The 56547-nt window shown below is 70.1% G+C and carries 55 protein-coding genes, 3 tRNA genes and 2 pseudogenes (2 of these 60 only partly in view); 27 read left to right on the top strand and 33 right to left on the bottom strand.

Features of this window, described 5'->3' with window-relative positions; genetic code table 11:
- Positions 1 to 669 carry the 5' portion of an HTTM domain-containing protein gene (locus tag ABD269_RS14870; protein ID WP_344118285.1) on the bottom strand. 573 nt of this gene lie to the left of the window's left edge, so the window shows 669 of its 1242 coding nt (coding positions 1-669); it begins with the start codon at positions 667 to 669; its stop codon lies off the left edge, out of view.
- Positions 666 to 1337 (bottom strand): DUF5819 family protein, encoded by a 672-nt coding sequence (locus tag ABD269_RS14875; RefSeq protein ID WP_344118286.1) that lies wholly within the window; start codon positions 1335 to 1337, stop codon positions 666 to 668. The genes ABD269_RS14870 and ABD269_RS14875 overlap by 4 nt, the downstream gene beginning before the upstream one ends.
- A 177-nt stretch (positions 1338 to 1514) precedes the next feature.
- Between ABD269_RS14875 and paaA the strand changes: the two genes are divergently transcribed.
- From paaA to ABD269_RS14905, 6 genes are all read left to right on the top strand, one after another.
- Positions 1515 to 2477, top strand: coding sequence for a 1,2-phenylacetyl-CoA epoxidase subunit PaaA (paaA, locus tag ABD269_RS14880; protein ID WP_301886303.1), 963 nt, complete (start codon positions 1515 to 1517; stop codon positions 2475 to 2477).
- A complete protein-coding gene (paaB, locus tag ABD269_RS14885) occupies positions 2474 to 2761 on the top strand; it encodes a 1,2-phenylacetyl-CoA epoxidase subunit PaaB (RefSeq protein ID WP_344118287.1) in 288 nt (95 codons plus the stop codon). Before paaA ends, paaB begins: the two co-directional genes overlap by 4 nt.
- Before the next feature lie 68 nt (positions 2762 to 2829).
- Positions 2830 to 3519 carry a 1,2-phenylacetyl-CoA epoxidase subunit PaaC gene (paaC, locus tag ABD269_RS14890; RefSeq protein WP_301894419.1) on the top strand — a complete coding sequence of 230 codons (690 nt, stop codon included), beginning with the start codon at positions 2830 to 2832 and terminating at the stop codon, positions 3517 to 3519.
- Positions 3513 to 4025, top strand: coding sequence for a 1,2-phenylacetyl-CoA epoxidase subunit PaaD (paaD, locus tag ABD269_RS14895; RefSeq protein ID WP_301886302.1), 513 nt, complete (start codon positions 3513 to 3515; stop codon positions 4023 to 4025). The genes paaC and paaD overlap by 7 nt, the downstream gene beginning before the upstream one ends.
- Entirely contained in the window at positions 4026 to 5147 is a 1122-nt protein-coding gene (locus ABD269_RS14900; RefSeq protein ID WP_344118288.1) for a 2Fe-2S iron-sulfur cluster-binding protein, read from the top strand.
- A 171-nt stretch (positions 5148 to 5318) separates the two neighbouring features.
- The gene (locus ABD269_RS14905; RefSeq protein ID WP_344118289.1) at positions 5319 to 6473 is read left to right on the top strand and encodes an acyl-CoA dehydrogenase family protein; all 1155 of its coding nucleotides are present in this window, start codon (positions 5319 to 5321) and stop codon (positions 6471 to 6473) included.
- 43 nt (positions 6474 to 6516) lie between these two features.
- On the opposite strand, the gene ABD269_RS14910 is transcribed toward ABD269_RS14905, so the two are convergent.
- The 4 genes from ABD269_RS14910 to ABD269_RS14925 all read right to left on the bottom strand — a co-directional run bounded on the left by ABD269_RS14910 (position 6517) and on the right by ABD269_RS14925 (position 9661).
- On the bottom strand, positions 6517 to 6864 hold the full coding sequence (locus ABD269_RS14910; RefSeq protein WP_301886299.1) for a rhodanese-like domain-containing protein: 348 nt from the start codon (positions 6862 to 6864) through the stop codon (positions 6517 to 6519).
- A gap of 10 nt (positions 6865 to 6874) precedes the next feature.
- A complete protein-coding gene (locus ABD269_RS14915; protein ID WP_344118442.1) occupies positions 6875 to 7681 on the bottom strand; it encodes a hypothetical protein in 807 nt (268 codons plus the stop codon).
- Between the two features lie 104 nt (positions 7682 to 7785).
- A complete protein-coding gene (locus ABD269_RS14920) occupies positions 7786 to 9198 on the bottom strand; it encodes a DUF2252 domain-containing protein (RefSeq protein WP_344118290.1) in 1413 nt (470 codons plus the stop codon).
- Between the two features lie 100 nt (positions 9199 to 9298).
- Positions 9299 to 9661 carry a winged helix-turn-helix transcriptional regulator gene (locus ABD269_RS14925; RefSeq protein ID WP_344118291.1) on the bottom strand — a complete coding sequence of 121 codons (363 nt, stop codon included), beginning with the start codon at positions 9659 to 9661 and terminating at the stop codon, positions 9299 to 9301.
- Positions 9662 to 9790: 129 nt separating this feature from the next.
- Here ABD269_RS14925 and ABD269_RS14930 point away from each other — a divergent pair, with 129 nt between their 5' ends.
- Together ABD269_RS14930 and ABD269_RS14935 are read left to right on the top strand one after the other, a co-directional pair.
- Entirely contained in the window at positions 9791 to 10441 is a 651-nt protein-coding gene (locus ABD269_RS14930) for an FMN-dependent NADH-azoreductase (RefSeq protein ID WP_344118292.1), read from the top strand.
- A 271-nt stretch (positions 10442 to 10712) separates the two neighbouring features.
- Complete coding sequence (locus ABD269_RS14935; protein WP_344118293.1) at positions 10713 to 11057, top strand: helix-turn-helix domain-containing protein; 345 nt, start codon at positions 10713 to 10715, stop codon at positions 11055 to 11057.
- Here ABD269_RS14935 and ABD269_RS14940 read toward each other — a convergent pair.
- Complete coding sequence (locus ABD269_RS14940; RefSeq protein ID WP_344118294.1) at positions 11037 to 11819, bottom strand: hypothetical protein; 783 nt, start codon at positions 11817 to 11819, stop codon at positions 11037 to 11039. The two genes, ABD269_RS14935 and ABD269_RS14940, sit on opposite strands and share 21 nt — an antisense overlap.
- A 246-nt stretch (positions 11820 to 12065) precedes the next feature.
- Positions 12066 to 12152, bottom strand: a tRNA-Leu gene (locus ABD269_RS14945).
- 524 nt (positions 12153 to 12676) lie between these two features.
- Here ABD269_RS14945 and ABD269_RS14950 point away from each other — a divergent pair.
- The 6 genes from ABD269_RS14950 to pknB all read left to right on the top strand — a co-directional run bounded on the left by ABD269_RS14950 (position 12677) and on the right by pknB (position 20774).
- Positions 12677 to 13534: an FHA domain-containing protein gene (locus ABD269_RS14950; RefSeq protein WP_301886293.1), complete on the top strand. Its 858-nt coding sequence runs from the start codon at positions 12677 to 12679 to the stop codon at positions 13532 to 13534.
- A gap of 10 nt (positions 13535 to 13544) precedes the next feature.
- A complete protein-coding gene (locus ABD269_RS14955; RefSeq protein ID WP_116212823.1) occupies positions 13545 to 14075 on the top strand; it encodes an FHA domain-containing protein FhaB/FipA in 531 nt (176 codons plus the stop codon).
- Positions 14076 to 14150: 75 nt separating this feature from the next.
- Complete coding sequence (locus ABD269_RS14960) at positions 14151 to 15671, top strand: PP2C family protein-serine/threonine phosphatase (protein WP_301894417.1); 1521 nt, start codon at positions 14151 to 14153, stop codon at positions 15669 to 15671.
- A 49-nt stretch (positions 15672 to 15720) separates the two neighbouring features.
- The gene (locus tag ABD269_RS14965) at positions 15721 to 17136 is read left to right on the top strand and encodes an FtsW/RodA/SpoVE family cell cycle protein (protein ID WP_301886292.1); all 1416 of its coding nucleotides are present in this window, start codon (positions 15721 to 15723) and stop codon (positions 17134 to 17136) included.
- The gene (locus ABD269_RS14970) at positions 17133 to 18587 is read left to right on the top strand and encodes a peptidoglycan D,D-transpeptidase FtsI family protein (RefSeq protein WP_344118295.1); all 1455 of its coding nucleotides are present in this window, start codon (positions 17133 to 17135) and stop codon (positions 18585 to 18587) included. Before ABD269_RS14965 ends, ABD269_RS14970 begins: the two co-directional genes overlap by 4 nt.
- A 162-nt stretch (positions 18588 to 18749) precedes the next feature.
- On the top strand, positions 18750 to 20774 hold the full coding sequence (pknB, locus tag ABD269_RS14975; protein WP_301886290.1) for a Stk1 family PASTA domain-containing Ser/Thr kinase: 2025 nt from the start codon (positions 18750 to 18752) through the stop codon (positions 20772 to 20774).
- A 94-nt stretch (positions 20775 to 20868) separates the two neighbouring features.
- Here pknB and ABD269_RS14980 read toward each other — a convergent pair whose 3' ends face one another.
- The 6 genes and pseudogenes from ABD269_RS14980 to ABD269_RS15005 form a co-directional block, all read right to left on the bottom strand.
- Positions 20869 to 21621: a class E sortase gene (locus ABD269_RS14980; protein WP_425572902.1), complete on the bottom strand. Its 753-nt coding sequence runs from the start codon at positions 21619 to 21621 to the stop codon at positions 20869 to 20871.
- A gap of 5 nt (positions 21622 to 21626) precedes the next feature.
- Positions 21627 to 22526: pseudogene (locus ABD269_RS14985) on the bottom strand (class E sortase); the annotation flags it as partial.
- A gap of 20 nt (positions 22527 to 22546) precedes the next feature.
- Positions 22547 to 23185, bottom strand: a complete 639-nt coding sequence (locus ABD269_RS14990) for an aminodeoxychorismate/anthranilate synthase component II (protein ID WP_301886289.1) — start codon at positions 23183 to 23185, stop codon at positions 22547 to 22549.
- Positions 23182 to 23358, bottom strand: coding sequence for a DUF4175 domain-containing protein (locus ABD269_RS14995; RefSeq protein ID WP_162890284.1), 177 nt, complete (start codon positions 23356 to 23358; stop codon positions 23182 to 23184). Before ABD269_RS14995 ends, ABD269_RS14990 begins: the two co-directional genes overlap by 4 nt.
- Before the next feature lie 81 nt (positions 23359 to 23439).
- Positions 23440 to 24249 carry a class E sortase gene (locus ABD269_RS15000; RefSeq protein ID WP_344118296.1) on the bottom strand — a complete coding sequence of 270 codons (810 nt, stop codon included), beginning with the start codon at positions 24247 to 24249 and terminating at the stop codon, positions 23440 to 23442.
- A gap of 19 nt (positions 24250 to 24268) precedes the next feature.
- On the bottom strand, positions 24269 to 25033 hold the full coding sequence (locus ABD269_RS15005; protein ID WP_344118297.1) for a DUF881 domain-containing protein: 765 nt from the start codon (positions 25031 to 25033) through the stop codon (positions 24269 to 24271).
- 144 nt (positions 25034 to 25177) lie between these two features.
- Here ABD269_RS15005 and crgA point away from each other — a divergent pair, with 144 nt between their 5' ends.
- On the top strand, positions 25178 to 25435 hold the full coding sequence (crgA, locus tag ABD269_RS15010; RefSeq protein ID WP_301886286.1) for a cell division protein CrgA: 258 nt from the start codon (positions 25178 to 25180) through the stop codon (positions 25433 to 25435).
- 286 nt (positions 25436 to 25721) lie between these two features.
- Here crgA and ABD269_RS15015 read toward each other — a convergent pair whose 3' ends face one another.
- Together ABD269_RS15015 and ABD269_RS15020 are read right to left on the bottom strand one after the other, a co-directional pair.
- The gene (locus ABD269_RS15015) at positions 25722 to 26597 is read right to left on the bottom strand and encodes a rhomboid family intramembrane serine protease (protein ID WP_344118299.1); all 876 of its coding nucleotides are present in this window, start codon (positions 26595 to 26597) and stop codon (positions 25722 to 25724) included.
- Between the two features lie 133 nt (positions 26598 to 26730).
- A complete protein-coding gene (locus ABD269_RS15020; protein ID WP_301886284.1) occupies positions 26731 to 27273 on the bottom strand; it encodes a peptidylprolyl isomerase in 543 nt (180 codons plus the stop codon).
- Positions 27274 to 27581: 308 nt separating this feature from the next.
- Here ABD269_RS15020 and ABD269_RS15025 point away from each other — a divergent pair, with 308 nt between their 5' ends.
- The gene (locus tag ABD269_RS15025; protein ID WP_301886283.1) at positions 27582 to 28241 is read left to right on the top strand and encodes a DUF5324 family protein; all 660 of its coding nucleotides are present in this window, start codon (positions 27582 to 27584) and stop codon (positions 28239 to 28241) included.
- Between the two features lie 80 nt (positions 28242 to 28321).
- Here ABD269_RS15025 and ABD269_RS15030 read toward each other — a convergent pair.
- A tRNA-Ala gene (locus ABD269_RS15030) sits at positions 28322 to 28394 on the bottom strand.
- Positions 28395 to 28512: 118 nt separating this feature from the next.
- Here ABD269_RS15030 and ABD269_RS15035 point away from each other — a divergent pair.
- A complete protein-coding gene (locus tag ABD269_RS15035) occupies positions 28513 to 29058 on the top strand; it encodes a helix-turn-helix domain-containing protein (RefSeq protein ID WP_301894166.1) in 546 nt (181 codons plus the stop codon).
- A 14-nt stretch (positions 29059 to 29072) separates the two neighbouring features.
- Positions 29073 to 30263: a serine/threonine-protein kinase gene (locus ABD269_RS15040; RefSeq protein WP_344118301.1), complete on the top strand. Its 1191-nt coding sequence runs from the start codon at positions 29073 to 29075 to the stop codon at positions 30261 to 30263.
- 92 nt (positions 30264 to 30355) lie between these two features.
- Here the strand turns inward: ABD269_RS15040 and ABD269_RS15045 are convergent, their stop codons facing one another.
- From ABD269_RS15045 to dnaA, 10 genes are all read right to left on the bottom strand, one after another.
- Positions 30356 to 30490, bottom strand: coding sequence for a DLW-39 family protein (locus ABD269_RS15045; RefSeq protein ID WP_003958712.1), 135 nt, complete (start codon positions 30488 to 30490; stop codon positions 30356 to 30358).
- Positions 30491 to 30670: 180 nt separating this feature from the next.
- Positions 30671 to 30744, bottom strand: a tRNA-Ile gene (locus ABD269_RS15050).
- A gap of 72 nt (positions 30745 to 30816) precedes the next feature.
- Positions 30817 to 31680 carry a DUF3566 domain-containing protein gene (locus tag ABD269_RS15055; protein WP_425572897.1) on the bottom strand — a complete coding sequence of 288 codons (864 nt, stop codon included), beginning with the start codon at positions 31678 to 31680 and terminating at the stop codon, positions 30817 to 30819.
- Positions 31681 to 31683: 3 nt separating this feature from the next.
- Positions 31684 to 34314 carry a DNA gyrase subunit A gene (gene gyrA / locus ABD269_RS15060; protein WP_301894134.1) on the bottom strand — a complete coding sequence of 877 codons (2631 nt, stop codon included), beginning with the start codon at positions 34312 to 34314 and terminating at the stop codon, positions 31684 to 31686.
- Positions 34315 to 34365: 51 nt separating this feature from the next.
- Positions 34366 to 36408 (bottom strand): DNA topoisomerase (ATP-hydrolyzing) subunit B, encoded by a 2043-nt coding sequence (gene gyrB / locus ABD269_RS15065; RefSeq protein ID WP_344118302.1) that lies wholly within the window; start codon positions 36406 to 36408, stop codon positions 34366 to 34368.
- A 364-nt stretch (positions 36409 to 36772) separates the two neighbouring features.
- Complete coding sequence (locus ABD269_RS15070; protein WP_301894131.1) at positions 36773 to 37321, bottom strand: DciA family protein; 549 nt, start codon at positions 37319 to 37321, stop codon at positions 36773 to 36775.
- Positions 37318 to 38442, bottom strand: a complete 1125-nt coding sequence (recF, locus tag ABD269_RS15075; protein WP_301894129.1) for a DNA replication/repair protein RecF — start codon at positions 38440 to 38442, stop codon at positions 37318 to 37320. The genes ABD269_RS15070 and recF overlap by 4 nt, the downstream gene beginning before the upstream one ends.
- 43 nt (positions 38443 to 38485) lie before the next feature.
- Entirely contained in the window at positions 38486 to 39361 is an 876-nt protein-coding gene (gene gnd, locus ABD269_RS15080; RefSeq protein WP_116212841.1) for a phosphogluconate dehydrogenase (NAD(+)-dependent, decarboxylating), read from the bottom strand.
- Positions 39362 to 39529: 168 nt separating this feature from the next.
- A complete protein-coding gene (dnaN, locus tag ABD269_RS15085) occupies positions 39530 to 40660 on the bottom strand; it encodes a DNA polymerase III subunit beta (protein WP_116212842.1) in 1131 nt (376 codons plus the stop codon).
- 949 nt (positions 40661 to 41609) lie between these two features.
- The gene (gene dnaA, locus ABD269_RS15090; RefSeq protein WP_344118303.1) at positions 41610 to 43499 is read right to left on the bottom strand and encodes a chromosomal replication initiator protein DnaA; all 1890 of its coding nucleotides are present in this window, start codon (positions 43497 to 43499) and stop codon (positions 41610 to 41612) included.
- Between the two features lie 425 nt (positions 43500 to 43924).
- Here dnaA and rpmH point away from each other — a divergent pair, with 425 nt between their 5' ends.
- The 9 genes and pseudogenes from rpmH to ABD269_RS15135 all read left to right on the top strand — a co-directional run bounded on the left by rpmH (position 43925) and on the right by ABD269_RS15135 (position 50672).
- A complete protein-coding gene (gene rpmH, locus ABD269_RS15095; RefSeq protein ID WP_116212844.1) occupies positions 43925 to 44062 on the top strand; it encodes a 50S ribosomal protein L34 in 138 nt (45 codons plus the stop codon).
- 25 nt (positions 44063 to 44087) lie between these two features.
- Positions 44088 to 44456: pseudogene (gene rnpA, locus ABD269_RS15100) on the top strand (ribonuclease P protein component); the annotation flags it as partial.
- Between the two features lie 62 nt (positions 44457 to 44518).
- The gene (gene yidD / locus ABD269_RS15105; RefSeq protein ID WP_116212846.1) at positions 44519 to 44836 is read left to right on the top strand and encodes a membrane protein insertion efficiency factor YidD; all 318 of its coding nucleotides are present in this window, start codon (positions 44519 to 44521) and stop codon (positions 44834 to 44836) included.
- Between the two features lie 3 nt (positions 44837 to 44839).
- Positions 44840 to 45943: a membrane protein insertase YidC gene (gene yidC / locus ABD269_RS15110; RefSeq protein ID WP_301894124.1), complete on the top strand. Its 1104-nt coding sequence runs from the start codon at positions 44840 to 44842 to the stop codon at positions 45941 to 45943.
- Between the two features lie 14 nt (positions 45944 to 45957).
- Positions 45958 to 46479: a Jag family protein gene (locus ABD269_RS15115; protein ID WP_301894123.1), complete on the top strand. Its 522-nt coding sequence runs from the start codon at positions 45958 to 45960 to the stop codon at positions 46477 to 46479.
- Between the two features lie 129 nt (positions 46480 to 46608).
- Positions 46609 to 47328: a 16S rRNA (guanine(527)-N(7))-methyltransferase RsmG gene (rsmG, locus tag ABD269_RS15120; protein WP_301894121.1), complete on the top strand. Its 720-nt coding sequence runs from the start codon at positions 46609 to 46611 to the stop codon at positions 47326 to 47328.
- A 269-nt stretch (positions 47329 to 47597) separates the two neighbouring features.
- A complete protein-coding gene (locus ABD269_RS15125; RefSeq protein ID WP_344118304.1) occupies positions 47598 to 48650 on the top strand; it encodes a ParA family protein in 1053 nt (350 codons plus the stop codon).
- Positions 48647 to 49756, top strand: a complete 1110-nt coding sequence (locus tag ABD269_RS15130; RefSeq protein WP_301894119.1) for a ParB/RepB/Spo0J family partition protein — start codon at positions 48647 to 48649, stop codon at positions 49754 to 49756. Before ABD269_RS15125 ends, ABD269_RS15130 begins: the two co-directional genes overlap by 4 nt.
- A gap of 298 nt (positions 49757 to 50054) precedes the next feature.
- Complete coding sequence (locus ABD269_RS15135) at positions 50055 to 50672, top strand: GNAT family N-acetyltransferase (RefSeq protein WP_301894118.1); 618 nt, start codon at positions 50055 to 50057, stop codon at positions 50670 to 50672.
- 77 nt (positions 50673 to 50749) lie between these two features.
- Here the strand turns inward: ABD269_RS15135 and trxA are convergent, their stop codons facing one another.
- The 6 genes from trxA to murJ all read right to left on the bottom strand — a co-directional run.
- Positions 50750 to 51079, bottom strand: coding sequence for a thioredoxin (trxA, locus tag ABD269_RS15140; protein ID WP_116212853.1), 330 nt, complete (start codon positions 51077 to 51079; stop codon positions 50750 to 50752).
- A gap of 41 nt (positions 51080 to 51120) precedes the next feature.
- Complete coding sequence (trxB, locus tag ABD269_RS15145) at positions 51121 to 52089, bottom strand: thioredoxin-disulfide reductase (protein WP_344118305.1); 969 nt, start codon at positions 52087 to 52089, stop codon at positions 51121 to 51123.
- 114 nt (positions 52090 to 52203) lie between these two features.
- Positions 52204 to 53190 (bottom strand): anti-sigma factor, encoded by a 987-nt coding sequence (locus ABD269_RS15150; protein ID WP_344118306.1) that lies wholly within the window; start codon positions 53188 to 53190, stop codon positions 52204 to 52206.
- On the bottom strand, positions 53187 to 53876 hold the full coding sequence (gene sigM, locus ABD269_RS15155; RefSeq protein ID WP_301894114.1) for an RNA polymerase sigma factor SigM: 690 nt from the start codon (positions 53874 to 53876) through the stop codon (positions 53187 to 53189). The genes ABD269_RS15150 and sigM overlap by 4 nt, the downstream gene beginning before the upstream one ends.
- Positions 53877 to 53907: 31 nt before the next feature.
- On the bottom strand, positions 53908 to 55617 hold the full coding sequence (locus ABD269_RS15160) for a protein kinase family protein (RefSeq protein WP_344118307.1): 1710 nt from the start codon (positions 55615 to 55617) through the stop codon (positions 53908 to 53910).
- Between the two features lie 109 nt (positions 55618 to 55726).
- Positions 55727 to 56547, bottom strand: the final stretch of a protein-coding gene (murJ, locus tag ABD269_RS15165) for a murein biosynthesis integral membrane protein MurJ (RefSeq protein WP_344118308.1). The gene runs 1396 nt beyond the window's last position; the window shows 821 of its 2217 coding nt (coding positions 1397-2217); its start codon lies off the right edge, out of view — the gene reads right to left on this strand; it ends in the stop codon at positions 55727 to 55729.

Genomic DNA, 56547 nt, shown 5'->3' on the forward strand with positions numbered 1-56547 from the left:
CCACAGTCCCCAGAGGGCCGAGGCCCAGCCGAGGCCCGGAAGCGGTCCGTCGGCCGTCCAGGAAATCCGGTCCTGCCCGAGGACCTGTGTGACGGCCAGCGCGAGGCCGCAGGCGGCCCAGAGCAGGATGCCGGTGATGTCCAGGCCGTCACGGCCCTTGTCGCTGTGCCCGTCGGCCGCCGCGGCCTGCTGCCGGAGCCGGGCGCGCCGGGCGTCGAGGGACCACACCAGTCCGCAGCGCGTGAGGACGGTGTAGAGGGCCAGCAGGTGGATGACGTTGTCGCCGCCGTCGCCGAGGAAGACGCTGCGGTTCTGGAGCGACAGCACCCCGATCATGAACAGCACGGACATGGTCCGCGTCCGCCACCCCAGCATCAGCAGGACGCTGGAGACGAGGGCGACGGCGTAGACGGTCTCGAACCAAAGAGCGCTGTCGGACCAGACGAGAGCGGTGAAGGCATGGTTGTCGGCGGTCAGCCGGCGGGCCATGTCCCAGCTCCACGGGCCGTCGGGCCCGTACATCTCATGGCGGTTGGGCCACTCGCGGAGCAGGAAGCACAGCCACGCGAAGGAAATGCCGATCCGGATCACGGCCGTCTGGTAGCGGCCGAGGGGGGACCGGGTGACGCGGTCGATTCCTCGCGCGAGCGAGGCGAGGGGGGCGCTCACCGGTTCTTCGCCTCCGGGACGTCGGCGGTGGCGACCGGCCACCAGCTCAGCACGCGGTACGCCGGGTTGGTCGCGGTCTTCTCGTCGCTCCAGGGCGGCGGCGCGACCGCGCGGGTCACGGACCGCACCTGGACGCGCTCGACCGGCCGCCCGTCGCGCTCGGCGCCGAGCCGGAGCAGGACGATGCGCCGGACGTACTGCTCGGACAGGTTGCCGCGCAGGCCGTTGGGCTGTTCCCGGGCGTCGTGCGTGCTGACGTAGAAGTCCCAGGCGCGCCGCACCTCGTTCTGCTGGGTGTGGCTCGGGAAGAGGTTGTGATGTATCTCGGCACCGTCCTGGGCGGAGAGGTCGATCCACGGGGTGAGCGTCGACCGGCCGTCCCGTCCGCGCAGCTCGGCGCGGGCCTGGACGGCGATGTTCTGCTGGAGCGGGTTGGGGGCGAAGAGCTTCCAGTTCTGTTCGAACTCCGGGTAGATGTAGTCGCCAATGGCCGCCGCGTGCTGCTTACTGACCACGTTCGGCGGCGCCACATGCAGGAACACCATCGCCAGGTGCACCGTGGTGGCCACCGTCACGACGGCGACGCCCAGGGCGACGGCGATGCGCGCGGGCAAGGACAGTCCGTCGCCGGAACCGGCCCGCTCGTCGTGCTCGTCATCCGTCTCCATGTCCCGCCCCGATCCCGCGCGCTGCCTGTTGTTGTGCACCCGAACCGTACCCAGGCCGTCCCACAGGGCCCAGCGCGCAGGGGTTATCCACAGGCTTGACACCTCCGGATCCGGCGGCCCACCATTGAACCGAACGATCGGTCGGTCGGGAGTTCAGGGAAGGGCAGGGGGCATGTCATGACGACGACGGCGCCGGACGCACGGACCTACGAGGCGGAATTCGACGCCGCGGTGGCCGCCGACGAGCGCATCGAGCCACGCGACTGGATGCCGGACGCCTATCGCGCCTCGCTCGTCCGGCAGATCGCGCAGCACGCCCACTCGGAGATCATCGGCATGCAGCCCGAGGCCAACTGGATCACTCGGGCGCCCTCGCTGCGCCGCAAGGCCATCCTGATGGCCAAGGTGCAGGACGAGGCGGGCCACGGCCTCTATCTCTACAGCGCCGCCGAGACCCTGGGCACCGGCCGCGACGAGCTTCTCGACAAGCTGCACTCCGGCCGCCAGAAATATTCGTCGATCTTCAACTACCCCACGCTGACCTGGGCGGACGTAGGAGCCATCGGCTGGCTCGTGGACGGCGCGGCCATCACCAACCAGGTCCCGCTGTGCCGCTGTTCCTACGGTCCCTACGCCCGCGCCATGGTCCGCATCTGCAAGGAGGAGTCCTTCCACCAGCGCCAGGGCTATGAGCTGCTGCTCACCCTGAGCCGAGGCACCGAGGCACAGCACGCCATGGCGCAGGACGCCGTGGACCGCTGGTGGTGGCCGTCCCTGATGATGTTCGGCCCCCCTGACGACGAATCCGCCCATTCGGCCCAGTCCATGGCCTGGAAGATCAAGCGCCATTCGAACGACGAGCTGCGCCAGCGGTTCGTGGACATCTGCGTCCCCCAGGCCGAGTCGCTCGGCCTGGCCCTCCCCGACCCCGGCCTGCGGTGGAACGAGGAGCGCGGCCACCACGACTTCGGCGCCATCGACTGGGACGAGTTCCACGAGGTGCTGCGCGGCAACGGCCCGTGCAACGAAGAGCGGATCAGCCGGCGGAGGCAGGCGCACGAGGAAGGCGCATGGGTGCGCGAGGCCGCCGCCGCCCATGCCCGCAAGCACGGCGGCACACCAGGGGAGGCAGGGGCATGACCAGCGCTGATTGGCCACTGTGGGAGGTGTTCGTGCGGAGCCGGCGCGGGCTGGCGCACACCCACGCCGGAAGCCTGCACGCACCGGACGCCGCGATGGCGCTGCGCAACGCCCGGGATCTCTACACCCGGCGCTCCGAGGGCGTCTCCATCTGGGTCGTGCCCTCCGCCGACATCACCGCCTCCTCACCGGACGAGAAGGATCCCTTCTTCGAACCGGCCGCGGACAAGCCCTATCGCCACCCGACCTTCTACGACATCCCGGAGGGGGTGCGACACCTGTGAATCCCACGCCCGCCTCCACACAGGCACCCGCCCGCGCTTCCGGCCCGGCCGCCCCTCCCGGCGCGGCGCTGGCGCTCGGTGACGACGCCCTCGTGCTGTCCCACCGGCTGGGGGAGTGGGCCGGCCACGCGCCCGTCCTGGAGGAAGAGGTCGCCCTCGCCAATATCGCGCTGGACCTGCTGGGCCAGGCCCGCTTCCTGCTCTCCCTCGTCGGCGACGAGGACGAACTGGCCTATCTCCGCGAGGAGCGCGCCTTCCGCAATGTCCAGCTGGTCGAGCAGCCCAACGGCGACTTCGCCCATACCATCGCCCGCCAGCTGTACTTCTCCACCTACCAGGAGCTGTTGTACGGGCAGTTGACCGCGGGGGACGGCCCCTTCGCACCCCTGGCCGCCAAAGCGGTCAAGGAGGTCGCCTACCACCGGGACCACGCCGAGCACTGGACGCTGCGCCTCGGCGACGGCACCGAGGAGAGCCACCGACGGATGCAGACCGCGCTCGACGCGCTGTGGCGATACACGGGAGAGCTGTTCGCCCCCCTCGACGGGCTCGACGTCGATGTGTCCGCCCTGCGTGACGGCTGGCTGGCGCTGATCACCCGGACCGTCGGGCAAGCCACCCTGACGCTCCCCACCGGCCCGCAGTCGGGCGCCTGGACGGCCGGAGCCGGACGACAGGGCATCCACACCGAGCCGTTCGGGCGGATGCTCGCGGAGATGCAGCACCTGCACCGCAGCCACCCGGGGGCGACATGGTGACCGTACCGACCCCGCTGGACCCCACCGCGCTGGAACAGCGCCTCCTGGAGCTGGCCGGTGCCGTGCCCGATCCGGAGCTGCCCGTGCTGACCCTGGCCGAGCTGGGCGTGCTGCGCGGCCTGCAGCTGACCGGCCCCGGGCGGGTGGAGGTGGAGCTGACCCCCACCTACACCGGCTGTCCGGCGATCGAGGCGATGTCCGCGGACATAGAGCGGGTGCTGCACGGCCAGGGCATACCCGAGGTCGAGGTGCGCACGGTCCTCGCCCCGGCCTGGTCCACGGACGACATCACGGCCGAAGGGCGGCGCAAGCTGGCCGAGTTCGGGGTCGCACCGCCCCGCCCCACCGGCCCGGACGGGCCCGTCCCGGTGGCGCTCGGCATCCGCTGCCCGCACTGCGGCTCCACCGACACCACACTGCTGAGCCGCTTCTCGTCCACCGCCTGCAAGGCCCTGCGCCGCTGCGAGGCATGCCGTGAACCATTCGATCACTTCAAGGAGTTGTAGATGGCAGCAGCGGCCCGCCACGGCGCCTTCCACCCCTTGCGAGTGACGGCCGTCGACCCGCTCACGGACGACTCGGTCGCCCTGACCTTCGCCGTGCCCGCCGAGCTGCGGGACGTCTATCGCTACGCACCGGGCCAGCACATCACCCTCCGCCGGACCGCGGAGGCCGGCGAGGTGCGGCGCACCTACTCCCTCTGCGGCCCCGCGCCGGCCCCGGGCACCGGCGGGGCGGCGGAGCTGCGGGTCGGGGTGCGCCTGGTGGACGGCGGGGTGTTCTCCACCTACGCCCTGAAGGAGCTGGCGGCGGGGGACACCGTGGAGGTGATGGCACCGGCCGGCCGGTTCGTGCTGGAGCCACGCCCCGGGCACTTCGCCGCGATCGTCGGCGGCAGTGGGATCACCCCGGTCCTGTCCATCGCCTCGACCCTGCTCGCGCGGGTGCCCGATGCCCGGTTCTGCCTGATACGCAGCGACCGGACCACCGCTTCCACGATGTTCCTGGAGGAAGTCGCCGACCTCAAGGACCGCTGGCCCGACCGCTTCCAGCTGGTGCACATCCTGTCCCGTGAGGAGCAGCAGGCCGGATTGCCGTCCGGGCGGCTGGACGAGGAGCGGCTGACCCGGTTGCTGCCCGCACTGCTCCCGGTGGAGGCGATGGACGGCTGGTTCCTGTGCGGCCCCCATGGCCTGGTGCGGGAGGCCGAGCGGGCACTCCGCACCCTCGGTGTCGGCCGGGACCGCGTCCACCAGGAGATATTCCACGTCGACACCGTCTCCGGCGGCCCCGACACGGCCTCCGGCACGGCACCGGTCGGATCTTCCACCGCGGCCGCCCCCGTTCCCGCGCGCAGCACCGTGACCGCGAAGCTGGACGGGCGCAGCGGCAGCTGGCCGGTGCGGGAGGGCGAGCCGCTGCTGGACGCCGTGCTGCGCAACCGCGCCGACGCGCCGTACGCGTGCAAGGGCGGCGTGTGCGGCACCTGCCGGGCCTTCCTGGTGCGGGGCGAGGTGCGGATGGACCGGAATTTCGCGCTGGAACCGGAGGAGTTGGACGCCGGGTATGTGCTGGCCTGCCAGTCGCATCCGGTCACCGAGGAGGTGGAGTTGGACTTCGACCGCTGAGCGGGGGCGACAGTCGGATGGTGGCGCCAGGGGCATTCGCCGGATGGCTTCCGGCCAGTGATCGCGTTCCGATCGATGGCCACGTGTTCCCAATTCCTGCAACCTGTTCTACCTTGACGCTCCATCAGTTCCGAGCGTCAGTGGCAGTGCCGGTGTGCGGGAGGACGGACAGTGGACTTCACCTTCACCGAGGAGCAGCAAGCCGCCGAGGAAGCGGCCAGGGCGGTCCTCTCCCGGGTCTCCCCCGAGGGGGTGCCCAGCCCGGCCCTGGTCAGGGGGGCGGTGGCCGAGGACTTCGACCGGGCGCTGTGGGCATCGCTCGCGGGCGCGGACCTGCTGAGCCTGTTCACCGGTCCCGAGCACGGTGGCGCGGGGCTCGGGCCCATCGCGCTGTGCCTGGTGCTGCGCGAGGCGGGGCAGGTGCTGGCCCGTGTACCCCTGCTGGAGTCCAGTGCGGCCGCCGCCGTGCTGAGCAGCCACGGTGGTCGCGCGTCGGCCGGGCTGCTGCCTGCGGTGGGGCGAGGTGAGCTCGTCATCACGGTGGCGTCCAGCGGCCGTACGGGACACGACCCGGCCGAACTCGCCGTCACCGCGCGGGAAGTGACCGCTTCCGGCGCGGAAGGACCCGGCTGGGTTCTCGACGGGGTGCAGACGGCCGTGCCCTGGGCGCAGAGCGCGGATCGTGTTCTGCTGCCCGCCCGTACCAGCGGGGGGCGCACCGTGCTCGCTCTCGTTCCGCGCGACCGCACCGGGGTCACTCTGGCCGACCAGGTCTCCACCAACGGCGAGCGGTACGCCCGGGTCGGTTTCGACTCCGTACGGGTGGGCGGCGACGAGGTGATCACCGCCGAGGGCGCGTGGGAGCGGCTACGGGTACTGCTCACCGTGGGCACGAGCGCGCTCGCGCTCGGAGTGGGTACGGCTGTGGCACGCATGACCAGCGCATACGCCACGAAGCGCGAGCAGTTCGGCTTTCCGATCGCCACGTTCCAGGCCGTCGCCGTCCAGGCCGCGGACCGGTACATCGACCTGCGCGCGATGGAGGCCACGCTCTGGCAGGCGGCCTGGCGCCTGGAGTCGGGAGCCGCCGGGGAGGGGGAGCTGCCGGTCGACGCGGACATCGCCGTCGCGAAGATCTGGGCCGCGGAGGGCGTGCGCCGTGTCGTGCAGACCGCACAGCATCTGCACGGCGGCTTCGGCGCGGACACCAGCTATTGCCTGCACCGCTACCACGCGTGGGCCAAGCAGTTGGAACTCTCGCTCGGCCCGGCGGCGGCCCATGAGGAGGCCCTGGGCGACCTGCTGGCCGCCCATCCCGTCGACTGACCGCCGCGGGGCCCCGGCGAACGGAGCCCCCGGAGGACCGGTGCTAGATCACCGTGCCGGGCGCGCCGTTGCCGTCGACGACCGGGCGGCCCGCGGCCTCCCAGACCTGCATGCCGCCGTCGACGTTCGCCGCGTCCAGGCCCTGCTGGACGAGGTAGGCGGTGACCTGGGCGGAGCGCCCGCCCGAGCGGCAGATGACATTGATCGTGGCGCCGCCGGGTGCCTTCTCCGTCAGCTCGCCGAAGCGGGCGACGAAGTCGCTCATCGGGATGTGGAGCGCGCCCTCGGCGTGGCCCGCCGCCCACTCGTCGTCCTCACGGACGTCCAGCAGAAAGTCTTCGGACGTCAGAGCGTCGATGGCGACCGTGGGTACCCCAGAACCAAAATGCATGTCCCCGACGCTACCCGACCAGCGAGTCCAGCTGGGCCCTGCGCTCGGCGACCTGGGTGGCCAGGCCCTCGGCGATCTCCTCCAGCAGCCGGTCCGGGTCGTCCGGCGCCATCTTGATCATGGAGCCGATCGCCGAGCCCTCCAGCTCCGCGGCCACCGCCGCCAGCAGCTCCTTGCGCTGGGCCAGCCACTCCAGGCGGGCGTAGAGCTCCTCGGCGGGGCTCGGCCGCGGCTCCTCGGGTGCAGGGCCCGCGGCCCACTCCTCGGCCAGTTCCCGCAGCAGGGCCTCGGCCCCGTCCGCGTAGGCGGCGTTGACCCGCACGATGAACTCCTCGCGCCGTACGCGGTCTTCCTCGCCCTGTGCCAGGTCCGGGTGGGCCTTGCGGACGAGCTCGCGGAAGATCCGCCGGGCCTCGTCGCTGGGGCGCACCCGCTGCGGGGGCCGTACCGGCCGCTCCGTGAGCATCGCCGACGCCTCGGGCGACAGGCCCTCCGAGTCCATCCAGCCGTCGAACAGCTCCTCCACCCCGGGCAGCGGCTGCACCAGGGCGCGCGCCTCATGGGCCCTGCGGAGGTCCTCGGCGTCGCCGCTGCGGGCCGCCATCGCCTCCGCGATCTGTGCGTCCAGCTCGTCGAGCTGTGCGTACATGGGGCCGAGCCGCTGGTGGTGCAGCCGGGAGAAGTTCTCCACTTCCACCCGGAAGGTCTCCACCGCGATCTCGAACTCGATCAGCGCTTGCTCCGCGGTGCGGACGGCTTGAGCCAGGCGCTGGGTGCCCGGCTCCTCGGCGTGGAGATTCTCGGCTTCCGGATTCATCACTCGCCCAGCGTACGGTTCCGCCACCGCCTCCGGATCCCTGGAGCCCCGGCCACCCCGCAGTCCTCAGCCATCGCGGGCTCGATATGACCCCTCGCCCCCGCCTACACGCCCATCTCCGCCGCCACCCGGCCGCGCCGGACCGCCGTCACGAGGTCGGCGTGATCCGCCTCCGTGCGGTCCGCGTAGGTCACCGCGAAGGCGGCGATCGCCTCGTCCAGCTCGGCCGACTTGCCGCAGTAGCCCGCTATGAGCCTGGGGTCCGCGCTGTGCGCGTGGGCCCGCGCGAGGAGCGCGCCCGTCATCCGGCCGTAGTCGTCGAGCTCACCGGGGGCCAGGGCCGCCGGGTCGACACTTCCCTTGCGGTTGCGGAACTGCCGCACCTGATACGGCCTGCCGTCGACCGTCGCCCAGCCGAGCAGCACATCGCTGACCACCTGCATCCGCTTCTGTCCCAGCACCACCCGCCGGCCTTCGTGCCCCGCCGAGGGGGAGCCGGGCGCGAACCCGGCCTTCTCCGCGTACGGCAGGAGCACGGAGGGCCGCGCCTCCTTCACCTGGAGGACGAGCGGCTCCCCCCGGTGGTCGAGCAGCAGCACCACATAGGACCGCAGCCCGACGCTCCCCGTGCCCACCACCCGGAAGGCCACGTCCTGCACCTCGTACCGCGCCAGCAGCGGCAGCAGTTCCTCCGGCAGGGTCCCCAGATAGTCGCCCAGGGACAGGGCGACAGCGGCCGCCTCGCCGGCCGGCACCCGCCGCAGCACGGGCGGCGCGTCCAGGAAGCGCCGGCCCCCGTCCGCGGCCTCCTCGGTCGCCTTCGCCGCGAAGCGGGCGCTGGTGTTCCGCCGGGCCTTCGCCGCGACCCGCTCCAGCGTGCCCAGCAGCGCCCGGGCGTCGGCGTGCGCGACGAGCTCCTCGTCGGCGATGGCGTTCCACGCGTCGGCGGCGGGCAGCTTGGCCAGCAGGCGCATCGTGTGCCGGTACGCGCCCGCCGCGTCCCGCGCCGCCGCCCGGCAGGTGTCCTCGTCGGCACCCGCCTCCCGCCCGGCCAGCACCAAGGAGGCGGCGAGCCGCTTCACGTCCCACTCCCACGGCCCGTGCAGGGTCTCGTCGAAGTCGTTGACGTCGATGACGAGTTCGCCCCGCGCGTCGCCGTAGAGGCCGAAGTTGGCGGCGTGGGCGTCGCCGCATATCTGCGCGCCGACGCCCGTCACGGCCGTACGCACCAGGTCGTGCCCCATCAGCCCGGCCGAGCCGCGCAGGAAGGCGAAGGGGGAGGCGGCCATCCGGCCGGCCCGGATCGGCGTCAGCTCGGGAAGCCGGCCCGCGTTCGACGCCTCGACCGTCTCCACGGCCCCGGGACGCCCGGCGTCAGGGGTCCACTCGGCGTGCGAGGAGCGGGGCACGCGCGCCCGCAGCGCCTTGCCCCCGGCCTTCGGCGGGCCCGGCCGCCCGCCCGGCCCCGTTCCCCCGGCCGGCTCCGCGAACCCCGGCACATACGGCAGTCGCGACACAGCGCGCCCCCTCCCCCTTCACGCCCGCTCAAGCCCAACTACCCAGAACCTACCGACCACCACTGACAACGGCCGGTCCCCACCGGTGCCGCACGCGGCCTCAGCCGAACTCCTTCGGGCACTGCGCACTGCTCTCCGGGAGATATTTCCCGGCCCACCGCCCCAGTTCCTTGAGGGCGGGCTCCAACGCGGCGCCCGCCTCCGTCAGTTGGTACGCGACGCGCAGCGGCGGGCCGTCGTGCACTTCCCTCACGAGCAGTCCGGCGGCGGCGAGCTGGGTGAGCCTGTCCGACAGCATGCGCTCGCTGATCCCGGGGATCGCCCGCCGCAGGTCAGCGAAGTGGACCGGGCCCTGCAGCAGGGTGGCCACGATCAGGCCGGTCCAGCGCTTGCCGAACAGCTCGAAGACCCGCGTCATGCCTCCGTCGACGCTCTTGCACGCCTGCCCACCGTGATCCGCCATGGGTCCAGGGTACTGCGTTCTTCGCTGCCCCTATAAAAAAGTAAGCCCCTGTGTTATTAATAGCTACACACGGAACTGCACCCCGTAGATCCGTCCCGTCGGCGTCACGCCCGTCATCAGGAGATCCCCATGGCCACGCTGCTGCACCTCGACTCCTCCGCCCTCCCGCAGGGCTCCTCCTCCCGCGAGGTCACCGCCGTCTTCCGCAAGGCGTGGGAGGACCAGCACCCCGACGGCACGGTCATCTACCGCGACCTCGCCGCCGACCCGCTGCCGCACATCACCGCCGACGGCGTCCAGGCCCTCTTCGCCGCCCCGGAGGAGCGCACGGCCGAGCAGGCGGCCGCCTTCGCGCTGCGCACCGAGCTGGCCGAGGAGTTGGAGCGCGCGGACGCGGTGCTGATCGGCGCCCCCATGTACAACTTCTCGATCCCCTCCAGCCTCAAGGCGTGGCTGGACCAGGTGATCATCATGGGCCGCACGGCCGGCGTCGAGCAGCCCTCGGCCGCCGGTACGCCGACGACCGTCGTCGCCTCCCGCGGCGGTTCCTACGCACCGGGCACGCCGCGCGAGGACTCCGAGTTCGTGACGACCTACCTGGAGAAGGTCCTGGGCGACATGCTCGGACTGGACGTCGACTTCATCGTCCCCGAGCTGACCCTGGCCCACTCCGTGCCCGCCATGGCCGCCCTGGTCGACAAGTCGGACGCCTCCCGCGCCCAGGCCCACGAGGATGCCGCCACCAAGGGCAAGGCCCTGGCCGCACGCCTCGCGGCCTGATTCCCGGGGCATATACCGGAAACCCCCCGGGGACCCACCCCGACAACATCTGGCCGAAATCGACCGTTCGCCGCGTCATGCCTGGTCACGAGTGACCGGGCAGATGCAATCCCACGGCCCTGGCGCAATCTTTAGCCGAATCCAGGCTTTTAGCTAAGCCTAAAGGTGGCATTCTCTTCTCTAGAAGAGGTTCCAGAGGTCCTCGGGCCGCCACCGGCGGCGGAGGACTCCGCCGACATCACGCTCGGCACCACGATTCTGGGGGGTAGCCATGGCCTGGCGCCACGGTACGGATCGCAGCCACTCGGCCGATCTAGCGGGCGCCCGGGTGGCGCGCCACGCGACGGCCTCGCTCGCGGGGCTCGTCGCGGAACGGGGCATGTCCCGCAAGGAGTTGGCCGACCGCATGGGCGTATCCCCCGGCAGAGTCAGCCAAATCCTCTCGGGCGACGAGAATCTGACGCTCCGTTCACTGGCGGCCGTCGCGGAAGCCCTCGAGGTGGGAGTGGAGGTCTGTTTCTTCGAGCAGACCGCCGCTGAGCACAGAGAGCCGCTGGAGACCGTACGACCGGGGGCCGCGGACCAGTCGCGGCCGTTAGCTCCGTCCCACCGCTGAACCGCACACCTCGTGCCGCAGGGCGAGCAGCACCCTGTCGTCACTGCGCTTGCCGTGCGCGTGCGCCAGATCGAGCAGATACGTGCAGAGGTGCTCGGCCTCGCCGAACGCCCTTCGCGCCTGCCGGATCTCCTCCCGCGTGCGCTCACGCCCCTGCTGCTGGCACAGCTTCTCGATCTTCGTCTCTATGGTGATCCACTTCTGCGCCGCGACCCGTACGTCCCGGTGGCGCTCGCAGATCTCCCGCTTCAGATTCGTGCGGCCTCTGGCCGTACGCCCCGGCGTATCGACCCGCGTCATCAGATGCGCCCTGACCCGGTCCGCGAAGGCGTCGAGGTCCCAGCAGTCAGGGAAGCCGGTCGCCATCGCGTGACACCACTCCGCGCGGTCCGTCCGCAGGCGCAGCGCCAGGCTGTTGAGCAGCAGCGAGTCCCCCAGCGTCACGATCGCCATCAGCGGGTGCTCGCCGGATTCGCCCGCCTTGCGCTTGGGCACCAGCCCCAGACCGGCCACGGCGCCCACCGCGGCCGGTGGCACGCTCGACGCGTGCGGCAGCAGCAGTCCGCTGGCCAGCGCGGCCATGCCGGAGGTCCAGATCACCACGGCAGCCGCCGCCGCGGCCGAGCGCACCGTGCCGAGCAGCCGCCCCTCCTCACGGAAGCGCCAGACCAGACACACCCAGGTCACAGGCGCGCAGACGACGGCGGGCAGCACCCACTCCGACAGCACGGACGACTGGCCCCACGCCACAGCGTCCCCCATTCCGGTTGCAGACGAGGCTCCCCACGACACCGGACTCGACGCTCTTCACACAGAGCCCCAGCGCGATTACGGAATGATGTTCCCACTGCGGCCGCTACCGTGTGCAGCGATTCCGGCCAAGACTTCGCTCAGCACGCCATAAATCCGGCCATGGTTCGAGGAAGGGCTGGACAAGAGCCGGACAAAGCGAAACGGACCTCCCCGAGTGACTTACGTCACTTCGGAGAGGTCCGTTTCGATACCTCATGGTGCGCGAGGGGGGAGTTGAACCCCCACGCCCTTTCGGGCACTGGAACCTGAATCCAGCGCGTCTGCCTATTCCGCCACCCGCGCATGGGTGTTGTCTTCAGTCTTCCCGCACCGTCCTCGGACTTTTCCGTCCGGTTCTTGTGCGTTCGCCTTCCGACATCGAGAACATTAGCACGCTGTGGAGGGTGTCTTCACACCCGTTCCCGGCGCCCGTTCCCGGCACTCGTTCCTGGTGGGCGGGCACGGGCCGCCCGGAGCGGCACGCGGTCGGCGTCCGGCCGATGTCCGGCCGACCGGTCGGGGTCACGGGACCTCGCACGGGGAAGAAGCCGGACGGAACCGGAGGCCGTCGCCCCCGCCTGAGCCCCCTCGGACGCCCGTCGGACCGGCAGGACCGCCGGGCACCCCACCGGTTGCGGGACACTGGCTCGCAGCCGCCTCTACGATCCCTAGTGAAGGCGGCACCGGGAGGCGGGGTGAAGGCGACACTCGTCACTCCTGGCGCCGAAGGGGAACCAGCCGTTTTCCCGACGCGTGGATACGATCAGTAAGCAGTATCAGGAACGACACTGAGCATCAGGAACGTCACTGAGGGAAGGAGGTGCCCCGTGGGAGTACTGAAGCGCTTCGAGCAGCGACTCGAGGGTCTCGTGAACGGCACCTTCGCCAAGGTGTTCAAGTCCGAGGTGCAGCCGGTGGAGATCGCGGGCGCGCTGCAGCGCGAGTGCGACAACAACGCCACCATCTGGAACCGCGACCGCACCGTCGTCCCCAACGACTTCATCGTGGAACTGAGCGCCCCGGACTTCGAGCGCCTCAGCCCGTACTCCGGCCAGCTCGGCGACGAGCTCTCCGGCATGGTCCGCGACTACGCCAAGCAGCAGCGCTACACCTTCATGGGGACCATCAAGGTCCACCTGGAGAAGGCCGACGACCTCGACACCGGGCTGTACCGGGTGCGCAGCCGCACCCTGGCCGCCAGCGAGTCGCAGGACCCCCAGGCCCAGCAGCGCCCGGCCGCGCCCCGCCCCGGTGGCGGCAGCGGTCCCGTCACGCACGGTGCCGGCTATCCCGCGCCGCCCTCGGGGCTGCCGCCCATGCCCGTGGCCCCGCCGCCCGGCGGCGGGCGGCCCGCGCCGCGCACCGGCGGACCCGGCCCCGCGGCCGGTGCCGCCTCCGGTGGGCAGACCCGGCGCTGGATCGAGATCAACGGCACGCGGCACCAGATCTCACGCCCCACCCTCGTGCTGGGCCGCAGCACCGAAGCGGACGTACGGATCGACGACCCCGGCGTCTCCCGCCGACACTGCGAAATCCGGGTCGGCACCCCCGCGACGATCCAGGATCTGGGGTCGACCAACGGCATCGTGGTGGACGGACAGCACACCACGCGCGCTACGCTCCGCGACGGCTCACGCATCGTCGTGGGCAGCACCACCATCGTTTATCGGCAAGCCGAAGGGTGAAGCGGGGGCAATGTCAGAGCTGACCCTCACGGTCATGCGGTTGGGTTTCCTCGCCGTCTTGTGGCTGTTCGTCATCGTGGCCGTTCAGGTCATCCGCAGTGACCTCTTCGGTACGCGGGTCACCCAGCGCGGCTCCCGCCGCGGCGGCTCGGAGCGGCAGACGCAGCGCGCGCAGCAGCAGACCGCACCGCCGCCACAGCGCCAGCAGCAGGGCGGTGGCCGACGTGCCGACCGCTCCCGCCGCGGCGCGCCCACCAAGCTCGTGGTCTCCGAGGGCTCCCTCACCGGCACCACGGTGGCCCTCCAGGGCCAGACCATCTCCCTCGGTCGCGCCCACGACTCCACGATCGTGCTGGACGACGACTACGCCTCCAGCAGGCATGCCAGGATCTATCCGGACCGCGACGGCCAGTGGATCGTCGAGGATCTCGGTTCGACCAACGGCACCTATCTCGACCGGACCAGGCTGACCACCCCGACCCCGATCCCGCTCGGCGCGCCGATCCGTATCGGCAAGACCGTCATCGAGCTGCGGAAGTAGTAGGACCATGACGACCGGAGGGTGGGCAGCGTGTCTGGGAAGGGGCTGTACCCGGAGCCGACGGGCGAGGTGCGCATGAGTCTGTCACTGCGTTTCGCCGCCGGATCGCACAAGGGCATGATCCGGGAGGGCAACGAGGACTCCGGTTACGCCGGCCCCCGCCTGCTCGCCATCGCCGACGGCATGGGCGGCCAGGCCGCGGGCGAGGTCGCCTCCTCCGAGGTGATCTCCACCCTGGTGACGCTCGACGACGACGTCCCGGGCTCCGACATCCTCACCTCCCTCGGCACCGCCGTGCAGCGGGCCAACGATCAGCTCCGGGTCATGGTCGAGGAGGACCCGCAGCTGGAGGGCATGGGCACCACGCTCACCGCCCTGCTGTGGACCGGCCAGCGGCTCGGCCTCGTGCACGTCGGCGACTCGCGCGCGTACCTGCTGCGCGACGGCGTGCTCACCCAGATCACGCAGGACCACACCTGGGTGCAGCGGCTCGTCGACGAGGGCCGGATCACCGAGGAAGAGGCCACCACCCACCCGCAGCGCTCCCTGCTGATGCGCGCGCTGGGCAGCGGCGACCACGTTGAGCCCGACCTCTCCATCCGGGAGGTCCGGGCCGGTGACCGCTATCTCATCTGCTCCGACGGTCTGTCCGGCGTCGTCAGCCATCAGACGATGGAGGAGACCCTCGCCAGCTACCAGGGTCCTCACGAGACGATCCAGGAGCTGATCCAGCTCGCGCTGCGCGGCGGCGGTCCCGACAACATCACCTGCATCGTCGCCGACGTCCTCGACGTCGACGGCGGCGACACCCTGGCGGGCCAGCTCAACGACACCCCGGTGATCGTCGGCGCGGTGGCCGAGAACCAGCTCCAGCTGGGCGACGACGGCGCCCTGCACACCCCGGCCGGCCGGGCCGCCGAGCACGCCCGCGCCAACCGGCCCGTACCCCCGCAGGGCGGCGGCTTCGGCCCGCCCGGCAGCGGTGACCCGGGCATGGGCGGCACGCCGGACGGCTCCTTCGGCGCCTTCATGGACGAGGAGTACGTCAAGCCCGCCCGCCGCGGGAAGTGGATCAAGCGGTCCCTCATCGTGGCCGTGGTGCTCGGCGTCGTCGCCGGGGGGCTCTACGGCGGCTACGGCTGGACCCAGACGCAGTACTACGTGGGCGCCAAGGACAACGACCACGTGGCCGTCTACCAGGGCATCAACCAGAACCTGGCCTGGGTCAGCCTCAGCAAGCTGTATCAGGACCACCCCGAGATCGAACTCAAGTACCTCCCGGTCGACCAGCGCGGCCGCGTCCAGGACACCATCGCGCTCGACAGCCGCGACAAGGCCGTGCAGAAGGTCAAGGACCTCGGCCTGCTCGCAGGCGCGTGCAAGAAGGAGGACGAGCGGCACAAGGCCGAGCAGCAGGCGCACGAGAAGGAGAAGCAGAGCGGCGAGCGGGCCGGCGGGTCCGTGGGCGAGGCGGCCAAGGATCCGAAGTCCGACAAGCCGAACTCCGTCCAGGCCACCCCCACGGCGCCCGCACCGGGCCCCACCCTCAGCGAGGAAGAGCAGAAGTTGGTCCCGCAGTGCAGCACTCAGCAGTGAAGCCGTAGGGGGCCATCAACTCATGTCAGCCATGCCATCCATGCCATCGATGCCGGGTATCGCGAACACCACCACGATCAGCACGGTGGGCCCGCCGAGCCGGCGCAACACCGAGCTGGCGCTGCTCGCCTTCGCGGTGATCATCCCGTGCTTCGCGTACGCCAACGTGGGCCTCGCCCTCAGCGGTGAGATGCCCTCGGGCATGCTCGGCTACGGCCTCGGCCTCGGTCTGCTGGCGGGCGTCGGCCACCTCGTCATCCGCAAGTTCGCCAAGTACGCGGACCCGCTGCTGCTGCCGATGGCCACACTGCTCAACGGGCTCGGGCTCGTCCTCATCTGGCGGCTGGACCAGTCGCCCCGGCTGGCCAACCTCGCGAAGAACCAGGGCTTCAAGTACGTCGCCTCGGCGCCCAACCAGCTGATGTACTCGGCGCTGGGCATCGGGCTCTTCGTCGCCGTGGTGATCTTCCTCAAGGACCACCGCATCCTCCAGCGCTACACCTACATCTCCATGGCCGTCGCGCTGGCCCTGCTGATCGCCCCGGTCTTCTTCCCCGCGAAGTTCGGCGCGCGGATCTGGATCACCCTGCCGGGCCTCGGCTCGATCCAGCCGGGTGAGTTCGCGAAGATCATCCTGGCGATCTTCTTCGCCGGCTATCTGATGGTGAAGCGCGACGCCCTCGCCCTGGCCAGCCGCCGCTTCATGGGGATCTACCTGCCGCGCGGCCGCGACCTCGGTCCGATCCTGGCCGTCTGGGCGTTCAGCATCCTGATCCTCGTCTTCGAGACCGACCTCGGCACCTCGCTGCTGTTCTTCGGCATGTTCGTCGTGATGCTCTACGTCGCGACCGAGCGCACCAGCTGGATCGTCTTCGGCCTGCTGATGTCCGCGGGCGGTGCGGTCGGCGTCGCCACCTTCGAACCGCACGTCCAGGCCCGTGTGAACGCCTGGCTGGACCCGTTCGGCGGCTGGGGCAAGTCCGCGGCCAGCGAGCAGATCTCCCAGGCGCTGATGGCCTTCGGCTCCGGCGGGGTCTTCGGCTCGGGCTGGGGCCAGGGCTACTCCGACCTCATCGGCTTCGCCGCCAACTCCGACTTCATCCTCGGCACCGTCGGCGAGGAGCTCGGCCTGGCGGGCACCATGGGGATCCTGATGATCTACGCGATCATCGTGGAGCGCGGTGTGCGCACGGCGCTGGCCGCGCGTGACCCCTTCGGCAAGCTGCTCGCATGTGGTCTGTCGGCCGCCTTCGGCATCCAGGTCTTCGTCGTCGCGGGCGGCGTCATGGGCCTGATCCCGCTGACCGGCATGACCCTGCCGTTCATGGCCGCCGGTGGCTCCTCCGTCATCGCCAACTGGGCCCTGATCGCCATCCTCATCAAGATCAGCGACACCGCGCGCCGCCCTGCGCCGGCGCCCGCCCCCTCCCCCGACGCCGAGATGACCCAGGTGGTCCGACCGTGAACAAGCCCGTGCGCCGGATCGCGATCTTCTGCGGGCTGCTCGTGCTGGCCCTGCTGCTGCGCGACAACTGGCTCCAGTTCGTCCAGGCGGACGAGCTCAAGACCAACAAGCACAACCACCGGGTCGCGATCGCCCGCTACAGCCAGCCGCGCGGCAACATCATCGTCGACGGCCAGGAAGTCACCGGCTCGGTCGAGACCAACGGCATCGACTACAAGTACAAGCGCACGTACAAGAACGGCGAGATGTGGGCGCCGGTCACCGGCTACACCTCGCAGGTCTTCGACGCCTCGCAGCTGGAGAAGCTCTACGACCGGGTCCTCACCGGCGACGACGACAAGCTGTTCTTCAACCGCACCGTCGACATGATCACGGGCAAGGGCCAGAAGGGTGGCGACGTGATCACCACCCTCAACGCCAAGGCCCAGGAGGCCGCCTTCAAGGGCCTCGACGGCAAGCGCGGCGCCGTCGCCGCCCTCGACCCGCGCACGGGCAAGATCCTGGCGCTGGCGTCCACCCCCTCGTACGACCCCTCGAAGATCGCGGGCGCGAACGACAGCGCGGCGTGGACGGCGCTGGAGAAGGACAAGAACCAGCCGATGCTCAACCGGGCGCTGCGGGCCACCTACCCGCCCGGTTCGACGTTCAAGGTCGTGACGGCGGCCGCGGCGCTGGAGAACGGGCTCTACACGGACCCGGACGCCAAGACGGACAGTCCGAAGAAGTACGTCCTGCCGGACACGGTCACCCCGCTGGCGAACGAGGGCGACATCCCCTGCGAGAACGCCACCATGCGGGTCGCGCTCCAGTACTCCTGCAACACCGTCTTCGGCAAGATCAGCGCCGACCTCGGCAACGACAAGATGATGAAGCAGGCGGAGAGGTTCGGCTTCAACCAAGAAGTCCTCACGCCCGTGCGCGCCGAGAAGAGCGTCTACCCCAAGGACAACCGGCCGCAGAACGCCATGGACGGCATCGGCCAGGCGTCCAACCGCGCCACCCCGCTCCAGATGGCCATGGTCGTCTCCGCGATCGCCAACAACGGCAAGCTCATGGAGCCGTACATGGTCGACAAGGTGCGGGCGCCGAACCTCAACGTGATCGAGACGCACCAGCCCAAGCAGATGACGCAGGCGCTGTCCGCGCAGAACGCGCAGAAGCTCCAGTCGATGATGGAGACGGTCGTCGAGAAGGGCACCGGTACCAGCGCCCAGATCGACAACGTCACGGTCGGCGGCAAGACCGGTACGGCCCAGCACGGCGTCGACAACAGCGGCAAGCCGTACGCCTGGTTCATCTCCTACGCGAAGACCGACAACGGCTCGCCCGTCGCGGTCGCCGTGGTGGTCGAGGGCGACGACAAGACCGCGCGTGACGACGTCGCCGGTGGCGCGCTCGCCGCGCCGATCGCCAAGAACGTCATGGAGGCCGTGCTCAAGACGTCGAAGTGACGCCGCTCACCCCACCAGCCGTGCGCCGTAGCTGACGGTACCGGTCGTGTATCAGGTGACGGTGGCGCCCGGAAGGGGCACAGCGTGCCGGGTACGGTATGCCCGGACAGCACACCGCCGGACCCACGCCGGTGCGGTCAGGAAAACGGAAGGGCTGGAGCTATGGAAGAGCCGCGTCGCCTCGGCGGCCGGTACGAGCTGGGCTCGGTGCTCGGCCGCGGTGGCATGGCCGAGGTCTACCTCGCCCACGACACCCGGCTCGGCCGCACCGTCGCCGTGAAGACGCTGCGGGTGGACCTCGCCCGCGACCCGTCCTTCCAGGCCCGGTTCCGCCGTGAGGCCCAGTCGGCCGCCTCGCTCAACCACCCGTCGATCGTCGCCGTCTACGACACCGGCGAGGACTACGTGGACGGGGTCTCGATCCCGTACATCGTCATGGAGTACGTCGACGGGTCCACCCTGCGCGAGCTGCTGCACTCCGGCCGGAAGCTGCTGCCCGAGCGCTCGCTGGAGATGACCATCGGCGTCCTCCAGGCGCTGGAGTACTCCCACCGGGCCGGCATCGTCCACCGCGACATCAAGCCCGCGAACGTCATGCTGACGCGCACCGGCCAGGTCAAGGTGATGGACTTCGGCATCGCCCGCGCCATGGGCGACTCCGGCATGACGATGACCCAGACCGCGGCCGTGATCGGCACCGCCCAGTACCTCTCCCCGGAGCAGGCCAAGGGCGAGCAGGTCGACGCGCGTTCCGACCTCTACTCCACCGGCTGCCTGCTCTACGAGCTGCTGGCGGTGCGGCCCCCGTTCATCGGCGACTCCCCGGTGGCCGTCGCCTACCAGCACGTACGGGAAGAGCCGAACCCGCCGAGCGTGCACGACCCCGAGATCACGCCCGAGATGGACGCCATCGTCCTCAAGGCGCTGGCCAAGGACCCGGACTACCGCTACCAGTCGGCCGACGAGATGCGGGCCGACATCGAGGCCGCCCTGGAGGGCCAGCCCGTGGCCGCCGCCGCGGGCGCGTACGGGCCCGGCGGCTACGGCGAGGACCAGCCGACCACCATGCTCCGCTCGCACGACCACGGCGCCGGACAGACGTCCATGCTGCCGCCGGTGCGCGACGACGACGGTGGCTACGGCGGCTACGACGACGGCAACGGCCGCAGGCGCGGCGGGGGCGGCGGCAAGAAGAGCAGCCTCTCCACGATCCTGCTGATCGTCGCGGGCATCCTGGTGCTCGTCGGTGCGATCTTCATCGGCAAGTCGCTGTTCGGCGGGAACTCCAACGGCTCCCAGGTGTCCGTGCCCAACCTCGTCGGGCAGACGCTCAAGGACGCCCAGCAACAGGGCGTCAACGGCGACTTCAAGGTCGTCCAGAGCGGCACGAAGCCGTGCGACCAGGACAAGGGCAAGATCTGCGACCAGGACCCCAAGGACGGCGGCAAGATCGACCGGGGCGGCGAGGTCAAGGTGACCGTCTCCTCGGGCGCCGAGCAGGTCGAGGTTCCCGACGTCACGGAGAAGCAGGCCGACAAGGCCCGCCAGATCCTGGAGGACAAGGGCTTCACGGTCGACGTGAAGACGACGATCACCGACAGCGCCACCGCGGGCAGCGTCATCGCCCAGGACCCCAAGGGCCTCACCAAGGCCGACAAGGGCTCCAAGGTCACCCTGACGATCGCCGGGGCCCAGCAGCCCAAGCAGGTGCCGTCCGTGGTCGGCCAGGCCTTCGACGCGGCGAGCAAGCAGCTCTCCGACCTCGGCTTCGTGGTGAACAAGCAGGAGGAGGAGTCGGACCAGGCTCCGGGCACCGTCACCCGGCAGAGCCCCGACGGCAACACCAACGCCAAGCCCGGCTCCACGGTCACCCTGACCGTCGCCAAGGCCAAGCCGAACCAGAAGGCGACCGTCCCGGCGCTGACCAACCAGAAGCTCAAGGACGCGAAGAAGGCGCTGACGGACGCGGGTCTGAAGGTCGGCAACATCACCGGCCCGCAGGACGACAACGCGACCGTGCTCGCCACCGCGCCGGCCGCGGGCACCCAGCTCGACAGGAACACGCCGGTCAACCTCTTCACGCTGGCGGGCGCGCCGGGCGGGGCGAACGGTGACACGGGTCAGCCCGGCGACACCGGTGGTGACACCGGCTTCATCGGCGGGTTCACAGGCGGACGCCGCCACTGACCTTCTGCCGAAGAGTCGCTTCAAACTCCCCCAGCTACCGCTGGGAGGTGCCCCCAACGGGCCGGAAATTTCCGGCCCGTACGGCGTTCTCGTTTCAGCCGCGCAGTTCCTTCGGCTTCGTCCGTGCGCTGTCGACCTTCTCCGTGTGGTCCAGCTCGGCCCAGACGATGTAGCGGTAGTCCGAGGTGTAGACCGGGGTGCAGGTCGTCAGGGTCAGGTAGCGGCCCGGGGTGTTCTTGCCGGACTCCTTCGGGACCGCGTCCAGGACGTCGACGTTGTACTTCGAGGTCTGCTTGAGCTCGGCGTAGACCTTGTAGACGTACCAGACGTCGCGCGTCTCGAAGACGACCGCGTCGCCCGTCTTGATCTTGTCGATGTTGTGGAACTTCGCGCCGTGCCCGTCGCGGTGCGCGGCCAGGGTGAAGTTGCCCTGCTTGTCCCAGGGCATCGCGGCCTTCACGGGGTCGCGGTAGAAGCCGGCGACGCCCTCGTTGAGGATGTCGGTGCCGGTGCCGCCCTTGACGAGCACCTCGCCGTTCTTCATCGACGGCACGTGCAGGAAGCCGATGCCGTCCTTGGTGTCGAGGGCGCCGGGCCCGCCGGGCCTGGCCCAGTTGTCGCGCACGTGGTTGCCCTGCCGCTTCGCCTCGCGGTCGGCCAGGACGTTCGTCCACCACAGGGAGTAGACGACGAACAGGGCCATCAGCACACCCGCGGTGATCAGCAGCTCGCCGATCACTCCGACGGTGGCGGCGATCCGCCCTCGGGCGGGGACCCGCCGCCGTGGCTCGCCGTCGTCGATCCCTGCCACCGCGCCGTACCCCGTTTCGCTCTGCTGTGCCGTCAACTCGTTCACTCGACGAGGGCGTCCGGCTTGCCCTTGCTCCGGGGCCGCTCCTCGACCATCTTGCCCCAGACGATCATGCGGTACGTACTGGTGAATTCCGGCGTGCAGGTCGTCAGGGTGATGTAGCGGCCGGGCCCGGTGAAGCCCGAACCCTTGGGTACGGGTGCGATGACCGTGACATTCTCCGGAGACGTCTGATCCAGGCGGGTGGTCATCTCATAGGTGTAGAACGCGCTCCGCGTCTCCACGACGATCTTGTCGCCGGGCTTCAGCCGGTTGACGTACCGGAACGGTTCGCCGTGGGTGTTGCGGTGTCCGGCCAGGGCGAAGTTCCCCTGCTTGTCCCAGGGCATCGCGGTCTTCAGCGGGCTCTGGCCGTAGTGGCCGACCATGCCGCGGTCCAGGACCTGGTGCTTGCCGGTGCCCTCGGCGATCGGGGCCTTCACGTCCAGCGTGGGGATGTAGATGATCGCGAAGCCCTCGCCGGGCGAGAACGCCCCGGCGTCCCGGTCGACGCCGGCGCCCTTGTCCCAGGTCTTCTGGAGGTGCTTGGCGGCGCCGCCCGCCTGCTGGTGGGCTATCACGTTCGTCCACCACAGCTGGTAGGCGACGAACAGCAGCATCAGCGCGCCGGCGGTGATGAACAGCTCGCCCACCAGGCGGCTCACCAGGACACCGAGGCTCTCCTTGGGCGCCGTGCGCGCCGCGGGCACCGCCCGGTGGGTCCGCTGCGTTCCGTGCGCCCTGTGCGTCCTGTGGGCCTTCTGGGCCCTGTGAGCCGCCTTCCGCCGCTCGGCCCGGCCGCCGGGCCGTACCGCCTGCGCCGGAACCGCCGCGTCCACCCTGCGCAGCTCCATCGTCGCGTGGTCCTCGGGCGGCAGCGGCTGCGATACGGCCCTGGGGGCCGGTTCGGGGCGGAGCGTGGTCACGCCCCGGCCTTGCCCACCACCGGGGCGAGCCCCGCGGAGCGCTCCACCGCGTCCGTGTCGCCACAGGCCACCAGCCAGTTGGCCAGCATCCGGTGGCCCCATTCGGTGAGCACCGACTCGGGGTGGAACTGGACGCCCTCGACCGGCAGGTCGCGGTGGCGCAGGCCCATCGCGATGCCCGACTCCGTCCAGGCCGTGATCTCCAGCTCGTCCGGCCAGTTCTCCCGCTCGACGGCGAGCGAGTGGTAGCGGGTGGCCGTGAAGGGCGAGGGCAGGCCCTGGAAGACCCCGCTGCCCTCGTGGGTCACCAGGGAGGTCTTGCCGTGCAGCAGCTCGGGCGCCCGGTCGACGACTCCGCCGTACGCGACGGCCATCGACTGCATGCCCAGGCACACCCCGAAGACCGGCACGCCCGTCGCGGCGCAGTGCCGCACCATGTCGATGCAGACGCCCGCCTGCTCGGGCGCGCCCGGACCGGGCGACAGGAGCACCCCGTCGAAGCCGTCCTGGGCGTGGCTCAGTTCGACCTCGTCGTTGCGCAGGACCTCGCATTCGGCGCCGAGTTGGTAGAGGTACTGCACGAGGTTGAAGACGAAGCTGTCGTAGTTGTCCACGACGAGGATGCGCGCACTCACCGGTTGACCGCCATTCCGTTGTCGACCGTCACATCGTTGAACGGCAGCAGCGGTTCCGCCCAGGGGAAGACGTACTGGAAGAGGGCGTAGACGATCGCCAGCACGAGCAGCAGCGAGATCAGCGCCCGCACCCATGCGTTGCCCGGCAGATGCCGCCAGATCCAGCCGTACATGCCGTCCCCACTTGCCGATGACGTAGTTAGTCGGTTAGCGATTTCAGCACCAGACTAAGGGGAGCGGAGGGGCCGGGTGGGTCAGCCGGGCAAAGCTCCGGGCCTGCCTTCCGCGACCGGGCGGGTGGCGTCCAGGTGGGCCCAGACGATCAGCCGGTGGCTGTGGCCCCACTCGGGTTCGCAGGTGGTGAGGGTCAGATAGCGGCCGGGCCCGCGGAAGCCGGACCCGGCGGGCACGGGGTCGATGACGCCGATGTCGTCGGGGCGGGTGCGGTAGGGCGCGCCGTCGACGCGGTAGGTGAACCACGTCGTGCCGTCGGTCAGCACCACCGCGTCGCCGGAGCGCAGTTCGGGGAGGTCCTTGAAGGGGTCCCCGTAGGTGCGGCGGTGGCCGGCGACCGCGAAGTTGCCCGTCTCGCCGAGCCCCGCGGTCCGGTCGTAGTGCCCGAGGCCCCTCTTCAGCACGTCGGTGCCGGTGCCCTGGAGTACGGGCTTGGCCCAGCCGGAGCCGAGGCGGGGGATGTACATGACGGCGAAGGAGGCGCCGGGGGCGCGGGAGGGCTGCTGCCGAACCGTTCCGCCACCGCCCTGTCGACCTGCCGGCGCTCCCGCCGATGCTCCGGTCGGCGCTCCCGCCGGGCGTTCCGTCGACCGGCCCGTGGGTTCTCCGGTCGGCTGCCCTGCCTGCTGCTCTGCCGACTGTCCTGCCGGCTGTCCTGCCGACTGCGCCGCGGCCGACCACTGCTCGTGGAGGCGGTCCACCTCGCCGTCCATCGCGCGGTCCGCCCGTACGCCGGTCCAGTAGAGGACGTAGACCACCAGCAGGACGATCAGGGTGCCGATGGTGACGCACAGCTCGCTGAGTGTCCGGACGACGAGTCTCGCTCCCATCGGCCGACCCCCTCCCGGGTTACCCCATGGGCTTGGCGTAGTGGAGATCCACTGTGCCCGAGTAGCCGGGAAGAGTCACCGCGTCGTGCTGGTCGACTTTCCAGCCGAGGCCGTACGCGGCCACGTACTGGAGGTAGTTCTGGATCGAGGGCGAGCTGTCCAGGGCCTTGCGCAGGGTGCCGCGGTCGCCGACGGCGGTCACCTTGTACGGCGGGGAGTAGACGCGGCCCTGGAGGATGAGGGTGTTGCCGACGCAGCGGACGGCGCTGGTGGAGATCAGCCGCTGGTCCATGACCTGGATGCCCTTGGCGCCGCCCTGCCACAGGGCGTTGACGACGGCCTGGAGATCCTGCTGATGGATGACCAGGTCGTTCGGCTGCGGGTCCGGGACGCCGGGGATCCGCGGGGTGGCGTTGGGCGGCGCGTCGGTGAGGGTGACCGTGAGGCCCGTGCCGTCGATCTTGCTGGTGCCCGCGCTCGCTTCCAGGCCGGCCAGCTTCTCGTTCTCCGCGGCGCTGTTGCCGTTGCCCCGCCCGGCGAGGGCGTCGACCTGGGAGCGCATGCCCGCGGCGCTGTCGTCCAGGTCGGCGTTCTTGCGGCTGCGTTCCTGGATGAGGTCGGACAGCCGGAGCATCGAGTCGTCGGTGCGGATGTTGGTGCCGTGCGCGGTGTTGAAGCTCGTCCAGAAGATGAGGCCCGCGAGCGCGAAGACCCCGCCGGTCAGCAGCCGCACCGGCCGGAATCGCCGGGAAGGCGTGCTGGTGGAGTCCGCAGAATTGCTCAACGTACCCTTATCCTCTCCGACGCCGCGGAAGCACTACGCTAACGGACGCCCGAGGGAAGGTGGCGTTCCCGGCGCTTCCCGACTCGGCGGCCAGCCCTTGTATCCCCAGCGCGGTCACGCAGCGCATCGACAGGAGAGTTCCTCGTGCCGAAGTCACGGATCCGCAAGAAGGACGACTTCACGCCACCGCCGGCGAAGCAGCAACAGAGCATCAAGCTGAGCAGCGGCCGCGGTTGGGTCGCCCCGCTGATGCTGGCGATGTTCCTGATCGGGCTGGCGTGGATCGTCATCTTCTATGTGACCAGTGGCGATATGCCGATCGAGTCGCTGCACAACTGGAACATCGTGGTCGGCTTCGGCTTCATCGCCGCGGGATTCGTGGTCTCCACCCAGTGGAAGTAGGGGCCTGACCGGAGCCGCGCGCAAGCCCTCCGGCCGGCCTTCCGGGGAGTTATCCACAGCATCGTCCACAGTGGGGAAAAACTCAGAAGATCTGTGGATAACTTCCCCGGCATTGACACCGGTGTGACTGATCACCGACGCGGTGTAGCACGCGTCACAGGGCCCCTTCCAGCGGAAACGCAGCTCTGTGCGATGCCGGACAGCTGTTCCCCACGACATGCACAAGATCTCGCACGCACTGTGGACAACCCGCTCCGCAAGGCGCCGCGAGCCCCGGTGGAAAAGATCACCCGGTGAGCTGAAGCGTCCGGACGGCCACGGTCCCGGCGATCACCAGCAGCGCCAGCCCACAGGTCGCCCGCTGCACCAGCACCCGCTTGTCGCGCGGCGCGTGCACCAGGCCGTACGCCACGGCGGTGCCCACCACCAGACCGCCGATGTGGGCCTGCCAGGCGATGTTGGCCCAGGCGAAGGTGAAGATCAGATTGAGCACGAGCAGCGCGATGACGGGGCGCATGTCGTAGTTGAGGCGCCGCATCAGCACGGCCGTCGCGCCCAGCAGACCGAAGATCGCGCCGGAGGCGCCGAGCGAGGGCTGGGCCGGGTCGGCGACCAGGAAGGTCAGCGCGGAGCCGCCGAGGCCCGCGAGCAGATAGAGCGCCAGATAGCGGGCACGGCCGAGCGCCGCCTCCAGCGGGGGGCCGAGCCACCACAGCGAGAGCATGTTGAACGCGATGTGCATCGGCGCCTGGTGCAGGAACATCGAGGTCAGCAGGCGGTACCACTGGCCCTCCGCGACGCCCTCGACCGGACCGCCGAAGGTCAGCCGCGCCCTGCCGAACAGCTCCAGATCCTCCACGAGCCGGTCGCCCGCGATCATCACCGCGACCCACAGGGCCACGTTCAGCCCGAGCAGGATCTTGGTCACCAGGCGGGGGTCGGAGGCGTGGGCACCGCCCGCGATCGTGCGCGGAACACCGGCCCGCGGCGGCGGCGCGCCCCCGTCGGCGCCCCCCGTGCGGCCGCCGACGCACTCCGGGCACTGGAAACCGACCGATGCGCTGACCATGCACTGCGGGCAGATCGGCCGCTCGCAGCGGGTGCAGCGGATGCCTGTCTCCCGGTCGGGGTGCCGGTAGCAGCCGAGAGCCTGGTCGTTCATGCGTTCCCCTTGCGCCTGTCACGGGCGGGCCTTGTCGGTGACGCGTGGCCCCGCCCGTCATACGGACGGGCGGGGCCCCGGGTTCCCGGAAGCCACGCCTCGGAAGGGTGAGGGCGCGCCTGGGCGGGTGACGTCAGGCCTTCTTGGCGGTGCGGGACTCCACGACGACCGACTCGATGACGACGTCGTTCACCGGGCGCTCGGTGCGCGGGTTGATCTCCATGGCCGCGATGGCGTCCACGACCTTCTTGGAGGCCTCGTTGCTCACCTCGCCGAAGATCGTGTGCTTGCGGTTCAGCCACATGGTGGGCTCCACCGTGATGAAGAACTGCGAGCCGTTGGTGCCCGGGCCCGCGTTGGCCATGGCCAGCAGGTAGGGCTTGGCGAAGGCCAGGTCGGGGTGGAACTCGTCCGCGAAGGTGTAGCCCGGGCCGCCGGTGCCGTTGCCCAGCGGGTCGCCGCCCTGGATCATGAAGCCCTTGAGGACGCGGTGGAAGACCGTGCCGTCGTACAGCTTGTCCGAGGACTTCTGGCCGGTCCGCGGGTTGACCCACTCCCGCTCGCCCTTGGCGAGCTCGACGAAGTTCCGCACCGTCTTGGGCGCGTGGTCCGGCAGCAGCCGGATCTCGATGTCGCCCTGGTTGGTCTTCAGGGTGGCGTACAGCTGCTCGGCCACGTTCTACCTTCCATAAGTCTTCGCCGGACGGCTACCGATCCTTGCATGGACGGCTTCGCGTCGAGTAGCGGGCAAACGCCCGCGCGCGGCGCGAAATCGTGGCATTGTCGATCGAAGCTCTTCGTAATCCGCTGATGCCCTCTTAGTGCCCTTTGATGCCTACGGGTGTTCACCGGTGTGCCCACGCCGGAGCGCCTCCCCCGATGACCCGGATGCCCGTCCGCACGTGCCGGACCGCCCACCGGCAGGCATGATTTTCCACTGGGTGGAAAGGCGACAAAACACACGCCACCGAGGAGGAGGTTCTCGTGACCCGCAAAGACAGCGTGCGCGCCGCGGCCGGCACGGCGAAGGACAGCGTGCGGCACGCCGCGGAAGTGGTGGCGCCCTACGCCGGCACGGCCAAGGACACCGCCGTGCACTATGCGCACGAAACCCGCACCCGTCTCGCTCCCAAGGTCTCGGCCGCCGCGCAACAGGCGCGCAGCAGCGCCGGCGAGCAGTACTACGCGCACCTGGCGCCGCGGCTGGAGCACGTCCGCGACTCCCTGCCCCCGAAGGTCGACCAGGCCGCCGCCCGCGCCCGCGCCGCCGCCGAGCCCGTGCGCGACGAGGCCGTCGCCCGGGGCGCCGCGGCGCTGGCCGCGCTGCGCGGCCAGGTGTCCGCCGCGGACATCGAGAAGCTGGTGGCCAAGCGCGACCGGCGCTGCCGCACGGGCCGGGTCGCCAAGCGCTTCGTCCTGCTGGGGCTGCTGGCGGGAGGCGCGTACGCCGCCTGGAAGTGGTGGGACAAGCAGGCCAACCCGGACTGGCTGGTCGAGCCGCCGGCCCCCACCGAGGTCTCCGACCGCGCCCCGCTGACCTCGGTGGACGGCAGCGGGGGCGCCCTCGACCCCGAGGTCCAGGCCAAGCAGGACCGGGAAGACCTGGCGGAGGACACCGTCGAGGAGCGCGACGACCGGCTCTGACCTGCGCCGACGCGGGCCGGGAACGAAAAAGGCCGCGAGGCGGGAGACCGATGGGTCTCCCGCCTCGCGGCTGTTTCCTGTGGAGCCTAGGAGAGTCGAACTCCTGACATCCGCCATGCAAAGACGGCGCTCTACCAACTGAGCTAAGGCCCCTTCGCCGATCAGGATACCCGGTGGCGGCCCCCTTTCCCGACCGGGTATCGCCGCGACCCACCACTCTCCGTAGGATGCACCGCAAGATTCGCGGCAGCGAAGCGAAGGGGAGAGCGAGATGGACGCAGCACAGCAGGAAGCCACCGCCCGCGCACGGGAGCTCCAGCGGAGCTGGTACGGAGAGCCCCTGGGGGCGCTGTTCCGCCGTCTCATCGACGACCTCGGCCTCAACCAGGCCCGTCTCGCCTCCGTTCTGGGCCTGTCCGCGCCCATGCTCTCCCAGCTGATGAGCGGTCAGCGGGCGAAGATCGGCAACCCGGCGGTGGTGCAGCGGGTGCAGGCGCTCCAGGAGCTCTCCAGCCAGGTCGCCGACGGCAGCGTGAGCGCCGCCGAGGCCGCCGACCGGATGGAGGAGGTCAAGAAGAGCTCGGGCGGCTCGGTCCTCAACTCCACCCAGACCACGGCCAGCAGCGGCGCCCCGACCGTGCGGCGCGTGGTGCGCGAGATCCAGTCGCTGCTGCGCTCGGTGGCCGGCGCGGGCGACATCATCGACGCAGCGCAGACCCTCGCCCCCACCCACCCCGAACTGGCCGAGTTCCTGCGGGTGTACGGCGCCGGGCGGACCGCCGAGGCGGTCGCCCACTACGAGGCGCACCAGAGCTGACCGACGCGAACGCGATGGGTGAGGTCTTCGCGGGGCGGTACGAGCTGGTCGACCCGATCGGGCGGGGCGGGGTGGGCGCCGTCTGGCGGGCCTGGGACCACCGCAGGCGGCGCTATGTGGCGGCGAAGGTGCTTCAGCAGAGCGATGCCCACACCCTGCTGAGGTTCGTCCGCGAACAGGGTCTGCGCATCGACCACCCCCATGTGCTGGCTCCGATGAGCTGGGCCGCGGACGACGACAAGGTGCTGTTCACCATGGACGTGGTGCGCGGCGGTTCGCTGGCCCATCTCATCGGCGACTACGGCCCATTACCGCCGTATTTCGTGTGCGTCGTGCTCGATCAGTTGCTGTCGGGCCTGTCGGCGGTGCACACGGAGGGGGTGGTGCACCGGGACATCAAGCCCGCCAACATCCTTTTGGAGGCGACCGGTACGGGCCGCCCCCATGTCCGGCTCTCCGACTTCGGGATCGCCATGCGCAAGGGCGAGCCGAGGCTGACGGACACCAACTATGTGATGGGGACGCCCGGTTATTTCGCCCCCGAGCAAATGCTGGGCGACGAGCCCGACTTCCCGGCGGACCTTTTCGCCGTCGGGCTGATGGCCCTGTACCTCCTCACCGGCCGCAAACCCGACGCGGAAGCACTGGTGCGCCGATTTTTGGAGCACGGCACCCCGAACGCACCGGAAGACGTACCGGAACCGCTCTGGCAGGTGCTCGCGAGCCTGCTGCAGCCCGACCCGGGCATGCGGTTCCGTACGGCCACGGGCGCGCGCAAGGCCCTGGCCGAGGCCGTGGAGCTGATGGACGGACCCGGTCCCGACGAGGAGCCGATCGAGGTCTTCGACCATCTGGGGCCCCTGCCAACGGGGTTCGGCCCCGAGGGACCCGAGCCGCGCCGGGCTCCTGAGGCGCCCGGCACCCCCGCGACGCCCTGGCTGCCGCCCGGCCACGCGCTGGGAACACCTCCCGAGGCGCCCTTCACGCCCTCCTCCGGCGTCACGCGCCGCCCAGCGCCCACGACCGCCCCCGCCGTACCGCCGGCGCCTCCCGTGCCCGTACATCCGCCCGCACGACCGCCCGCCACGCACCCGCACCGGCCGTCCCGGGCGATCGGGCCGCCCCCGGCGAAGGTCGCCGTGCCGGTGCTGATCGTGGCGCTGCTCTGCCTCGCGGTGGGCATCTGGGCGCTGACCGCGGGCTGATTCACGTTCGCAATCATTTTATTTACGAAAGCAAACACAACAGGGCCCCGGCCGCGTCGGCGGCCGGGGCCCTGCGTCAGGACTCTGTTGTCTTACACACCCGAACCTGCGGGCACGGAGTCGGTCGCCTCCGTCCACAGGTCCTGCTCGGCGCGATCCGCCTGGATCTGGCGGTACACGAGGAGCCCGCCGATGGCGGCCAGTGCGACCAGGAGGAGCTTCTTCACCGCGCGACCTCGTCTTTCCTTGACGTAAGGGGACCTCTGGTGGCCGATGATACACACCGGCCGATACCGATCGGTGACCTGTGCCGGGTCCACTTCTCACACCCGGTGCGGCCCAACTCCCCCACCACGGAAAACAGATCGGCCCGGACGGAGAATTCTCCGTCCGGGCCGATCGTGCGGTGGGGCTAACAGGACTTGAACCTGTGGCCTCTTCCTTATCAGGGAAGCGCTCTAACCGTCTGAGCTATAGCCCCGCGCGACACCGAAAGATTAGCGCACTTGGGGCCCAGTCCCAAAATCGTCCGGGCCCCCGGTGCCGACCGCCGTTATTCGTCCTCGGCGAGCGTCAGCTCGACACCGCCGACGAAGCCCGCCGACAGGTTGTAGACGAAGGCCCCCAGGGTCGCCAGCGCGGTCGCCAGCACCACGTCGATCACGGCGATGACCGTCGTGAAGATGAGGACGTTCGGGAGGGACAGGAAGGACTGCAGGTCGAAGCCGCCGCCCTCGCTGGAGGTGGCGTCGCTGATCGTGCCGCCCACGGTCGAGATGACGCCCATGGCGTCCATGACCGTCCACAGCACCGCGGCCGCCACGATCGTGCACACGCCCAGCGCGATGGACAGCAGGAAGCTGACCTTCATCACCGACCACGGGTCGGCCTTGGCCACCCGCAGCCGCGCCGTGCGCGTACGCGGCGCCGGGCGGGCAGCAGCGGGGGCCGGAGCCGCCGGGCGCGGCACCCGCGGCTGCTGCTCCTCCGCGGCCCGCTGGGCGGGCGGACGGCCCTTGGCGGGGCCGCCGGAGGCCGGGGCGCCCTTGGCGGCCGACGGCTTCTCGGCGGCCGCGGCGGCCTTCCCGGCCGGCTCCTCGGAGGTGGTGCCCTTGGCCTTCCCCGCGGCCTCGGCGGCCGCCTGCTTCCTGGGCTCCTTGGCGGGCTTCGCCGCCCGCTCGGCCTTCGAGCCCTTGGAACCCGTGGAACCGGAATCCGAAGCGGAACCCTCCGCCGGCGGCTCGTACGCCTTCGGCGGGTGATAGGGCTTCGGGTCGCGGGTGTCCGTCACAGTCCCCCCTTTGGAGTCGGCGCCGGGCGTGCCGGAGCCACGGGCGCCGGTCTTCTCTGCGGCAGGGGCGGCGGTGGTGGGTTTGGCACCCGCACCGCTTGCCGCGGCGCCCGTGGCTCGACTCACGACTTACTCCTCGGTGTCCTCGGCCGGGGGCTCCGCGCCCTCGGTCGTCTGGGGGCCGTCGCCCTCGGCTGCGTCGGCCAACTCCTCGACCTCTTCAGCCTCGCGACCGGCCTCGGCGTTACGCGCGATACCCACGACGGCGTCGCGCTTGCCCAAGTTGATCAGCTGAACGCCCATGGTGTCACGGCCTGTCTCCCGCACCTCGTTGACCCGGGTGCGGATCACACCACCGCTGAGGGTGATGGCGAGGATCTCGTCGGTCTCCTCGACCACCAGGGCGCCGACCAGCGAACCACGATCCTCCACGATCTTGGCCGCCTTGATACCGAGGCCACCACGGCCCTGGACGCGGTACTCGTCGACGTTCGTCCGCTTCGCGTACCCACCGTCGGTGGCGGTGAAGACGTACGTACCGGCCCGGACCACGTTCATCGAGAGCAGCTCGTCACCCTCGCGGAAGCTCATGCCCTTGACGCCCGAGGTCGCGCGGCCCATGGGGCGGAGAGCTTCATCCGTTGCGGTGAACCGGATCGACTGTGCCTTCTTGCTGACCAGCAGCAGGTCGTCCTCGGCGGACACCAGCTCGGCGCCGATCAGCTCGTCCTCCGCGCCGCTCTCCGTCTCCCGGAGGTTGATGGCGATGACACCGCCCGAACGGGGCGAGTCGTAGTCCTTCAGCGAAGTCTTCTTCACCAGGCCGGACTTGGTGGCGAGCACCAGATAGGGCGCCGCCTCGTAGTCGCGGATGGCGAGGATCTGGGCGATCTTCTCGTCCGGCTGGAAGGCCAGCAGATTGGCCACGTGCTGGCCGCGGGCGTCCCGGCCGGCGTCCGGGAGCTCGTACGCCTTGGCGCGGTAGACCCGGCCCTTGTTGGTGAAGAACAGCAGCCAGTGGTGCGTGGTCGAGACGAAGAAGTGGTCGACGATGTCGTCCTGCTTCAGCTTGGTGCCCCGGACGCCCTTGCCGCCGCGCTTCTGCGAGCGGTAGTCCTCGGTCTTGGTGCGCTTGACGTAACCACCGTTGGTGATGGTGACGACGATGTCCTCCTCGGCGATCAGGTCCTCGATGGACATGTCACCGTCGAAGGGGATCAGCTTGGAGCGCCGGTCGTCGCCGAACTTGTCGACGATCGCGGTCAGTTCCTCGCTGATGATCATCCGCTGCCGCTCGGGCGAGGCGAGGATCGCGTTGTACTCGTTGATCTTCGCCTGGAGCTCGTCGTGCTCGGCGGTGATCTTCTGGTGCTCCAGGGCCGCCAGGCGGCGCAGCTGCATCTCCAGGATCGCGTTGGCCTGGATCTCGTCGATCGTCAGCAGGCCCATCAGGCCCTCGCGCGCGATCTCGACGGTGTCGCTGCGCCGGATCAGCGCGATGACCTCGTCGATGGCGTTGAGCGCCTTGAGCAGACCGCGCAGGATGTGGGCGCGCTCCTCGGCCTTGCGCAGCCGGAAGCGGGTGCGCCGGACGATGACCTCGACCTGGTGGGTCACCCAGTTGCGGATGAAGGCGTCGATCGAGAGCGTGCGCGGCACCCCGTCGACGAGCGCCAGCATGTTCGCGCCGAAGTTCGTCTGGAGGTCGGTGTGCTTGTAGAGGTTGTTGAGCACCACCTTGGCGACGGCGTCGCGCTTGAGCACGACCACCAGGCGCTGGCCCGTACGGGAGGAGGTCTCGTCGCGGACGTCGGCGATGCCGCCGACCTTGCCGTCCTTCACCAGGTCGGCGATCTTCTGCGCGAGGTTGTCCGGGTTGACCTGGTAGGGCAGCTCGGTGACCACCAGGCACTGGCGGTTCTGGATCTCCTCGACCGCGACGACCGCGCGCATGGTGATCGAGCCGCGGCCGGTGCGGTAGGCCTCCTCGATGCCCTTGCGGCCCACCACGAGGGCGCCGGTCGGGAAGTCGGGGCCCTTGATCCGCTCGATGAGCGCCTCGAGGAGCTCCTCGGGGGTCGCCTCGGGGTTGGCCAGGTACCACTGGGCGCCCTCGGCGACCTCGCGGAGGTTGTGCGGCGGGATGTTGGTGGCCATGCCGACCGCGATGCCCGCAGAACCGTTGATCAGCAGGTTCGGGAAGCGCGCCGGCAGGACCGTCGGCTCCTGGTTGCGGCCGTCGTAGTTGTCCTGGAAGTCGACGGTCTCCTCGTCGATGTCCCGGAGCATCTCCATCGACAGCGGGATCATCTTGCACTCGGTGTACCGCATGGCGGCGGCCGGGTCGTTGCCCGGGGAACCGAAGTTGCCGTTGGAGTCCACCAGCGGCATCCGCATCGACCAGGGCTGGGCGAGGCGGACGAGCGCGTCGTAGATCGAGGCGTCGCCGTGCGGGTGGTACGTACCCATGACGTCACCGACGACGCGGGCGCACTTGTAGAAGCCCTTCTCGGGGCGGTAGCCGCCGTCGTACATCGCGTAGAGCACGCGGCGGTGCACCGGCTTGAGGCCGTCCCGCACGTCCGGGAGCGCACGCGAGACGATGACGCTCATCGCGTAGTCGAGGTACGAGCGCTGCATCTCGGTCTCGAGCCCGACGGGCTCGACGCGCATCCCGACGCCCTCCAGGGGGGCGGGGGCGCCCTCGGGCGTCACCTCGGGCACGGGGGCAGTGGGAGTCTCAGGGGTCTCGTCGGCCATTGCTGTTCAAAGTCCTTTCGCGCTGCGGCTGTTTCTCGTGGGCCGACAGGCTCAGATGTCGAGGAAGCGGACGTCCTTGGCGTTGCGCTGGATGAAGGAGCGCCGTGCCTCGACGTCCTCGCCCATGAGCACCGAGAACAGGTCGTCCGCCTGCGCGGCGTCGTCCAGGGTGACCTGGCCGAGCACACGGTGGTCGACGTCCATGGTGGTGACGCGCAGCTCCTCGGCGTTCATCTCGCCGAGACCCTTGAAGCGCTGGACCGAGTCGTCCTTGATCCGCTTGCCGTTCTCCCGGCCGAGCTGGATCAGCGCGTCGCGCTCGCGGTCGGAGTAGGCGTACTCGAAGTCGTCCCGGCCCCACTTGATCTTGTACAGCGGGGGGCGGGAGAGGTAGACGTGCCCGGCCTCGACCAGCGGCCGCATGAAGCGGAACAGGAAGGTGAGCAGCAGGGTGTTGATGTGCTGACCGTCGACGTCGGCGTCCGCCATCAGGATGATCTTGTGATAGCGGAGCTTGGCGATGTCGAAGTCCTCGTGCACACCGGTGCCGAAGGCCGAGATGAGGGCCTGGACCTCGGTGTTCTGGAGGATCTTGTCGATCCGCGCCTTCTCGACGTTGAGGATCTTGCCGCGGATCGGGAGGATCGCCTGGTACTGCGGGTTGCGGCCGGACTTGGCCGAGCCGCCGGCGGAGTCACCCTCGACGATGAAGATCTCGCACTTGGTGGGGTCGTTGGACTGGCAGTCGCTGAGCTTGCCCGGCAGCGACGCCGACTCCAGCAGGCCCTTGCGGCGGGTGAGGTCGCGGGCCTTGCGGGCCGCCACGCGCGCGGTCGCCGCCTGGATGGACTTGCGGATGATGTCCGCGGCCTCGTTGGGGTTGCGGTCCAGCCAGTCCGTGAGGTGCTCGTGGACGACCTTCTGGACGAAGGTCTTCGCCTCGGTGTTGCCGAGCTTCGTCTTCGTCTGGCCCTCGAACTGCGGCTCGCCGAGCTTGACGGAGATGATCGCGGTCAGACCCTCGCGGATGTCCTCGCCCGTGAGGTTGTCGTCCTTCTCCCGGAGCAGCTTCTTGTCGCGGGCGTACCGGTTGATCAGACCGGTCAGCGCGGCGCGGAAGCCCTCTTCGTGAGTGCCGCCCTCGTGGGTGTGGATGGTGTTGGCGAAGCTGTAGACACCCTCGGAGTACTGGCTGTTCCACTGCATCGCGATCTCGACCGAGAGCATGCGCTCCTTGTCCTCGGCCTCGATGTCGATGACGGTCGGGTGGATCAGCTCGCCCTTGCGCGAGTTGAGGTACTTCACGAAGTCGACGATGCCGCCCTCGTAGTGGTACTCCACCGTCAGCGCCTTGCCCTCCTCGTCGACATGGTCGACGCGGAGGTCCGTCAGCGAGATCCGCAGTCCCTTGTTGAGGAACGCCATCTCCTGGAAGCGCCGCGAGAGCGTCTCGAAGGAGTACTCGGTGGTCTCGAAGATGTCGCCGTCGGCCCAGAAGGTGACGGAGGTGCCCGACTCGTCGGTCGCCTCGTTCTTCTGCAGGGGGGCCGTGGGGACGCCGAGCTTGTAGTCCTGCGTCCAGCGGTAGCCGTCGGTCTTGACCTCGACCGCGACGCGCGTCGACAGGGCGTTGACGACCGAGACGCCGACGCCGTGCAGACCACCGGAGACGGCGTAGCCGCCGCCGCCGAACTTGCCGCCCGCGTGCAGGACGGTCAGCACGACCTCGACGGCGGGCTTGCCCTCGGAGGGGACGATGCCGACCGGGATGCCACGGCCGTTGTCGACAACGCGGACGCCGCCGTCGGGGAGGATCGTCACGTCGATGGTGTCCGCGTGGCCGGCCAGGGCCTCGTCGACGGAGTTGTCCACGACCTCGTACACCAAGTGGTGCAGGCCACGCTCACCGGTCGAGCCGATGTACATGCCGGGCCGCTTGCGGACCGCGTCCAGTCCTTCCAGAACGGTGATCGCACTGGCGTCGTACGACGTCTCACCTGCGGGGGAGCCCATGGGGGCCTCCCCGCTCGTGGAAGGGATGTTCTCGTTGGGGTTGCCGGAATCGGCCACGAAGCGCCCTTTCTGGCACAGCACAGGCCTTCCCCTGCCTACGGCGGGGAGACCCCACCCGGGGCAGGCAGGAGCGGCTGCGTCGTTCTGCGTTGGTCGACGTGTCCCGCGAACCGGCGGGATTGTCACCAGTCTACCGGTAGCACTGACATGAATGGGGGTTTGGCGGTGCCTGAGTCCTCACGTGCCGCCCTGAACCGGCATCAGCCGACTCCCTATATGTGGGCCCGGCCCTCAGGAGGCTCACAGCGGCACTCAGCGCTTCGGGCTGTCAACCGCCCGCTACGGTGAGCGGAGTCCCGGGCCCCGGCCGTCGCGCGGCGCCCGCACGCCGTGAGCGCGGCGGGTGCCGCCGGAGCCCCGGCGGACGTCAGCGCGACGCACCGGATCACCCGTAGGTGTCGCCCGGCCCGGTGCTCCCGGGGGCACGCAGGGGCCCGTACCGGCGGTTCGGACCGCCCGGCCCCAGCACCTTGATCACCTTCACCGTGCCCTGCCCCAGATCGGCGTTCAGCCGGGCCACCAACTGCGGCGCCAGCAGCCGCAGCTGCGTCGCCCACGCCGTCGAGTCGCACTGCACGGTCAGCACCCGGGCGTCCTCGTCGTACTTCTGCGGCTCGCAGTGCAGCGCGACGTCCGGCCCCACCATCTGCGGCCAGCGGCCCATCACCCCGCCCACCGCGGCGGGCGCCTCCCAGCCGCGCTCGGTGATCAGGCGGTTGATCGCGGCGCCGAGCGGCAGCGGATCCCGGCCGTCGGCCCGCGCGCCGGAGCGCAGACCGCCGCGGCGCGCCTGCTTCTTCTGCTGCGCGGCGTTGCCCCGTGCCCGCGCCTGCTCCTTCGCGGCGCGCAGCGCCACCCGCGCCAGGTCCACTCCGGACGGCTCGGGCGCCTTCGGCCGTTCGGGGTGGTCCGGGGTCTCCGGTCCCTGGGTCATACGCGCTCGACCGTGCCTTCCGTGACCGCGTACCGCGCGCCGACCAGCACGCCCGGCACATCGTCGTCCACCGCCGCCGTCACCAGCACCTGCTCGCCCGGCGCCACCAGCTCCGCCAGCCGCTCCCGGCGGCGGGCGTCCAGCTCGGCGAAGACGTCGTCGAGCACGAGCACAGGCTCGTTGCCCTCGGAGCGCAGCAGGTCGTACGAGGCCAGGCGCAGCGCCAGCGCGTACGACCAGGACTCGCCGTGGCTGGCGTACCCCTTGGCGGGCAGCCGGCCGAGGCTCAGCAACAGCTCGTCGCGGTGCGGGCCGACCAGCGTCACCCCGCGCTCGATCTCCTGCTTGCGGACCTCCGCGAGCGCGGTGATCAGCGCCTCGTACAGCTCCTCGCGGGTGTGGGCGCCCTCGATGGCCGCGGGGCCGCGGTACTCGAACGCGACCGGGCCGCCGCCGGGAGCCAGCTGCTCGTACGCCTTGTCGGCCAGCGGCCGGAGCGCGGCGATCAGGTCGAGGCGCTGCGCCAGCAGCTCGGCACCGGCGCGGGCCAGGTGCTGGTCCCAGATGTCGAGGGTGGAGAGGTCCAGGCCGCGGCCGCCGTGGCGGCGGGCCATGGCGGCGCTCTTGAGCAGGGTGTTGCGCTGCTTGAGGACGCGGTCGTAGTCGGAGCGCACGCCCGCCATGCGGGGGGAGCGCGCGGTGACCAGCTCGTCCAGGAAGCGGCGGCGCTCGCCCGGGTCGCCCTTGACCAGCGCCAGGTCCTCGGGGGCGAACAGCACCGTGCGGACGATGCCGAGCACGTCGCGGGGCCGGACCTGCGAGGAGCGGTTGATCCTGGCCCGGTTCGCCCGGCCCGGGTTGAGCTCCAGCTCGATCAGCTGCTGACGCTCGCCCTGGACGACGGCGGCCCGGATGATCGCGCGGTCCGCGCCCATCCGCACCAGCGGGGCGTCGGAGGAGACCCGGTGGCTGCCGAGGGTCGCCAGATAGCCGACCGCCTCGACGAGGTTGGTCTTGCCCTGGCCGTTGGGCCCCACGAAGGCCGTGACGCCCGGGTCGAGCGGGACCTCGACCCGGGCGTACGAGCGGAAGTCGGCCAGCGACAGATGCGATACGTGCATGGGGTGGCGCCGACCTCTCCCGGCTACTGCTTCCTGCTGCTTCTTACTTGTTCTCGACCGCGTGGCCGCCGAACTGGTTGCGCAGCGCGGCGATCATCTTCATCTGCGGGGAATCGTCCTGACGGGACGCGAAGCGGGCGAAGAGCGACGCGGTGATCGCGGGCAGCGGCACCGCGTTGTCGATCGCCGCCTCGACCGTCCAGCGGCCCTCGCCGGAGTCCGCGGCGTAGCCCCGCAGCTTGTCCAGGTGCTCGTCGTCGTCCAGGGCGTTGACGGCCAGGTCGAGCAGCCAGGAGCGGATGACCGTGCCCTCCTGCCAGCTGCGGAAGACCTCGCGCACGTCGGTGACGGAGTCGACCTTCTCCAGGAGCTCCCAGCCCTCGGCGTACGCCTGCATCATGGCGTACTCGATGCCGTTGTGGACCATCTTGGCGAAGTGGCCGGCGCCGACCTTGCCCGCGTGGACGGAGCCGAAGTCGCCCTCGGGCTTGAGCGCGTCGAAGATCGGCTGGACCCGCGCGACGTTCGCGGCGTCGCCGCCGTACATCAGGGCGTAGCCGTTCTCCAGGCCCCAGACGCCGCCGGAGACACCGCAGTCCACGAAGCCGATGCCCTTGGCGGCGAGCTCCTCGGCGTGCTTCTCGTCGTCCGTCCAGCGGCTGTTCCCGCCGTCGACGACGATGTCGCCGGGGGAGAGCAGCTCGCCCAGCTCGTCGATGGTGGACTGGGTCGCGGCGCCGGCCGGGACCATGACCCAGACGACGCGGGGACCCTCGAGGGAATCCACAAGCTCCTTGAGGCTGTGGACATCCCCGAGATCCGGATTGCGGTCGTACCCGATGACGGTGTGGCCCGCGCGGCGAATGCGCTCGCGCATGTTGCCGCCCATCTTGCCGAGACCGATGAGACCGAGCTCCATGGGTGATCCTCTATGCCTTGATTGCGTGACGTCCGGGTCCGAGCCTACGCCCGACGGTCCGCGCACACCTGTGGGCTCGGGCGCTCAACAGTCGAGTGGGCCGGCTGTGGACAGCCGACCCACTCGTACCGCGAGTTTCCGCAGGTCAGCGCGAGAGCGCGCGACGGATCAGCCGGACAGGCGCACCGGCATGATCAGGTACTTGTAGGCGTCGTCCGCCTCCGCGTCCACCGCGGGCTTGCCGCTGAGCAGCGCCGGCTTCGTGGAGGTGGTGAAGGACAGCTGGGCGACCGGGGAGTCGATCGCGGAGAGGCCCTCGAGCAGGAAGCCCGGGTTGAAGGCGATCGAGATGTCGTCACCGTCGAGCTGGGCGTCGACCCGCTCCACAGCCTGTGCATCGTCGCTGGAACCGGCCTCCAGGATCAGCACGCCCTGCTCGAAGCTCAGCCGCACCGGGGTGTTCCGCTCGGCGACGAGCGCCACGCGCTTGACGGCCTCCACGAAGGGGGCGGTCTCGATCACGGCGACGGAGTTGAACTCCGTCGGGAAGAGCGTGCGGTACTTCGGGAGGTCGCCCTCCAGCAGGCGCGTGGTCGTACGCCGGCCGGCGCCCTCGAAGCCGATGAGGCCCTCGCCCGCGCCGGAGCCGGCCAGGGCGATGGAGACGGTGTCGCCGCCGCTGAGGGACTTCGCGGTGTCCAGCAGCGTCTTGGCGGGCACCAGGGCGACCGCGGAGATGTCCGGGGTCTCGGGCTTCCACATGAACTCGCGGACGGCGAAGCGGTAGCGGTCGGTGGAGGCCAGGGTGACGGTGTCGCCCTCGATCTCGATCCGGACGCCCGTGAGCACCGGCAGCGTGTCGTCACGGCCGGCGGCGATGGCGACCTGGGCGGCGGCCGCGGCGAAGACCTCGCCGGGGACGGTGCCCGTGGCGGTCGGCATCTGCGGCAGCGCCGGGTATTCCTCCACAGGAAGGGTGTGGAGTGTGAATCGCGAGGAGCCGCAGACGACGGTGACGCGCACACCGTCGGTGGAGATCTCCACAGGCCTGTTGGGAAGTGCGCGGCAGATGTCCGCGAGCAGGCGGCCGGAGACGAGGACGGTGCCGTCCTCCTCCACGTCCGCGTCGACCGAGACGCGGGCCGAGACCTCGTAGTCGAAGCCGGAGAGGCTCAGGGAGCCCTCCTCCGCCTTCAGCAGCAGGCCCGCGAGGACGGGCACCGGCGGACGGGCCGGGAGGCTGCGGGCCGCCCAGGCCACTGCCTCCGCGAGTACATCGCGCTCCACCCGGATCTTCACCGGAACCGCCTCCTGCTTGTTGCTGGCTCGCCCTGCTGGCTACGTCGTCGGCCGATTTGCCGGAGACCAGTCTGACGCACGCCGCTGACAGTCGGTGCGCCTCGGGGTCAAGTCAGGTCGGAGGGCGTGGCGCGGCCCGCGGCCGAGTTGTGCACAGGCCCCACTTCGAATCGAGTTCCCCGGTAGATCTCTGTGGTCGTAGTAGTAGGGCCTGTGGAAACGGTGGAAAACCGTCTTTGCGCAGGTCAGACCGGATTTTTTGTCCACCGGGCCTGTGGGTGGCGGCGGTGGAAAAGCGGGGTGGTCTGTGGACCGCGGAAAGTTCTGCACACCCCGTGCACAGGCGGGGGGTACTTCTCCCCAGCGCCGTCCCCAGTTTTACCCAGGTTCCCCACAGCCCAACCCGGCAACTTCGTGTGACGCCTTTCACTCGGTGCGGTGAGCGGGGGTGTTTCGTTACCGAACAGTGGACAGGGGTGTGGAAAGGCTGTGTACAACATCCACTTCCCTGTGGGCGGCCGGTGGACAACCGCGAGTGCGCCTTGTGGGTGAATCCGTCGTCCACAGGGTGTGGAACATCGTCGACCACAAATCCACACCCCGCTGACCTCCCCTGATGGCCTATCAACAGCCTCCGCTGTGGACAGCGTCTGGACAACTTCGCGGTCCCCAGGGTGTGGACAGCCGGTCGGCCGGAAAACTGTGGAGAACCGGCGTCCGGGGCTCCGTATTCGAACAGAGGTGGGGACACGCGGCCGCTCCGCGACGTCCTCGGAGCTCTTCGGGAACCGCTCCGAGGCCCTTCCGGGGCGCTCCACAGGGGCTTCGCAGCTGCTTCCGGGACTGCTCGCGGGGTGCTGAGAATCCCTCTCAGGGAACGGCCGAGGGCGCCTCGGGAGGCTCCCGAGGCGCCCTCAGTGGTGCGTGAGCGGCCCGCAGAGGCCGTCCGTCAGCCGTTCTTGATGCGGTTCGTCAGCTCGGTCACCTGGTTGTAGATCGAGCGCCGCTCGGCCATCAGCGCGCGGATCTTCCGGTCCGCGTGCATCACCGTCGTGTGGTCACGGCCGCCGAACTGCGCGCCGATCTTCGGCAGCGACAGGTCCGTGAGCTCCCGGCAGAGGTACATCGCGATCTGCCGGGCCGTCACCAGCACCCGGCTGCGCGAGGCTCCGCACAGATCCTCGACCGTGTGCCCGAAGTAGTCGGCGGTCGCCGCCATGATGGCGGGCGCGGTGATCTCCGGCGAGGCGTCCTCGCCGCCCGGGATCAGGTCCTTGAGGACGATCTCGGTGAGCCCGAGGTCGACCGGCTGCCGGTTGAGGCTGGCGAACGCGGTGACCCGGATGAGCGCCCCCTCCAGCTCGCGGATGTTCCGCGAGATGCGGGAGGCGATGAACTCCAGGACCTCCGGCGGGGCGTTCAGCTGCTCCTGGACCGCCTTCTTCCGGAGGATCGCGATGCGCGTCTCCAGCTCCGGCGGCTGCACGTCCGTGATCAGACCCCACTCGAAGCGGTTGCGCAGCCGGTCCTCCAGGGTGACCAGCTGCTTGGGCGGCCGGTCCGAGGACAGCACGATCTGCTTGTTGGCGTTGTGGAGCGTGTTGAACGTGTGGAAGAACTCCTCCTGCGTCGACTCCTTGCTCGCGAGGAACTGGATGTCGTCGACCAGCAGGATGTCCATGTCGCGGTAGCGCTTGCGGAACGCGTCCGCCTTGCCGTCGCGGATGGAGTTGATGAACTCGTTCGTGAACTCCTCGGAGCTCACGTAGCGCACGCGCGTCCCCGGGTAGAGGCTGCGCGCGTAGTGCCCGATGGCGTGCAGCAGGTGGGTCTTGCCCAGCCCCGACTCGCCGTAGATGAACAGGGGGTTGTACGCCTTGGCCGGCGCCTCGGCGACGGCCACCGCGGCCGCGTGGGCGAAGCGGTTGGACGCGCCGATGACGAAGGTGTCGAAGAGGTACTTCGGGTTCAGCCGGGCGGTCGGCTCGGCCGCACCCGCCGAGGACGCGGGCTTCGACGAGAGCGACCCGGACCCGCCACCGGACGCGGGCGGACCGCCCTGGCCGCCCCGGGCGTGGCTCTCGGGCAGCTCACGCCGCTGCGGCGGCTCGTAAGGCAGGCGCTCGGGCTGCGGGGAGCGGTAGTCCTGCTGCTGCTCGTACGGAGCGTGCTGCTGGCCGTTGTGCGAGGCGTACGGATCGCGCTCGCCGTCCTGGAAGCCGCCGAGGCGCGGCTGCTGCCAGCCGTAGTCGCCGCGGTCGCCCCGGTCGGGCGCGGACGGCCCCTGGTGGCGCGGCCAGGCACCGGGCTCGGCGCGGGGCTGCTGGTAGTCGGGGTACGCGGGCCGTACGGACGGCAGCTCGTCGGCGGGCGCCTGACGGCCGTAGCTCTCCCGGCCGTCGTAGCCGCCGTGGCTGTCGTAGCTCTCATAGGTGTCGCGTGCGTCACGGTTCTCGTACGCGTCGCGGCCCTGGCCGCCGGTGTGCGGGCCCGTGGGCTCCTCGTAACGCGACTGCTGCTGGGGGGGCTGCTGCCGTTCGGGGGGCGGCTCGCCCGCGGAGTCGTCGACGGTGATCGCGATCCGGATGGGGCGGCCGCACTCGCGGCTCAGGGTCTCGCTGACGATGGGCGCGAGCCGGCCCTCGAGCACGCCCTTGGCGAATTCGTTGGGCACGGCGAGCAGCGCGGTGTCGGCGACCAGCGCGAGGGGCTGGCACCGCTTGATCCAGTGCTCGTCCTTGCCCTCGACGCCCTGGCCGCCCGGGCCCCGGCCCTCGCCCAGGAGCTGTTCGAGCACGCGCGGCCACACTGCGGCAAGATCGGCAGGCAGGTCAGCCACAGGGCACGCTCTCTCAGTCAGCGGGGGGCGCCCTGGAGTCCCACGAATGTGTGGTTCTCGGGACGGGCGGGAAGTATTCAGAGTTCAGCCACGGTAGTCAGGCCGAGGTGTGCGGTTCAAGTCGTTGTCCACAGGGTGTGTACAAATGTGCCATGAGGTGAGGCGTGGCACCTCCCCGGCCTGTGGGAGGCTACGGTGTATCCCTGGTGCACTGCCGGTTTGACCGAATGGCGTAGCCGCGCGTACCGTGACCAGGTCGAGTTGTCGATGGCTGCTGCCGCCTGCCTCCGATGGGCAACGGCCGCGTTCCGCCAGGATCGCGGTCATGAAGCGGTGCACTCGGGCGTATTGCGAGCTTCTCGTGGGCGCACGGTGACAGCCAGGCGATGTCCCGCCATCACACGATTCATTTCTGGAGCCCCCGAGTGAGCAAGCGCACCTTCCAGCCGAACAACCGTCGTCGCGCGAAGACCCACGGTTTCCGCCTGCGCATGCGCACCCGTGCCGGCCGCGCGATCCTCGCGTCCCGCCGTGGCAAGGGTCGCGCAACGCTGTCGGCCTGACCAGCCCGACGGCAAGGTCCATGACGTGCTGCCTTCCAAGTCTCGACTGAGGCGGCGCGAGGACTTTGCGACCGCGGTTCGCCGAGGGCGCCGGGCCGGCCGCCCGCTCCTCGTCGTCCACCTACGTACCGGTACCACGGACCCGCACACGCCTGGGGAGACTGCTCCCCAGGCGCGTGCGGGTTTCGTCGTGAGCAAGGCCGTCGGCATCGCGGTCGTACGCAATCTGGTGAAGCGAAGACTGCGCCACCTCATGCGTGAACGGCTGGATCTGCTGCCCGCCGGTAGCCTGGTGGTGGTACGGGCCCTGCCCGGCGCGGGCGAGGCGGACCACGATCAGCTGGCCCGCGACCTCGACACCGCACTGCAGCGGCTGCTGGGAGGGGCGCCGCGCTGTTCCGGTCCCCCGGGGGAAACCCCCCGGAACCCCGGCCGAGGCCCGGGAGGGAGCGCACAGTGAAGTATCCGCTGCTGTGGTTGATCAAGCTCTACCAGTGGACCATCAGCCCACTCCTGGGCCCGGTCTGCAAGTACTACCCGTCGTGCTCGCATTACGGCTATACAGCCATTGACCGGCACGGCGCGGTCAAAGGAACGGCGCTGACGGCCTGGCGCATCCTGCGCTGCAACCCGTGGTCGCTCGGTGGCGTCGACCACGTCCCTCCCCGGAAGCGTCCGGTCTGGCACCAGCGGCTGAGGAGCCGACTGGGTGGGCATCCCGCCGTGGGGCCTGCCGCACAGCCCGAGACTCAGCCCAACGCCCAAGGAGCCTGATTCGTGGACACGATCCTCGGTCCTCTCTATACCGCTGTTTCCTGGATCATCGTCCAGTTCCACTCGTTCTACAGTCTGATCTTCGACAAGGACAGTGGCGCGGCGTGGGGTCTGTCCATCGTCTCGCTGGTGGTACTGATCCGTATCTGCCTGATCCCGCTCTTCGTGAAGCAGATCAAGGCCACGCGGAACATGCAGGCGCTCCAGCCGAAGATGAAGGCGATCCAGGAGCGCTACAAGAGCGACAAGCAGCGCCAGTCCGAAGAGATGATGAAGCTCTACAAGGAGACGGGCACCAACCCGCTCTCGAGCTGTCTCCCGATCCTGGCCCAGTCGCCCTTCTTCATCTCGCTGTACCAGGTCCTGAACCACATCGCTCAGGGCAAGGTCGTCGGTGTCATCAACACGGACCTGCTGAACAGCGCCCGTAAGGCGCACATCTTCGGTGCCCCGCTGTCCGTGAAGTTCATGGACAACGCGTCCAAGGTCGAGGCGCTGGGCGCCACGCTGACCGACGTCCGGGTCGTCACGGTCATCATGATCGTCCTGATGTCGCTGTCGCAGTTCTACACCCAGCGCCAGCTGATGACGAAGAACGTCGACCTCACGGTGAAGACGCCGTTCATGCAGCAGCAGAAGATGCTGATGTACGTCTTCCCGATCATGTTCGCCGTCTTCGGCATCAACTTCCCCGTCGGTGTCCTCGTCTACTGGCTGACCACCAACGTGTGGACCCTGGGTCAGCAGATGTTCGTCATCCGCCGCAACCCGACCCCGGGCAGCATCGCCTTCACGCAGCGCCAGGAGCGGCTGCGGGCCAAGGGCAAGCTCAAGGAGGACCCGGCGGAGGTCGAGGCGAAGAAGGCCGCCGAGGTCGCCCGTGCCAACCGGCAGCAGCCCAAGCGGCAGCCGAAGGCCAAGCGTCAGCTCGCGAGCACCCCGCAGGCCGACCAGGCCTCCGGCGCCGAGGAGAAGAAGTCCTCGCCGTCGCTGGAGAAGCAGGAGTCCGGGGACGCCAAGCCCAAGCAGGGCGGCGGCTCCTCCCGCACCGCCAAGTCCGGGCAGCGCAAGGGCCCGCAGCGACCCAAGCACCCGTCCAAGAAGTAATGAAGGAGTCCACCGTGACGGACACGCAGCGTCAGACCAGTGAGGCCGCCGCCGAGGGCACCGACACCCTGTCCCGCCTGGAGCAGGAGGGCGAGATCGCGGCCGACTACCTCGAGGGTCTGCTGGACATCGCCGACCTCGACGGCGACATCGACATGGATGTCGAGGCCGACCGCGCTGCCGTGTCGATCATCAGCGACTCGACCAGCCGCGACCTCCAGAAGCTGGTCGGTCGCGACGGCGAGGTGCTGGAGGCGCTCCAGGAGCTCACCCGGCTGGCGGTGAACCGGGAGACCGGTGACCGCAGCCGCCTCATGCTCGACATCGCGGGCTTCCGGGCCCGCAAGCGCGAGGAGCTGGCGCAGGTGGGCGCCAAGGCCGCGGAAGAGGCCAGGAGCACCGGCGAGGCCGTCAAGCTCGACCCGATGACGCCCTTCGAGCGCAAGGTCGTCCATGACGCGGTGGCCGCCGCGGGGCTGCGCAGCGAGTCCGAGGGCGAAGAGCCTCAGCGCCGAGTGATCGTCCTCCCGGCCTGATCTTTACCCTTCTATATCCCACTTCCAGGTGGGTACGGCCCCGTCTGCTCGCAGGCGGGGCCGATCCTTGTCAGCCTGATATTCAGACTCTGACGCTCAGAGAGACGTCGTACGGAAGGACGGTTCCCCGTGGAAGAGGCAGCGGAGCTCCCCCCGCCACCCCCGGAGGCGCGGGTGGTTTTCGGCGACCGCCTGCCAGAGGCCGTCCGGTACGCGGAACTGCTCGCGGACGCGGGCGTGCGGCGCGGCCTGATCGGTCCCCGTGAGGTGCCGAGGCTCTGGGAACGCCATCTGCTGAACTGCGCCGTGCTCTCCGAGGCGGTGCCCGACGGCGTCTCGGTGTGCGATGTGGGCTCCGGTGCCGGTCTGCCCGGCATCCCGCTGGCCCTGGTGCGCCCCGACCTCCAGATCACCCTGCTGGAGCCGCTGCTGCGGCGTACGACCTTCCTCCAGGAGGTCGTGGAGCTGCTGGGCCTGGACCATGTGACGGTCGTCCGCGGCCGCGCCGAGGAGATGCTCGGCAAGGTGCAGCCCGTCCACGTGGTGACGGCCCGCGCGGTGGCCCCACTGGACCGCCTCGCCGGCTGGGGCGTGCCGCTCCTGCGTCCGTACGGGGAGATGCTCGCCCTCAAGGGCGACACGGCCGAGGAGGAGCTCAAAGGGGCCCGCGCCGCGCTGAGCAAGCTCGGGGTCGTCCGCACCTCCGTGCTCCAGGTCGGCGAGGGCGTGGTGGACCCGCTGTCCACCGTGGTCCGGGTCGAGGTCGGGGAGAGCCCCGGCGGTGTGCGCTTCGCGGCGAAGCGGGCCAAGGCGGCCCGGGTCGGCAGGGCCACGCGCCGCAGGCGCTGAGCCCCGGCGGTCCGTCGTCCGGCAGCTCGGCCGTGCTCCATACAAGCTGCCAAAACTACCCATTACGGAGTGTCGTGGCCCTGTAGCGGAGCGTCCGGTGCATCGTGTTTCACGTGAAACGTCGCTCCTTGCTGCTGGGAATCATCGGGCGTGGTCGCATGGAGGATGCTCCACGCGGCCATCGGGCGCCCGAAGGTCCAGGTTCATCCACAGGCGCAGTGGATTCATCCACAGGAGAACGGGCCTCGCTGGTTCACGACCCCGAAAGCATGGCAGGCTCTGTTCATTGCGAGCCTGATGTCGAGGAGAGTGAATCCTTGCGGTCCGACGCCAATATCGCGGGGCCGATGGCCGACCCGGTCCCCGGTCCCCGTCCTGCCGACACCGAGCCAGGGGCCGACCCCGGTCCCCTGGCCAACGGTGAGGTCGTTTCACGTGAAACGCCGTCGCCCCCGATGCCCCGGCCGGACCAGACCCGGGTGATGGTGGTCGCCAACCAGAAGGGCGGGGTGGGCAAGACCACCACGACCGTGAACCTGGCGGCATCGCTGGCGCTGCACGGCAACCGCGTGCTCGTCATCGACCTGGATCCCCAGGGCAACGCCTCGACGGCGCTGGGCATCGACCACCACGCCGATGTCCCGTCGATCTACGACGTCCTGATCGACAGCCGGAAGCTCTCCGACGTGGTGCAGCCGGTGCGCGACGTCGAGGGGCTCTTCTGCGCCCCGGCCACCATCGACCTGGCGGGCGCCGAGATCGAGCTGGTCTCGCTCGTGGCCCGCGAGAGCCGGCTTGACCGGGCGATCCAGGCCTACGAGCAGCCGCTGGACTACATCCTCATCGACTGCCCGCCCTCGCTCGGCCTGCTGACGGTCAACGCGCTGGTCGCCGGGGCCGAGGTGCTGATCCCCATCCAGTGCGAGTACTACGCGCTGGAGGGCCTGGGCCAGCTCCTGCGCAACGTCGAGTTGGTGAAGGGGCATCTCAACCCCAAGCTCCATGTGTCGACGATCCTGCTGACGATGTACGACGGCCGCACCCGGCTGGCCTCCCAGGTGGCCGACGAGGTCCGCACCCACTTCGGCCATGAGGTGCTGCGCACGAGCATCCCCCGGTCGGTGCGCATCTCCGAGGCGCCCAGCTATGGGCAGACCGTTCTCACCTATGACCCGAGTTCCAGTGGGGCGCTGTCCTATCTGGAAGCGGCCCGGGAGATCGCACTGCGGGGGATCGGCGTGCGATACGACGGCAGTAAGGCCCACATGGTGGGCCGTCAACCACAGCAGGACCAGCACAGCATGTCGGAGGGGCTTCAGTGAGCGAGCGACGTAGAGGACTGGGCCGTGGGCTCGGTGCGCTGATTCCGGCGGCACCGAAGACCCCGGACAGCGCGGTGCCGGCCGTGGGGCATGGCGCGACGTCGCCGACCGCGGTGCCGGTGCTGACGGCCGAGCGCACCATGACCGCGCCGAGGGCGACCTCCCTGTCCGTGGAGGACGTCGCCGTTTCACGTGAAACGGGAGCGGTGCCGTCCACGGTGGCCGAGCCCGTGCAGGAGGGGACCGCGGCCGGGGCCCACTTCGCCGAACTGCCGCTGGACTCGATCACGCCCAACCCCCGTCAGCCCCGCGAGGTGTTCGACGAGGACGCCCTGGCCGAGCTGGTCACCTCCATCCGCGAGGTCGGACTGCTCCAGCCGGTGGTCGTACGGCAGCTGGCTCCCGAGCGCTACGAGCTCATCATGGGCGAGCGGCGCTGGCGGGCCTGCCGCGAGGCCGGGCTGGAGAAGATCCCGTCCATCATCCGGGCGACCGACGACGAGAAGCTGCTCCTCGACGCGCTGCTGGAGAATCTGCACCGCGCCCAGCTGAACCCCCTTGAGGAGGCGGCCGCCTACGACCAGCTGCTCAAGGACTTCCACTGCACCCATGACGAGCTGGCGGACCGGATCGGGCGGTCGCGGCCGCAGGTCTCCAATACGCTGCGGCTGCTGAAGCTGTCGCCGGCGGTGCAGAAGAGGGTCGCGGCGGGTGTGCTCTCCGCCGGTCATGCTCGTGCGCTGCTGTCGATCGACGACTCCGAGGAGCAGGACCGGCTCGCCACACGCATCGTGGCCGAGGGGCTGTCGGTGCGTTCGGTGGAGGAGATCGTCACCCTGATCAAGTCGGCCACCCGGAGCTCCGCGAAGGCCAAGGGGCCGCGTGCCGGCGCCCGGGTCTCCCCGGCGCTCAACAGCCTGGCCTCGCGGCTGTCGGACCGCTTCGAGACCAGGGTGAAGGTCGACCTCGGGCAGAAGAAGGGAAAGATCGTCGTCGAGTTCGCCTCGATGGAGGATCTGGAACGGATCCTCGGCACGCTCGCCCCCGGTGAGGGCCGTGTGCTGGAGCAGAAGCTCTCCGTCCAGGAGGAAGCAGGCGCGGAGTAGGCGTCGGCACCTGATGACTTCGGGCGGGTTGTGTTTCACGTGGAACACAACCCGCCCTTTGCCTTCCTCCGCTTTTCGCTCAATCGCCGCCCGGATACGATGCGTTGGGTATGGCGCATCCACGTTGGACACAGTTCACGGAGGGCGGGTCCATGCGAACGGTGAGCCGGACCGGACTGGTGGCAACGGGCCTTGGCCTGGGGGCGGTCGGCGGATTCGTCGGCAGTCTTCTCAGGGAGCGCAGCGCGCTTAGCGCCGCCCGGGGTGTGGCACGCGACGGAAATGAGGATTTGGCTCCATGGGGCGTCGGCTCGTACCGCTCACGCTGGACAACCTCCCGGATCTTCCCGCGCGCTGCCGTGCCTGTGTCTTCTGGGAGTTGGACCCCGTCAGCGGTGAAGCCGCGCTGAAGGCGGGCCGCCCGGAGCTGGAGAAGGAAGCCTGGATCTCGGCCGTCCTGCTGGAGTGGGGATCCTGCGGCCGGGTGGTGTACGTCGACGAGGTGCCGGTGGGCTTTGTGCTCTACGCTCCGCCCGCCTATGTCCCGCGCTCGGCGGCGTTCTCCACGAGCCCTGTCGCCGCGGACGCCGTGCAGCTGATGACCGCGTGGCTGGCACCGGCCTATCAGGGCCAGGGGCTGGGGCGGGCGATGGTGCAGACCGTCGCCAAGGATGTCCTCCGGCGCGGCTTCAAGGCGATCGAGGCGTTCGGCGATGCCCATTGGAAGGAGCCGGCGTGTGTGCTGCCCGCCGACCACCTGCTCGCAGTGGGCTTCAAGACCGTACGGCCCCACCCCCGCTACCCCCGGCTGCGGCTGGAACTGCGTACGGCGCTCTCCTGGAAGGAAGACGTCGAGCTGGCACTGGACCGGTTGCTCGGCGCGGTGCAGAAGGAGCCCGCTCTCCGGCCGCTGTAGGCGGTTCCACCGGCTGACATGCGAACGGGCCCGCCCTTCAAGGGGCGGGCCCGTTTCACGTGAAACAGAGCTGCTGCTTACTTGGCGGAGATGAACTCGGCCAGGTCGCGCTCGATGGCGGCCTTGGGCTTGGCACCGACGATGGTCTTGACGACCTCGCCACCCTGGTAGACGTTCAGCGTCGGAATCGACATGACACCGTACTTGGCGGCGGTCGTCGGGTTCTGGTCGATGTTCAGCTTGACGATCTCGATCTGGTCGCCGTACTCGGCGGAGATCGCCTCCAGGGAGGGGGCGATCTGGCGGCACGGGCCGCACCACTCGGCCCAGAAGTCCACCAGGACGGGCTTGTCGCTCTTGAGGACGTCCTCATCGAAGGACGTGTCGGTTACTGCCTTGAGAGCCACGGAGGTCTCCTTACATCTTCTGCGGGGTGGGGGGTGGGGTTTCAGGCGGTCTTCTCGGGCTCCCGGACGCTCTCGCCGTCCGCGAGGGACGCGAGGTAGCGCTCGGCGTCGAGAGCGGAGGAGCAACCGGTACCGGCGGCGGTGATCGCCTGGCGGTAGGTGTGGTCCACGACGTCACCGGCGGCGAACACGCCGGTCAGGTTGGTGCGCGTGGAGGGGGCGTCGACCTTGAGGTAGCCCTCGTCGTCCAGGTCCAGCTGGCCCTTGAACAGCTCGGTGCGCGGGTCGTGGCCGATCGCGATGAACAGGCCGGTCACCGGCAGCTCGGAGGTCTCACCGGTCTTGAGGTTGCGGAGGGTCAGACCGGAGAGCTTGTTCTCACCGTGGATCTCGGCGACCTCGCTGTCCCACACGAAGGAGATCTTCGGGTCCGCGAAGGCGCGCTCCTGCATGGCCTTGCTGGCGCGCAGGGTGTCACGGCGGTGGACGACGGTGACGGACTTCGCGAACCGCGAGAGGAAGGTGGCCTCCTCCATCGCGGTGTCGCCACCGCCGATCACGGCGATGTCCTGGTCCTTGAAGAAGAACCCGTCGCAGGTGGCGCACCAGGAGACACCGCGGCCGGACAGCTCGTCCTCACGGGGCAGCCCGAGCTTGCGGTGCTGGGAGCCGGTCGTGACGATGACGGCCTTGGCGCGGTGGACGGTGCCGGCGGAGTCCGTGACGGTCTTGATCTCGTCACTCAGGTCGACCGCGATGACGTCGTCCGGGATCAGCTCGGCGCCGAAGCGCTCGGCCTGGGCCCGCATGTTGTCCATCAGGTCGGGGCCCATGATGCCCTCGCGGAAGCCGGGGAAGTTCTCCACGTCGGTGGTGTTCATCAGCGCACCGCCCGCGGTCACGGCACCCTCGAAGACCAGCGGCTTCAGGGAGGCACGGGCGGTGTAGAGCGCGGCGGTGTAACCCGCGGGCCCGGAACCGATGATGATCACGTTGCGGACGTCGCTCACGGGAGTCTTCCTTGTCTGCCGACTGCTGTCTCGGGTCCTTGCGGGGTCTCACCCCACCCAACGGATCCTACGGGGCGAGCATTCCCGAGAGGCGACAGCTCGGTCCGCAACGACTCAGGAGCGCGGCAGCGTCTGCTTCAGCAGGACCTTCCCCGGGGCCGCCGGAGAGGTCTCGACACAGGACGAGGCGACGACGTAGGCGTCGACGAGCGCCGCGTCGGTGGGGTGTGGCATGACCACCAGATAAGCGTTCTCGCCCTTATAACTGTCCGGCTGCGCGGCCAGGGAGGGCTCCGGGCGGCCGATGCCCTGCTGGATGCAGGCGGGAGCGGTGGTGCCGGAGTCGCGCATCGTCGTCTCGGGAGCGTTCTCGGAGGTCTTGCCATGGGTCTCGGTGGCCTTGAAGGACATCTTCAGCAGATCGTGCACCCGGGTCTTGAGGTCACCCGAGGCGAGGGCGACCGGAGTCGGGCTCTCCTGCAGCGCTTGTGGGCCGCCCTGGTGTCCCCCGTCGCCGCCGGACGGGAGGAAGAGGCTGCCCACCCCGAGCACGGCAGCCGCACACGCGGTGCCGAGGAGGACCTTGGGCCACCGGCGTGAGCGAACCGTGCGGGACCCGCCGGGGGACGGCGCCTGCCGGCCCGGCCCGGTCGTCCCGCGAGGGCGCGCGGCCGGGCGGCGGTCGCCGGTTTCACGTGAAACACGATCCGGTGCGGGCGCCGCGGTTTCACGTGAAACCTGCTGCGGGGATCGAGCCGCCGTTTCACGTGAAACGTGCTCGGGTGCGCTTGTTCCACGTGAAACCAGCGTGCCGTCGTCCTCGATGACAGCCGTGGAGTGTGTGGTGGAGTCGAGGAGAGCCTCCGCGGCGAGGGCCGCGTCGATGCGGCCCGCGACGTCGTCGGGCATCCGGGGCGGACCGGGAAGCGTGCCCAACAGGGTCCGGATCTCGTCCAGGGAGATCCGGACGTCCTCACACAGAGGACAGTCGGCCAAGTGCTCCCGCACATCCGCGGACCGCGACGGCGACAGTGCGCCTTCGGTGAGCGCGGAGATCTCCGCGACCTCCGGGTGCTCATCCGTGCCGGTCGTCGAAGTCACGCTCGCCCACCTCCACCCTTCACTGGATCCGCGTCACTCTGTCCTGCCGGTGGTGGGACGGACGCCCCCTGCGACCGGTTCCTTCCCCCGTCGAGGGGCGGGCTACCCATGCCGTCCGCGCGCAGATGGGTGAGCATGGGCAGCAGCCGGGCCCGTCCCCGCGCGCATCTGCTCTTCACGGTGCCGACGGGGACGCCCAGAACCGTGGCCGCTTCGGCGACGGGATAGCCCTGCATGTCGACGAGGACGAGCGCCGCGCGCTGATCGGGCGGCAGGGTGGCGAGTGCCTGGAGCAGCTCGCGGTGGAGGTCGCCGCGCTCCGCGGGCGCCGCCGCGGACTCATGGGGTTCGAGGAGCTGCTCGAGCCGCTCGGTCTCGGCGAGCGGTGCGGTGCGCCGGGAGGCGGCCTTGCGGGCCCGGTCCAGACAGGCGTTGACGGTGATGCGGTGCAGCCAGGTGGTGACGGCCGACTGCCCGCGGAAGGTGTGGGCGGCCCGGTAGGCGGAGACCAGTGCGTCCTGAACGGCGTCAGCGGCCTCTTCCCGGTCGCCGAGCGTGCGCAGCGCCACGGCCCAGAGCCGGTCGCGGTGGCGCCGCACTAGCTCCGAGAATGCCTCGGAATCGCCGGCCACGTGCAGGGCGAGGAGGTCGGCGTCGCTTGTGCCGTCGCGTGTGACGTCGTCCAACGTCGAGACCCTCCCCCTGGGCTCGGAGCCGCTAGCTTCCGAGGATCTTGATCTCCGAAATGCCGCCCCGGTAGGAGCCGCTGGGTTCCTGCGGCAGGTCGGTGATGTGGATCAGCACGTAGCGCGTCTTCACCGGCTTGTCGGCGTTGGCCTTCAGCTCGTCCCCGACCTGATCGCGCTTGATGATGTTCGTCTGGAAGTCGCTGAGCTGCGAGGGAGTGGATGCCGAGGGGCCGGCGCCGAGCACCTCGACGGTCTGGCCCGACCGGTACATGTTCACATCGACGCCGGAGACGTTCTTGACGCTGCCGAGGTCGACGATGATGCCGCTGCCTTGCCTGCGATTGTCGAGGTTCCCGAAATTCGAGTGGCCGTAGAAGGCCTTGGTGAACCAAGCGGTGTTGAGATCACCGTCCACGGCCAGCTGGGCCTTGCCCTCCGCCATGGGGCCGTCCAAGGGCGAGAACTCCGTGGCCTTCTCGATCGCCAGCTTCTTTATTTCCGGCTTCTTGTCGCTCTCGCTGTCGTCCGACGGGGCATGGTTCCCGCCCGAGGAGTCCCCCTCCTTGAGCAGCGTGTCCGCCAACTGCCAGCTGCCGAGCCCCAGTGCCGCGATGAGCAGCGCGGAGACGCACCACTTCAGTGCCCGCCCCGTGCGGCTCTGGAGCGGAGGCGGTGGCGGCACCGGCGCGGGCTGCACGGGCCGGCCCGCGCGCGTCGGCGGCCCTCCGTACGTGCCCTGCTGGTACGTCGTGCGGGGGTAGCCGCTCGACGGGGTGGTGAAGGACGTCTCCGGCGGCCGGATGCGCGGCATCGCGGCGACCGCCTTGGCCAGCTCCTCCGGGGTTGCGCACGGCTTTTCCTGTCGTGACGCGGTGGCCCCGTCGTTGACGAGCGCGCGCATCGCCAGCTCCGAGAGGCCGCGGTGGACTCCGGCCCGCACCTGGTCGGGGGCGATGAGGCCGGTGCCCTTGGGCAGGCCCGGCAGGCCGTACGCGTTGTTCTCGTAGGGCCAGCGCTGGGTCAGCGCGGCGTACAGCAGGGCGCCGATGGCCTCCGTGTCGGTGCGCTGGGGGCGGTCGGAGGAGATGCCGCGGAGGGCGGCCATGACGGCGAGGCCGCGGATGCGGTACTGCCCGGACTCGGTGCGCAGCACGGAGCCGGGGTGGAGACGGAGGTGCGCGAGACCCTCGCGGTGGGCCGCGGCCATGGCCTGGGAGACTTGGCTGACGAGCTGGTAGGCGTCGTGCGGCTCCATGGGGCCGGAGGCGAGCACGGAGCTGAGCTCGGTGGCGTCCGGCAGCCACTCGTGGACGACGTAGACGAGGTCGTTCTCCTCGACGGCGTCGAGAACCTGGACGAAGCGGGGGTCGCCGAGCAGGGCGGCGGAACGGGCGGCGGCGAGCACCGGGCGGGCCCGCGGATGGTCGGCGGGCAGCAGGTGGACGCCGACGGCGCGGCGGAGCTTCTCGTCGACCGCGCGCCAGCTGCTGAATCCCTCCAGACGGGTGACGCACTCCTCCAGGCGATACCGCTTGGCGAGCTTGTGGCCGCTGTGGAGTTCGGGAGTCCGGGCGTCGCGCGCGGCTTCCTGGGTCTCCGCGCGCGCGGTGTCCTTCTGCGTACCGGTCTTGATCGCGGCCTGCGCCCCGTCGGTCGTGGCCTTCCCCGCCTTGGCGGTCAGCGGCTTGCCGCCGCTGGTGTCTGCCACGTCGACGGCAGCTGTGCTCCGTTCCGCCACCGTCGTTCCTGCCTCCCCATCCGTTGCACGCTGTCCACAGCCAAGACAATTGTGCCCACAGTCCGGCGCTATGCACGACACGCGGCGGCGGGCGATGGTTGTGCTCCGGTCAGCGTCCGAGCCGTCCGCGGACCATACCGACCATGGCGGTCAGCTCCTCGACGCGCATCCGCTTCGCCGCGATGTAGAAGACGCCGATCAGGATGAGACCTCCACCGATCAGAGCCGCGAGCGAACCGACGAATCCGTGGCCGAGAACTTCACCGATGCCGTAGGCGATCGCCCCGCCGATGAGGGCGGCGGGGATGCACGCACCGGCCAGGCGGGCGTACGTCCGGATGACGTGCGAGCCGTCCAGGTCGCCGCCGAGGCGGGTGCGCAGCCGGCGCCAGGCGACGACGACGCCCACGGCGTAGGCCAGGCCGTACGAGGCGGCCATGCCCGCCACGGCCCAGCGGGCCGGCAGGACGACGAAGCTGGCGGCGGCGCCCACCGCGTTGACGCCGGCGACGATCAGGGTGTTGTAGAAGGGGGTGCGGGTGTCCTCGTAGGCGTAGAAGCCGCGGAGGATCACGTACTGCGCGGAGTACGGGATGAGGCCGAGGCCGAAGGCCATCAGGATGAAGCCGATGTTCGTGGCGCCGCCGGTGCCTGAGCTGGAGAACATCAGCGTGGCCATCGGCACGCCGAGCGCCAGGAAGGCGAAGGCGCAGGGCACGATCGCGACGGCCGAGGTGCGCAGGCCGTGCGAGAGGTCGTCGCGCACGGCCGCGACGTCGCCGTCGTGGGCGGCACGGGAGATCCGGGGGAGCACCGCGGTCATCACCGAGACCGTGATGATGGCCTGCGGCATCTGCCAGAGCTGCAGCGCGAAGTTGTAGGCCGTGATGCCGGTGCCCTGGTGGTGCGCCTTCTCGGCGAGGGCGCCCG

It is taken from the genome of Streptomyces blastmyceticus, from assembly GCF_039521185.1.
Taxonomy (GTDB): domain Bacteria; phylum Actinomycetota; class Actinomycetes; order Streptomycetales; family Streptomycetaceae; genus Streptomyces; species Streptomyces blastmyceticus.

Excerpts from the sequence above, each read along its gene's own strand:
- ABD269_RS14925 (WP_344118291.1), bottom strand. The coding sequence starts at position 9,661 with ATGGCGGATCACGGTGGGCAGGCGTGCAAGAGCGTCGACGGAGGCATG.
- ABD269_RS14965 (WP_301886292.1), top strand. The coding sequence starts at position 15,721 with ATGCCGGGTATCGCGAACACCACCACGATCAGCACGGTGGGCCCGCCG.
- recF (WP_301894129.1), bottom strand. The coding sequence starts at position 38,442 with ATGCACGTATCGCATCTGTCGCTGGCCGACTTCCGCTCGTACGCCCGG.
- ABD269_RS14955 (WP_116212823.1), top strand. The coding sequence starts at position 13,545 with ATGTCAGAGCTGACCCTCACGGTCATGCGGTTGGGTTTCCTCGCCGTC.
- paaA (WP_301886303.1), top strand. The coding sequence starts at position 1,515 with ATGACGACGACGGCGCCGGACGCACGGACCTACGAGGCGGAATTCGAC.
- paaD (WP_301886302.1), top strand. The coding sequence starts at position 3,513 with ATGGTGACCGTACCGACCCCGCTGGACCCCACCGCGCTGGAACAGCGC.
- gnd (WP_116212841.1), bottom strand. The coding sequence starts at position 39,361 with ATGGAGCTCGGTCTCATCGGTCTCGGCAAGATGGGCGGCAACATGCGC.
- ABD269_RS15070 (WP_301894131.1), bottom strand. The coding sequence starts at position 37,321 with ATGACCCAGGGACCGGAGACCCCGGACCACCCCGAACGGCCGAAGGCG.
- ABD269_RS15015 (WP_344118299.1), bottom strand. The coding sequence starts at position 26,597 with ATGAACGACCAGGCTCTCGGCTGCTACCGGCACCCCGACCGGGAGACA.
- ABD269_RS14875 (WP_344118286.1), bottom strand. The coding sequence starts at position 1,337 with ATGGAGACGGATGACGAGCACGACGAGCGGGCCGGTTCCGGCGACGGA.
- ABD269_RS14900 (WP_344118288.1), top strand. The coding sequence starts at position 4,026 with ATGGCAGCAGCGGCCCGCCACGGCGCCTTCCACCCCTTGCGAGTGACG.
- ABD269_RS14930 (WP_344118292.1), top strand. The coding sequence starts at position 9,791 with ATGGCCACGCTGCTGCACCTCGACTCCTCCGCCCTCCCGCAGGGCTCC.
- ABD269_RS14910 (WP_301886299.1), bottom strand. The coding sequence starts at position 6,864 with ATGCATTTTGGTTCTGGGGTACCCACGGTCGCCATCGACGCTCTGACG.
- ABD269_RS14935 (WP_344118293.1), top strand. The coding sequence starts at position 10,713 with ATGGCCTGGCGCCACGGTACGGATCGCAGCCACTCGGCCGATCTAGCG.
- ABD269_RS15135 (WP_301894118.1), top strand. The coding sequence starts at position 50,055 with ATGGGGCGTCGGCTCGTACCGCTCACGCTGGACAACCTCCCGGATCTT.
- paaB (WP_344118287.1), top strand. The coding sequence starts at position 2,474 with ATGACCAGCGCTGATTGGCCACTGTGGGAGGTGTTCGTGCGGAGCCGG.
- ABD269_RS14915 (WP_344118442.1), bottom strand. The coding sequence starts at position 7,681 with ATGAATCCGGAAGCCGAGAATCTCCACGCCGAGGAGCCGGGCACCCAG.
- ABD269_RS14995 (WP_162890284.1), bottom strand. The coding sequence starts at position 23,358 with ATGTACGGCTGGATCTGGCGGCATCTGCCGGGCAACGCATGGGTGCGG.
- ABD269_RS15125 (WP_344118304.1), top strand. The coding sequence starts at position 47,598 with ATGGCAGGCTCTGTTCATTGCGAGCCTGATGTCGAGGAGAGTGAATCC.
- gyrA (WP_301894134.1), bottom strand. The coding sequence starts at position 34,314 with ATGGCCGACGAGACCCCTGAGACTCCCACTGCCCCCGTGCCCGAGGTG.
- ABD269_RS15040 (WP_344118301.1), top strand. The coding sequence starts at position 29,073 with ATGGGTGAGGTCTTCGCGGGGCGGTACGAGCTGGTCGACCCGATCGGG.
- pknB (WP_301886290.1), top strand. The coding sequence starts at position 18,750 with ATGGAAGAGCCGCGTCGCCTCGGCGGCCGGTACGAGCTGGGCTCGGTG.
- ABD269_RS14940 (WP_344118294.1), bottom strand. The coding sequence starts at position 11,819 with ATGGGGGACGCTGTGGCGTGGGGCCAGTCGTCCGTGCTGTCGGAGTGG.
- ABD269_RS14960 (WP_301894417.1), top strand. The coding sequence starts at position 14,151 with ATGAGTCTGTCACTGCGTTTCGCCGCCGGATCGCACAAGGGCATGATC.
- ABD269_RS15000 (WP_344118296.1), bottom strand. The coding sequence starts at position 24,249 with ATGGGAGCGAGACTCGTCGTCCGGACACTCAGCGAGCTGTGCGTCACC.
- ABD269_RS15035 (WP_301894166.1), top strand. The coding sequence starts at position 28,513 with ATGGACGCAGCACAGCAGGAAGCCACCGCCCGCGCACGGGAGCTCCAG.